Annotated in this window: 47 protein-coding genes and 3 tRNA genes; 29 read left to right on the top strand and 21 right to left on the bottom strand. The window is 72.3% G+C overall.

Going from position 1 to position 48,529, the window contains the following annotated elements; translation table 11 throughout:
* The 7 genes from IPZ69_RS30840 to IPZ69_RS30810 all read left to right on the top strand — a co-directional run.
* Positions 1–612, top strand: a 612-nt coding sequence (locus IPZ69_RS30840) for a hypothetical protein (RefSeq protein WP_235457934.1), incomplete at its 5' end; no start/stop codon positions are given.
* Between the two features lie 38 nt (positions 613–650).
* Complete coding sequence (locus IPZ69_RS30835; protein WP_235457933.1) at positions 651–1,811, top strand: NAD(P)/FAD-dependent oxidoreductase; 1,161 nt, start codon at positions 651–653, stop codon at positions 1,809–1,811.
* Complete coding sequence (locus IPZ69_RS30830) at positions 1,808–2,107, top strand: (2Fe-2S)-binding protein (protein ID WP_235457932.1); 300 nt, start codon at positions 1,808–1,810, stop codon at positions 2,105–2,107. Before IPZ69_RS30835 ends, IPZ69_RS30830 begins: the two co-directional genes overlap by 4 nt.
* A complete protein-coding gene (locus IPZ69_RS30825) occupies positions 2,100–3,500 on the top strand; it encodes an FAD/NAD(P)-dependent oxidoreductase (RefSeq protein WP_235457931.1) in 1,401 nt (466 codons plus the stop codon). Before IPZ69_RS30830 ends, IPZ69_RS30825 begins: the two co-directional genes overlap by 8 nt.
* A gap of 70 nt (positions 3,501–3,570) precedes the next feature.
* Positions 3,571–4,467, top strand: a complete 897-nt coding sequence (locus IPZ69_RS30820) for a dihydrodipicolinate synthase family protein (protein WP_235457930.1) — start codon at positions 3,571–3,573, stop codon at positions 4,465–4,467.
* A gap of 15 nt (positions 4,468–4,482) precedes the next feature.
* The gene (locus tag IPZ69_RS30815) at positions 4,483–5,484 is read left to right on the top strand and encodes a proline racemase family protein (protein WP_235457929.1); all 1,002 of its coding nucleotides are present in this window, start codon (positions 4,483–4,485) and stop codon (positions 5,482–5,484) included.
* A gap of 46 nt (positions 5,485–5,530) precedes the next feature.
* The gene (locus IPZ69_RS30810; RefSeq protein ID WP_235457928.1) at positions 5,531–6,223 is read left to right on the top strand and encodes a GntR family transcriptional regulator; all 693 of its coding nucleotides are present in this window, start codon (positions 5,531–5,533) and stop codon (positions 6,221–6,223) included.
* A 78-nt stretch (positions 6,224–6,301) separates the two neighbouring features.
* Here IPZ69_RS30810 and IPZ69_RS30805 read toward each other — a convergent pair.
* A tRNA-Pro gene (locus IPZ69_RS30805) sits at positions 6,302–6,375 on the bottom strand.
* A 43-nt stretch (positions 6,376–6,418) separates the two neighbouring features.
* The gene (locus IPZ69_RS30800) at positions 6,419–7,846 is read right to left on the bottom strand and encodes an MFS transporter (protein ID WP_235457927.1); all 1,428 of its coding nucleotides are present in this window, start codon (positions 7,844–7,846) and stop codon (positions 6,419–6,421) included.
* 168 nt (positions 7,847–8,014) lie between these two features.
* Between IPZ69_RS30800 and IPZ69_RS30795 the strand changes: the two genes are divergently transcribed.
* The gene (locus IPZ69_RS30795; protein WP_235457926.1) at positions 8,015–8,593 is read left to right on the top strand and encodes a TetR/AcrR family transcriptional regulator; all 579 of its coding nucleotides are present in this window, start codon (positions 8,015–8,017) and stop codon (positions 8,591–8,593) included.
* A 2-nt stretch (positions 8,594–8,595) separates the two neighbouring features.
* Here IPZ69_RS30795 and IPZ69_RS30790 read toward each other — a convergent pair whose 3' ends face one another.
* Entirely contained in the window at positions 8,596–9,771 is a 1,176-nt protein-coding gene (locus IPZ69_RS30790) for a serine hydrolase domain-containing protein (protein ID WP_235457937.1), read from the bottom strand.
* A 212-nt stretch (positions 9,772–9,983) separates the two neighbouring features.
* Here IPZ69_RS30790 and IPZ69_RS30785 point away from each other — a divergent pair, with 212 nt between their 5' ends.
* On the top strand, positions 9,984–10,328 hold the full coding sequence (locus IPZ69_RS30785) for a cupin domain-containing protein (RefSeq protein ID WP_235457925.1): 345 nt from the start codon (positions 9,984–9,986) through the stop codon (positions 10,326–10,328).
* Here IPZ69_RS30785 and IPZ69_RS30780 read toward each other — a convergent pair.
* On the bottom strand, positions 10,325–11,347 hold the full coding sequence (locus IPZ69_RS30780) for a LacI family DNA-binding transcriptional regulator (RefSeq protein WP_235457924.1): 1,023 nt from the start codon (positions 11,345–11,347) through the stop codon (positions 10,325–10,327). The genes IPZ69_RS30785 and IPZ69_RS30780 overlap by 4 nt on opposite strands.
* Before the next feature lie 128 nt (positions 11,348–11,475).
* On the opposite strand from IPZ69_RS30780, the gene IPZ69_RS30775 reads away from it, so the two are divergent.
* The 3 genes from IPZ69_RS30775 (at position 11,476) to IPZ69_RS30765 (ending at position 14,538) form a co-directional block, all read left to right on the top strand.
* Entirely contained in the window at positions 11,476–12,642 is a 1,167-nt protein-coding gene (locus tag IPZ69_RS30775) for a phytanoyl-CoA dioxygenase family protein (protein WP_235457923.1), read from the top strand.
* A gap of 15 nt (positions 12,643–12,657) precedes the next feature.
* Positions 12,658–13,434 carry an SDR family oxidoreductase gene (locus IPZ69_RS30770; protein ID WP_235457922.1) on the top strand — a complete coding sequence of 259 codons (777 nt, stop codon included), beginning with the start codon at positions 12,658–12,660 and terminating at the stop codon, positions 13,432–13,434.
* 99 nt (positions 13,435–13,533) lie between these two features.
* The gene (locus IPZ69_RS30765) at positions 13,534–14,538 is read left to right on the top strand and encodes a Gfo/Idh/MocA family protein (RefSeq protein WP_235457921.1); all 1,005 of its coding nucleotides are present in this window, start codon (positions 13,534–13,536) and stop codon (positions 14,536–14,538) included.
* A 113-nt stretch (positions 14,539–14,651) separates the two neighbouring features.
* Here the strand turns inward: IPZ69_RS30765 and IPZ69_RS30760 are convergent, their stop codons facing one another.
* The 6 genes from IPZ69_RS30760 to IPZ69_RS30735 form a co-directional block, all read right to left on the bottom strand.
* The gene (locus IPZ69_RS30760) at positions 14,652–14,900 is read right to left on the bottom strand and encodes a hypothetical protein (protein ID WP_235457938.1); all 249 of its coding nucleotides are present in this window, start codon (positions 14,898–14,900) and stop codon (positions 14,652–14,654) included.
* Between the two features lie 50 nt (positions 14,901–14,950).
* The gene (locus IPZ69_RS30755) at positions 14,951–16,267 is read right to left on the bottom strand and encodes a serine hydrolase domain-containing protein (RefSeq protein WP_235457920.1); all 1,317 of its coding nucleotides are present in this window, start codon (positions 16,265–16,267) and stop codon (positions 14,951–14,953) included.
* Positions 16,268–16,566: 299 nt separating this feature from the next.
* Complete coding sequence (locus IPZ69_RS30750) at positions 16,567–17,469, bottom strand: sugar phosphate isomerase/epimerase family protein (RefSeq protein ID WP_235457919.1); 903 nt, start codon at positions 17,467–17,469, stop codon at positions 16,567–16,569.
* 2 nt (positions 17,470–17,471) lie between these two features.
* Positions 17,472–18,380, bottom strand: a complete 909-nt coding sequence (locus IPZ69_RS30745) for an ATP-binding cassette domain-containing protein (protein WP_235457918.1) — start codon at positions 18,378–18,380, stop codon at positions 17,472–17,474.
* Positions 18,381–18,384: 4 nt separating this feature from the next.
* Positions 18,385–19,461: an ABC transporter permease gene (locus tag IPZ69_RS30740; RefSeq protein WP_235457917.1), complete on the bottom strand. Its 1,077-nt coding sequence runs from the start codon at positions 19,459–19,461 to the stop codon at positions 18,385–18,387.
* Positions 19,461–20,480: a sugar ABC transporter substrate-binding protein gene (locus tag IPZ69_RS30735; RefSeq protein WP_235457916.1), complete on the bottom strand. Its 1,020-nt coding sequence runs from the start codon at positions 20,478–20,480 to the stop codon at positions 19,461–19,463. The genes IPZ69_RS30740 and IPZ69_RS30735 overlap by 1 nt, the downstream gene beginning before the upstream one ends.
* Before the next feature lie 381 nt (positions 20,481–20,861).
* On the opposite strand from IPZ69_RS30735, the gene iolD reads away from it, so the two are divergent.
* The 6 genes from iolD (at position 20,862) to IPZ69_RS30705 (ending at position 29,213) form a co-directional block, all read left to right on the top strand.
* Positions 20,862–22,733: a 3D-(3,5/4)-trihydroxycyclohexane-1,2-dione acylhydrolase (decyclizing) gene (iolD, locus tag IPZ69_RS30730; protein WP_235457915.1), complete on the top strand. Its 1,872-nt coding sequence runs from the start codon at positions 20,862–20,864 to the stop codon at positions 22,731–22,733.
* Between the two features lie 91 nt (positions 22,734–22,824).
* The gene (locus tag IPZ69_RS30725) at positions 22,825–23,610 is read left to right on the top strand and encodes a GntR family transcriptional regulator (protein WP_235457914.1); all 786 of its coding nucleotides are present in this window, start codon (positions 22,825–22,827) and stop codon (positions 23,608–23,610) included.
* Between the two features lie 270 nt (positions 23,611–23,880).
* Positions 23,881–25,194: an ABC transporter substrate-binding protein gene (locus tag IPZ69_RS30720; protein WP_235457913.1), complete on the top strand. Its 1,314-nt coding sequence runs from the start codon at positions 23,881–23,883 to the stop codon at positions 25,192–25,194.
* Between the two features lie 8 nt (positions 25,195–25,202).
* Complete coding sequence (locus IPZ69_RS30715; protein WP_235457912.1) at positions 25,203–26,183, top strand: carbohydrate ABC transporter permease; 981 nt, start codon at positions 25,203–25,205, stop codon at positions 26,181–26,183.
* Positions 26,180–27,076 (top strand): carbohydrate ABC transporter permease, encoded by an 897-nt coding sequence (locus IPZ69_RS30710; RefSeq protein ID WP_235457911.1) that lies wholly within the window; start codon positions 26,180–26,182, stop codon positions 27,074–27,076. The genes IPZ69_RS30715 and IPZ69_RS30710 overlap by 4 nt, the downstream gene beginning before the upstream one ends.
* 118 nt (positions 27,077–27,194) lie before the next feature.
* Complete coding sequence (locus IPZ69_RS30705; RefSeq protein ID WP_235457910.1) at positions 27,195–29,213, top strand: beta-galactosidase; 2,019 nt, start codon at positions 27,195–27,197, stop codon at positions 29,211–29,213.
* A gap of 33 nt (positions 29,214–29,246) precedes the next feature.
* Here IPZ69_RS30705 and IPZ69_RS30700 read toward each other — a convergent pair whose 3' ends face one another.
* Both IPZ69_RS30700 and IPZ69_RS30695 read right to left on the bottom strand, forming a co-directional pair.
* The gene (locus IPZ69_RS30700; RefSeq protein WP_235457909.1) at positions 29,247–29,912 is read right to left on the bottom strand and encodes an NUDIX domain-containing protein; all 666 of its coding nucleotides are present in this window, start codon (positions 29,910–29,912) and stop codon (positions 29,247–29,249) included.
* Positions 29,913–30,067: 155 nt separating this feature from the next.
* Positions 30,068–30,141, bottom strand: a tRNA-Pro gene (locus tag IPZ69_RS30695).
* 105 nt (positions 30,142–30,246) lie between these two features.
* Between IPZ69_RS30695 and IPZ69_RS30690 the strand changes: the two genes are divergently transcribed.
* Positions 30,247–30,780 carry a DUF309 domain-containing protein gene (locus IPZ69_RS30690; RefSeq protein WP_235457908.1) on the top strand — a complete coding sequence of 178 codons (534 nt, stop codon included), beginning with the start codon at positions 30,247–30,249 and terminating at the stop codon, positions 30,778–30,780.
* Between the two features lie 90 nt (positions 30,781–30,870).
* Positions 30,871–31,644, top strand: coding sequence for a precorrin-6A synthase (deacetylating) (gene cobF / locus IPZ69_RS30685; RefSeq protein WP_235457907.1), 774 nt, complete (start codon positions 30,871–30,873; stop codon positions 31,642–31,644).
* Between the two features lie 10 nt (positions 31,645–31,654).
* On the opposite strand, the gene IPZ69_RS30680 is transcribed toward cobF, so the two are convergent.
* Positions 31,655–32,413, bottom strand: a complete 759-nt coding sequence (locus tag IPZ69_RS30680; RefSeq protein ID WP_235457906.1) for a cobalt-precorrin-6A reductase — start codon at positions 32,411–32,413, stop codon at positions 31,655–31,657.
* 98 nt (positions 32,414–32,511) lie between these two features.
* Between IPZ69_RS30680 and IPZ69_RS30675 the strand changes: the two genes are divergently transcribed.
* Positions 32,512–33,303 (top strand): TIGR01458 family HAD-type hydrolase, encoded by a 792-nt coding sequence (locus tag IPZ69_RS30675; RefSeq protein ID WP_235457905.1) that lies wholly within the window; start codon positions 32,512–32,514, stop codon positions 33,301–33,303.
* Here IPZ69_RS30675 and IPZ69_RS30670 read toward each other — a convergent pair.
* Both IPZ69_RS30670 and IPZ69_RS30665 read right to left on the bottom strand, forming a co-directional pair.
* The gene (locus IPZ69_RS30670; RefSeq protein WP_235457904.1) at positions 33,300–34,073 is read right to left on the bottom strand and encodes a sulfite exporter TauE/SafE family protein; all 774 of its coding nucleotides are present in this window, start codon (positions 34,071–34,073) and stop codon (positions 33,300–33,302) included. The genes IPZ69_RS30675 and IPZ69_RS30670 overlap by 4 nt on opposite strands.
* Before the next feature lie 75 nt (positions 34,074–34,148).
* On the bottom strand, positions 34,149–35,333 hold the full coding sequence (locus IPZ69_RS30665) for a thiolase family protein (RefSeq protein ID WP_235457903.1): 1,185 nt from the start codon (positions 35,331–35,333) through the stop codon (positions 34,149–34,151).
* 134 nt (positions 35,334–35,467) lie between these two features.
* Here IPZ69_RS30665 and IPZ69_RS30660 point away from each other — a divergent pair, with 134 nt between their 5' ends.
* The 3 genes from IPZ69_RS30660 to IPZ69_RS30650 all read left to right on the top strand — a co-directional run bounded on the left by IPZ69_RS30660 (position 35,468) and on the right by IPZ69_RS30650 (position 37,653).
* Positions 35,468–36,280 (top strand): alpha/beta hydrolase, encoded by an 813-nt coding sequence (locus IPZ69_RS30660; RefSeq protein WP_235457902.1) that lies wholly within the window; start codon positions 35,468–35,470, stop codon positions 36,278–36,280.
* Between the two features lie 40 nt (positions 36,281–36,320).
* Positions 36,321–36,548 carry a hypothetical protein gene (locus IPZ69_RS30655; RefSeq protein WP_235457901.1) on the top strand — a complete coding sequence of 76 codons (228 nt, stop codon included), beginning with the start codon at positions 36,321–36,323 and terminating at the stop codon, positions 36,546–36,548.
* Positions 36,549–36,846: 298 nt separating this feature from the next.
* Positions 36,847–37,653, top strand: a complete 807-nt coding sequence (locus IPZ69_RS30650; RefSeq protein WP_235457900.1) for an SAM-dependent methyltransferase — start codon at positions 36,847–36,849, stop codon at positions 37,651–37,653.
* Positions 37,654–37,669: 16 nt separating this feature from the next.
* Here the strand turns inward: IPZ69_RS30650 and IPZ69_RS30645 are convergent, their stop codons facing one another.
* Positions 37,670–38,533, bottom strand: coding sequence for a Cof-type HAD-IIB family hydrolase (locus IPZ69_RS30645; protein WP_235457899.1), 864 nt, complete (start codon positions 38,531–38,533; stop codon positions 37,670–37,672).
* A gap of 154 nt (positions 38,534–38,687) precedes the next feature.
* On the opposite strand from IPZ69_RS30645, the gene IPZ69_RS30640 reads away from it, so the two are divergent.
* Genes IPZ69_RS30640 through IPZ69_RS30625 form a run of 4 tightly spaced genes read left to right on the top strand, consistent with a single transcriptional unit; the run spans position 38,688 to position 42,638 of the window.
* Positions 38,688–39,485 carry an SAM-dependent methyltransferase gene (locus IPZ69_RS30640; RefSeq protein WP_235457898.1) on the top strand — a complete coding sequence of 266 codons (798 nt, stop codon included), beginning with the start codon at positions 38,688–38,690 and terminating at the stop codon, positions 39,483–39,485.
* Positions 39,486–39,522: 37 nt separating this feature from the next.
* Positions 39,523–40,926 (top strand): glutamine synthetase family protein, encoded by a 1,404-nt coding sequence (locus IPZ69_RS30635; RefSeq protein WP_235457897.1) that lies wholly within the window; start codon positions 39,523–39,525, stop codon positions 40,924–40,926.
* 2 nt (positions 40,927–40,928) lie between these two features.
* The gene (locus IPZ69_RS30630; RefSeq protein WP_235457896.1) at positions 40,929–42,068 is read left to right on the top strand and encodes an amidohydrolase family protein; all 1,140 of its coding nucleotides are present in this window, start codon (positions 40,929–40,931) and stop codon (positions 42,066–42,068) included.
* Between the two features lie 42 nt (positions 42,069–42,110).
* Positions 42,111–42,638: an NUDIX hydrolase family protein gene (locus IPZ69_RS30625; protein ID WP_235457936.1), complete on the top strand. Its 528-nt coding sequence runs from the start codon at positions 42,111–42,113 to the stop codon at positions 42,636–42,638.
* A 10-nt stretch (positions 42,639–42,648) separates the two neighbouring features.
* On the opposite strand, the gene IPZ69_RS30620 is transcribed toward IPZ69_RS30625, so the two are convergent.
* Entirely contained in the window at positions 42,649–43,578 is a 930-nt protein-coding gene (locus IPZ69_RS30620) for a carbohydrate kinase family protein (RefSeq protein WP_235457895.1), read from the bottom strand.
* Complete coding sequence (locus IPZ69_RS30615; RefSeq protein ID WP_235457894.1) at positions 43,575–44,261, bottom strand: class II aldolase/adducin family protein; 687 nt, start codon at positions 44,259–44,261, stop codon at positions 43,575–43,577. The genes IPZ69_RS30620 and IPZ69_RS30615 overlap by 4 nt, the downstream gene beginning before the upstream one ends.
* Before the next feature lie 57 nt (positions 44,262–44,318).
* On the opposite strand from IPZ69_RS30615, the gene IPZ69_RS30610 reads away from it, so the two are divergent.
* Positions 44,319–44,975: a TetR/AcrR family transcriptional regulator gene (locus IPZ69_RS30610; protein WP_235457893.1), complete on the top strand. Its 657-nt coding sequence runs from the start codon at positions 44,319–44,321 to the stop codon at positions 44,973–44,975.
* Positions 44,976–44,999: 24 nt separating this feature from the next.
* Here IPZ69_RS30610 and IPZ69_RS30605 read toward each other — a convergent pair whose 3' ends face one another.
* From IPZ69_RS30605 to IPZ69_RS30595, 3 genes are all read right to left on the bottom strand, one after another.
* Positions 45,000–46,736: an ABC transporter ATP-binding protein gene (locus tag IPZ69_RS30605; protein ID WP_235457892.1), complete on the bottom strand. Its 1,737-nt coding sequence runs from the start codon at positions 46,734–46,736 to the stop codon at positions 45,000–45,002.
* A gap of 304 nt (positions 46,737–47,040) precedes the next feature.
* Positions 47,041–47,114 (bottom strand) — tRNA-Pro (locus tag IPZ69_RS30600).
* Positions 47,115–47,213: 99 nt separating this feature from the next.
* The gene (locus tag IPZ69_RS30595; protein WP_235457935.1) at positions 47,214–48,506 is read right to left on the bottom strand and encodes an MFS transporter; all 1,293 of its coding nucleotides are present in this window, start codon (positions 48,504–48,506) and stop codon (positions 47,214–47,216) included.
* Positions 48,507–48,529 lie beyond the last annotated feature (23 nt).

Here is a 48,529-nt window from a genome sequence, read left to right as displayed (position 1 = left end):
GCGGCCGACATCGAGGACGACTGGACCCAGGTCGACAACGCGGCGACCTGGCGCAACGAGCTACTGGTCGGCAAGGTCGACGCCGCCCAGTTCCTCAGCGGCAAGACCCGCGCGGCCGAGTGCCAGAAGCTGCTCGACAGCCTGTACTCCGACACGCTGCTCGGCCGTCCGAAGGGCGCCTCGGCGCTCACCGGCTTCACCGCGCAGGACTACCGGCTGCTCTACCAGGTCGGCGACTACGAGCAGGCCCCCCTGCGGCAGGCCATGGACTGGGTCAAGACGCTGCCGCAGGACTGCGCCCAGTTCACCGCGACCGCCGCCGACGGCAGCGAGCGGACGGTGCAGGTCATCGAGGCCGCGCTGCCCGAGGGGGGCGACGAGCAGCACGGCCTGACGGTGCGGGTGCAGGGCACCGCGGACGGCCAGCCGACCACGCTCGTCCTGGACGTCGCGGCGTTCCGGATCGGGTCGGCCGCGGCCACCGTGACCAACGGCGGCCCGTCGGGCGCCGATCACGCCAGCACCGAGCGGGCGGTGGAGCAGGGCGCCGAGCGGCTCGCGGGCGTGCTGTCCGGGAAGACCCCGACCGCGAATCCGAGCCTGTTCGACTGACCCTCCCCAAGGCCGGCGTCATGTGACATAGTACTGACGTGGCGAAGCGACTGACCTGCGATGTCGTGGTCGTCGGGGCCGGAATGGTGGGTGCGGCCTGCGCGCTGTACGCGGCGCGGGCGGGTCTCGACGTGATGGTGGTGGACCGTGGCCCGGTCGCCGGCGGCACCACCGGCGCGGGCGAGGGCAACCTGCTGGTCTCCGACAAGGAGCCGGGACCGGAACTCGAACTCGCCCTGCTGTCCGGCCGGTTGTGGACCGAGCTGGCCCAGGAGGTCGGGGACGCGATCGAGTACGAGCCGAAGGGCGGCGTGGTCGTCGCCGCCACCCCCGAAGGGCTCGCCGCCCTGGAGGACTTCACGGCCGGACAGCGGACCGCCGGGGTCGTCGCGGAGCCGGTCGCCGCGGACCGCCTGCGCGACCTGGAACCGCACCTGGCGCCCGGCCTCGCCGGCGGTGTGCGCTATCCGCAGGACGCCCAGGTCATGCCCACGCTGGCCGCCGCGCACCTGGTGCGCGCCTCGGGCGCCCGCCTGCGCACCAGCTGGACCGTGACCGGCGTGCTGCGCACGGCGCACGGCACCGTCCGCGGCGTCCGCACCGACCACGGGGAGATCCACGCGCCCGCCGTGGTGAACGCCGCCGGGACCTGGGGCGGCGAGCTGGCCGCCCTGGCGGGCGTCCGCCTGCCGGTGCTCCCCCGGCGCGGCTTCGTCCTGGTCACCGAGCCGCTGCCCCGGCTGGTCCGGCACAAGGTGTACGCGGCGGACTACGTGGCCGACGTGGCCAGCGACTCGGCCGCGCTGAAGACCTCACCGGTCGTCGAGGGCACCGCCGCCGGGCCGGTCCTGATCGGCGCCAGCCGTGAACGGGTGGGCTTCGACCGGTCGTTCTCGCTGCCCGTCGTGCGGGCGCTGGCGGCCGGGGCGACGCGGCTGTTCCCGTTCCTGGAGCGGGTGAGCGCGCTGCGCACGTACGTGGGCTTCCGGCCCTATCTGCCGGACCATCTGCCCGCGATCGGCCCCGACCCCCGCGCCCCGGGCCTCTTCCACGCCTGCGGGCACGAGGGCGCGGGCATCGGACTGGCCACCGGCACCGGACACCTGATCGCGCGGGCACTGACCGGGAAGGCGGCGGAGCGGGAGCTCGCGCCCTTCCGGCCCGAACGCTTCACCGCGGACGAGGGGAACACGGCGTGAATCCACTGGAGTTGGCCGACGCCCGACCGGGTCCGGGTTTTCCGGTCACGTTCGACGGCCGCACGATCGAGGCGCTGCCCGGGCAGACGGTCGCCGCCGCGCTGTGGACGGCCGGGATCACCGCCTGGCGCACCACACGCGGTACGGGCCGCCCGCGCGGTGTCTTCTGCGGGATCGGGGTGTGCTTCGACTGCCTGGTGACCGTCAACGGCCGCCCGAACCAACGGGCTTGCCTGGTTCCCGTACGGCCGGGCGACACGATCCGCACCCAGGAGGGGACGGGCCACGATGACTGAGCGACCGCGCCTCGCCGTGATCGGGGCGGGCCCGGCGGGGCTCGCAGCGTCGCTGGCGGCGGCCGAGCACGGTGTCGCGGTCACCCTCGTCGACGCCGCCGAGGAGGCGGGCGGGCAGTTCTACCGGCAGCCCGCCGCCGCCCTCGGCGCGCGCCGCCCGCAGGCCCTGCATCACCAGTGGCGCACCTGGCGGCGGCTGCGCTCGGGACTGGACCGGCAACTGGCGGCGGGCCGCGTCACACACCTGACCGGTCATCATGTGTGGTGCGTGGAACGGGAGTCGGACTCCGGGCGCTTCGCGGTGCACGCGCTGCGGGGCCCCGCCCAGGAGGAGGGCGTCGTGGTGCGCGCCGACGCCGTCCTGCTGGCGACCGGCGGCTACGAGAAGGTGCTGCCCTTCCCGGGCTGGACCCTGCCCGGGGTGGTCACGGCGGGCGGGGCGCAGGCCATGCTCAAGGGCGGGCTGGTGCTGCCGGGGCGTACGGCCGTGGTCGCCGGGACCGGTCCGCTGCTGCTGCCCGTGGCGACGGGACTCGCGGCGGCGGGAGCGCGGGTGGCCGCGCTCGTCGAGTCCGCCGACCCCCGCGATGTCCTGCGGCGGCCGTCGGCCCTGGCCGCGCAGCCCGGCAAGCTCGCCGAGGGCGCGCGGTACGCGGCCCTGCTGCTGCGCCACCGGGTGCGCACCCTCGTCCGGCACACCGTGGTCGAGGCGCACGGCACGGACCGTCTGGAGGCGGTGACCGTCGCGGCGCTCGACGCACAGGGCCGGGTCGGGCCGGGCAGCGAGCGCCGCGTCCCCTGCGACACCCTCGCCGTCGGGCACGGCATGCTGCCGCACACCGACCTCGCCGAGACGCTCGGCTGCCGGCTGTCCGGCACGGACGTGTACGTCGACGACGAGCAGCGCACCGACGTCCCGGGCGTGTGGGCGGCCGGGGAGACCACAGGGATCGGCGGCGCGGCGCTCGCGCTCGTCGAGGGTCACATCGCCGGCCGGTCGATCGCCGCCCGCCTGCGCGGCACCGCGCCCGACCCGCGGGCCTGGGCCGCCGCCGGCCGGGCCCGTGCGCGGCTGCGCGGCTTCTTCGCGGCGGTCGACGCGGTGTACGCGCCGCCGCCCGGGTGGGCCGACCGGGTCACGCACGACACGGTTCTCTGCCGCTGCGAGGAGGTCACCGCCGGCGAGGTACGGACGGCGGTGGACGAGCTCGGAGCCGGTGACCTGCGTACCGTGAAGCTGCTCACCCGGGCCGGGATGGGCTGGTGCCAGGGCCGGATGTGCGGCCCCGCGGTCGCCGGAGTCGCCGGTTGCCCGCTCACCGCGGCGCGCCGGCCGCTGGCCCGGCCGGTGCCACTGGGCGTGCTCGCCGGGTCGGAGGAGGACCTGGAATGACACCGCGGTGACGAGTCCTTCGAGTCCTTCGAGAATCAGTACTATGTCACACCCCATTGGAGGGGAATTCATGAGTGATCTGCCCAACCGTCCCTGGCGTGGCGTCCTCGTCGCCACCGCCCTGCCGCTGCGCGACGACCTCTCCGTCGACTACGACGCGTACGCCGAGCACTGCGCCTGGCTCGTCGCGAACGGCTGCGACGGGGTCGTGCCGAACGGCTCGCTCGGCGAGTACCAGGTGCTCACCCCCGAGGAGCGGGCCCGCGTCGTCGAGACGGCGGTGGCCGCGGTCGGCGGCTCGCGGGTGATGCCGGGCGTCGCCGCGTACGGCGCCGCCGAGGCCCGGCGCTGGGCCGAGCAGGCCCGCGAGGCCGGCTGCGCGTCGGTGATGCTGCTGCCGCCCAACGCCTACCGCGCCGACGAGCGGTCCGTGCTCGCCCACTACGCCGAGGTGGCCCGGGCGGGCCTGCCGGTCGTGGCGTACAACAATCCGATCGACACCAAGGTCGACCTTCTCCCGGAACTGCTCGCCAGGCTGCACGCCGAAGGGCTCGTGCACGCGGTGAAGGAGTTCTCGGGAGACGTCCGCCGTGCCTACCGGCTCGCCGAACTCGCCCCGGAACTGGACCTGTTGGTCGGCGCCGACGACGTCCTGCTGGAACTGGCCGCGGCGGGCGCCCGGGGCTGGGTGGCCGGCTACCCGAACGCGCTGCCCGCCGCCTGCACCGAGCTGTACCGGGCCGCCGTGGCCGGGGACCTCGCCGCCGCACTCCCCCTGTACCGCCGGCTGCACCCGCTGCTGCGCTGGGACTCACGGGTGGAATTCGTGCAGGCCATCAAGTTGTCCATGGACCTCGCCGGCCGGCCCGGCGGCCCGGTGCGCCCGCCGCGCGTACCGTTGCTGCCGGAGCAGGAGGCCGCCGTCCGCACCGCCACCGAGAAGGCCCTCGCGTCGGGCCTCGCCTGAGAAGGAGACCGGACCGTGCGCAGCAGACTCGTCCTGCACGCCGTCGACTCGCACACCGAGGGCATGCCCACCCGCGTGATCACCGGCGGGATCGGCACCATCCCCGGCGCGACCATGAACGAGCGGCGGCTGTACTTCCGTGAACACCGCGACGACATCAAGCAGTTGCTGATGAACGAGCCGCGCGGGCACTCCGCGATGAGCGGCGCGATCCTGCAGCCGCCGACCCGCCCCGACTGCGACTGGGGCGTCGTCTACATCGAGGTCTCGGGCTATCTGCCGATGTGCGGGCACGGCACCATCGGGGTGGCCACCGTGCTCGTCGAGACCGGCATGGTGGAGGTCGTCGAACCGGTCACCACCATCCGCCTGGACACCCCGGCCGGGCCGGTCGTGGCCGAGGTCGCCGTGGAGAACGGCGCCGCGCGGCACGTCACGCTGCGCAACGTGCCGTCCTTCTCGGTGGGCCTGGACCGCAAGGCCACGCTGGCCGACGGGCGGAGGGTGACGTACGACCTCGCCTACGGCGGCAACTTCTACGCCATCCTGCCGCTGGAGGAGTTCGGCCTGCCCTTCGACCGGGCCCGCAAGGACGACATCCTGGCCGCCGGGCTGTCGCTGATGGCGGCGATCAACGCCGAGGAGGAGCCGGTCCACCCCGAGGACCCGTCCATCCGCGGCTGCCACCACGTCCATCTGTACGCGCCCGGCGCCACCGCCCGGCACTCGCGGCACGCGATGGCCATCCACCCGGGATGGTTCGACCGCTCGCCCTGCGGTACGGGTACGAGCGCGCGCATGGCGCAACTGCATGAGCGCGGCGAACTGCCCTTGCACACCGAGTTCGTGAACGAGTCCTTCATCGGGACACGGTTCACCGGCCGGCTGCTCGGCACGACCGAGGTCGCCGGAATCCCGGCCGTGCTGCCGAGCTTCACCGGCCGCGCCTGGATCACGGGCACGGCCCAGTACCTGCTCGACCCGACCGACCCCTTCCCGGCGGGGTTCGTCCTCTAGATTGATGGCACGTGACATGGCACCCGCCCGCCCGAGGAGACACCCGATGACCGCCCAGCGCAGCAGCCCGCCGTCTGCCGCCCCCGCGCTGCCCCGGCTGGGCGGCCGGCGGAGCAGCTACCGCGAGCGGGTCGCCGAGGCCCTGCGGGCCGCGCTGATCGCGGGCGAGCTGCGCCCGGGCGAGGTCTACTCGGCCCCCTCGCTCGCCGCCCGCTTCGGCGTCTCGGCGACGCCGGTGCGCGAGGCGATGCTGGACCTGGCCAAGGAGGGCCTGGTCGACACCGTGCCCAACAAGGGCTTCCGGGTCACCGCCGTCTCCGACGAGCAGCTGGACGAGTACACGCACATCCGCGCGCTGATCGAGATCCCCACGGTGGTAGACCTCGCCCGCACGGCCGACCGGGTCTCCCTGGAGGCGCTGCGGCCGGCCGCCCGGGAGATCGTCACCGCCGCGGTCGCCGGCGACCTGATCGCGTACGTCGAGGCGGACACCCGCTTCCACCTCGGCCTGCTGGCCCTCGCCGGCAACGCCCACCTCGTCGAGGTGGTCGCCGACCTGCGGGGCCGCTCCCGGCTCTACGGGCTCACCGCGCTGGTGGAGGCGGGCCGGCTGCTGGCCTCCGCCGAGGAGCACCTGGAGCTCCTCGACGCCCTGCTGGAGCGCGACGAGCGGGCCGTGCGCGAGGTCATGACCCGCCACCTGGAGCATGTCCGCGGCCTGTGGGCCGCCCAGGACTGACCACCGGGCACGGCCCCGCAACGACCGAGAGGCTGCTTCGGATGTCTCCGAAGCAGCCTCTCGCCGCGTTCTCACACGTCGGGACGACAGGATTTGAACCTGCGACCCCTTGACCCCCAGTCAAGTGCGCTACCAAGCTGCGCCACGTCCCGTTGCGTTCTCACCCGGCATTCCGTGTGATCGCGCAGGTCAACACTACCGCACGCGCACGGGTGCCGGTGCCGGGAGCGGCTCGGCCGGCTCGCTCGGGCGGGCGGCGCGGCGGACCGGGACGAGGAGCGCGGCGCCCGCGGCGGCCAGCAGGAGCAGGGCGAGCAGCGTGAAGCCGTGGGTGTAGCCGGAGACGTACGGCAGACCGGAGGGCTGGAGCCGGCTGGTGACCAGGACGCTGGTCAGCGCGGCGCCGATGGAGCCGCCGATGGTGCGGATGTTGGCGTTCATCCCGGTCGCGGCGCCGGTCTGCTCGGGCGGGACGCTGCCCACGACGAGGTTGGCCATGGAGGCGAAGGCCAGTCCGATGCCCAGGCCGAACACGCCCGCGACGACGGCGATCTGCCACCGCTCGTCGTGCCACAGGGCGAGGAAGCCACAGGCGAACGCGCCGAGCGCGGCCCCCGCGGTGAGCTGCGCCTTGGCGCCCATGACGGGTGCCAGCCGGCCGCCGAGCACACCGGAGAGGAACATCGCGACGAGCATGGGCAGCATGAGCAGTCCGGACTCGGTGACGCTCGCGCCGAAGCCGTACCCGGCCGAGCCGGGCGTCTGCAGGAAGCCGGGGAGGAACGACCAGATCGCGTACATGCCCGCGCCGAACAGCAGGGCGGCGAGGTTGGTGGTCCACACCGCGGGCAGCCGCATCACGCGCAGGTCGATCAGCGGGGTGCGGGAGCGGGACTCGGCGGTCAGCCACACGGCGAACAGCAGCACGGCGGTGGCGAACAGCCCGATCACCTTCGGCGAGCCCCAGCCCCACTGTCCGGCCTGGCTGAGCGGGAGCAGCAGGGCCACGAGCCAGGCCGACAGCAGTACGGCACCCAGCCAACCGACCCTGCCCTGGGCCCGCTTGGGCGACTCGGGTACATAGCGCGCGGCGATCGCCACGGTCGCGGCGACGACGGCGACGGGGATCCAGAACAGCCAGCGGTAGTCGAGCGCGGACACGATGGGTCCGGCGGCCACGATGCCGACGCCGCCGCCGGCCGCGATCACGGCGGAGAGGTTGCTGATGCTGCGGCTCACCGCGCCCGGGGCGAACTCGTCCCGGATGATGCCGAAGGACAGCGGGAACAGGGCGCCGCCGACGCCCTGGACGACCCGGGCGACGATCAGGACGCCGATGTCGGGCGCCAGTGCGGCTATCAGGCAGCCGGCCAGCACGGTCAGCAGGACGGCGACGAGTGTGCGCTTCTTGCCGACGAGGTCGCCGACCCGGCCGAGGATCGGCGTGAAGACCGAGGCGGACAGCAGATACGCCGTCATCACCCAGGTCGCGGTGGACTGCGAGGTGTGCAGCGCGTGCTGGACGGTCGGCAGGGCCGGCGCGATCAGCGACTGCAGCATGGAGAACACGCCCGCACCGGTCGCGAGGACCGCGAAGGTGAGGCGGGTGGACTTTCGGGGCATGACAGAGCCTCTCCGGATCGGAGCGGGAAGCATGAGGGGCGTCCGGGGTCGCCGCGGGTACACGTCTGCCCACGGCCGAAGTCCCCCGGACTGATAAAGTGGAGGTACCCCTCCACCATAGCGGAGGCATACCTCCGGTTCAACCATTCCTCTCCCCGGGAGGCAGCAGTGACGGCCCAGCCGTTCCCCGTCAGCGAGATCGTCGCGTCCCAGCGGCCGCACCGTAAGGACGCCGCCCGCAACTACGACGCCCTGCTCGCGGCAGCCCGCGAGGCGTTCGCGGAGCACGGCGCGGAGGCCTCCCTGGAGGACGTCGCCCGCCGCGCGGGCGTCGGCATCGGCACGCTGTACCGGAACTTCCCCACCCGCCGCGACCTCTTCGAGAGCGTCTACGCGGACGATGTGAACGCCCTGTGCCGGGCCGCCGTGGAGGCGGCCGAGCTGCCGCCGTGGCAGGCGCTGACCACCTGGCTGGACCGGTTCTCGGGCTACATGGTCACCAAGCGGGCCGTGCGGGAGGCACTCAACGACGAGTCGGAGATCTTCCAGGCCTGCCGCGTCTCGATGTACGCCGCCGGCGGACCGCTGCTGGAGCGGGCGCAGCGGGCGGGCGAGGCGCGCGCCGACATGGACTTCGGCGACCTGCTGCGGATGGTCGCCGGGATCACGGCGACGTCCTTCGAGAACGACGAGCAGCGCGACCGCGTGCTGGCCATCGCGCTGGACGGCGTGCGCGTGACCCGCTGACGTCAGCCGGTACCGAGCGGGTGGTCCGGTGCCAGGGCGGCCGCGATGCGCTCGGTGATCGTCTGGGCCGTGTTGCCGCCGGGCGCCTTGGGTCCCACGGTCGTGGACACGGCGATGGCGAGACGCCCGTCGGGCTGGTAGGCCTGCACCGCCGCGAAGCCCGCGAAGGACGGGTTCTGCACGACCCAGCCGTTCTTGACGATGACACCCACCCCGAAGTGGAAGGCATCGGTCTGCTTCAGGCACACGGTGGCGGGACAGGTGGCGGTCCGGGTGCCGAGCCCGGGCGTGCCCGGGTCGAGCTGGACCCGGAAGGACTGCCGGGACAGCAACTGCCCCGATCCGATGGCCCGGGCCGAGCCCGCCAGATCGCAGATGTCGGTGGTGAGGACGGCGCCGGGCGCGGTGGTCCAGGACGGGTTCCAGAACGTCGACTCCTCGTAGGTGCCGCGCTCGGCGTCGTAGGAGTGCAGCACGGGCCCCGGGATCTGAGGGGTGAAGCCGTTGGCGGTCTGCCCCAACCCGAGGGGATCGAGGACGCGTTCGCGCAGCAGCCGGTCCAGCGGGGTGCCGGTGATCTTCTCCAGGGCCTGGCCGAGGAGGACGAAGTTGGCGTGCGAGTAGCTCCAGTTGGAGCCCGGCGCGTACCACAGGGGGTGGGCGAGTGAGAAGGCGAGCACCTCGCGCGGGGTCCAGTGCCGGAAGGGGTCGGCGTAGTACTTCTTCACGAACGCCGGGTCGGTGACGTAGTCGTGCAGGCCCGAGGTGGAGTCGCCGAGCATCCGCAGCGTGATCCGGTCACCGTGCGGCAGGTCGGGCAGCCAGCGGGAGACGGGGTCGTCGAGACTCACCCGGTGCTCGTCGACGAGCTGGAGGAGCATGGTCCCGAGGTACGCGATGGCGACGGAACCGGCCCGGAAGTGCAGGGCGGGGGTGGCCGGGACACCGCTCATCGACTCACCCGCCGCGTCGGTCACCAGCTCGCGGCCGTCCACCGTGACGCGTACCAGTACGGCCTTGAGGTCGAGTTCGCGCTGGGCCTCCCGCACGAGGTCGCGCACCTCCCGTACCCGCCCGTCCGTGCTCCGTCCGCCGACGACGCAGCCCTGCTGGTGCTGCTCGGCGGCCGACACCGCCGTGGTCCGGAGCGTCGCCGCGAACAGGACGGCGGCACACACCAAGACTTGACGAGCTCCCGGCATTCGGGACATGGCACCCATGGTGGCACCGGGTCCGACGACCCGCCTTCCAGGTGGACTCCGGCGGGTGGTGACCAGGCTCGGCGTGCCCGTGTTCCTCGGCCCGGCACGACGAAGTGTCCTTTCACCAGGCCCGATGACCCACACTCTGTCGACGGCCGGATGCCGGACGATCTCGCTAGGGTCGTCCCATGACGCACAGTTTCGCTCTCCACATCCCGGACGCCGATCTCGAACCCGAGCCGATCGCCGTGGACCAGATCGTCTCCGGGAGGCCGGAGGTGTCCGGCAAGGTGGTCTGGGAGTCGCCGGACGGCCGGCAGATCCGCGGGATCTGGCAGATCACCCCGGGGGTCGTCACCGACACCGAGGCGGACGAACTGTTCGTCGTGATCAGCGGCTCGGCGACCATCGAGGTCGAGGACGGGCCGACGCTGGAGGTCGGCCCCGGCGACATGGCCGTCCTGCGCGAGGGCGACCGCACGACGTGGACGGTGCACGAGACCCTGCGCAAGGCGTACGCGATCAATCTCTAGGCCGTCGGCATGTTGTAGGGCGTGACCACCTGGATCGCCGAGGGCAGGGTCGGTCCGGCGGGCGGCAGGGCGCCGTGGGCGCGCATCACCAGGTGGCAGGCCTCCCGCAGATCGTGCCGCAGGTCGTGGTGGAGCACGGCCGACAGCCTGAGCTCGCGCAGCAACCGGGTGTTGTCGTGGTCGAGGTCGTGGGCGACGAACACGGCGCACTCGCGGCCCAGGTCCTCGAAGGCCCGCAGCGTGGCGATGTTGCCGCCGCCGATCGAGTAGACCGCCCGTATCTCCGGGTCGCGCTCCAGCGCGGCCCGGACCAGGTCGTACTGCGTGGCGTCCAGGCCCTGGCCCTCGGCGATCTCGACCAGCGCGCGCTCCGGGCACCGGGCCCGCATGGCGCCGCGGAAGCCCATCTCGCGCTCCTCCTCGTTGCGGAAGAACCCGCTGCTCAGGCTGGTGAGGACGTTGCCGGGGCGGTCGCCCAGCCACTGCCCCATGAGGTACGCGGCGGTCGCCCCGGCCGCCCGGTTGTCGATGCCCACGTACCCCAGCCGGGCGCTGGCCGGCAGGTCCGTCACCAGCGTGACGACCGGTATGCCGGCGGCGGCGAGGCGGCCGACGGCGGCGGTCACCTCGGGGACGTCCGGTGCCTTGAGGATCACCCCTTGCGAACCCCGCCGCGCGATCAGGTCCAGCGTCCTGACCTGCTCCTGAACCAGCACGGTCTCGCGGAAGTGGAAGCGGGAGCGCAGCACCGCCGGGTGCAGCCCCGGCAGCTCGGCCTCCAGGGCGAGGCGGACGGCCGTGGTGAACCGTTCGGGTGCCTGCATCACGATGTCGACCATGAAGGTGCGGCCCACCAGCCGGACCTGGGTGCGCTGCCGGTCCAGGTCGGCGATGGCCCGCTGGACCTCCTGGGCGGTGCTCTCGCGCACTCCTCCCCGGCCGTTGAGCACACGGTCCACGGTGGCCTCGCTCAGACCTGCCTGACGTGCGATCTCGCGAATCGGGAAGGGATGACCCACGACGGTGCTCCTTGAGGGGTTTTTGATGGCTTCCTGCTGGTTGTTGGAGGGGTTTGTACTGACAAGAATGACAGGGCCGCGTCGCTCCCGTGAACGAGGCCGCGACCGTGACCGAAAGAAGGACGACGATGTCCCTCACCGCCGCCCAGGGCCGTGCCTGGCTGTCCGAGCAGGACTGCGACCTCGACACCTTCCGCGCGCTGGTCGAGCGGACCACCGACCCCGCCGACTACCCGTACGCCACGGGCGTTCAGCGGGGCGTCCTCGTCTACGACAGCGAGCGGCTGCGCGCGGCCGGCCTCGGCCGTGCGCTGCGCGCCGAACTGGTCCGCGCGCTGACCGACGGCCCCGGCGTAGTGGTCTTCAAGCATGCGTTCACGGACCCGGCGGTCGTCGACCGGGCCACGGCGATGTTCGAGGCACTGATCTCCGAGCAGCATGCTGCGGGCGCGGCGGCCGGCGACCATTTCGCGCGGCCGGGCGCGAACGACCGGGTGTGGAACGCGCTGGAGAAGGCGGCGCTGTACGACCCCGGGGCGTTCGCCGACTACTACGCCAACGACATCCTGGCCCTGGTCGCGCGGGCCTGGCTGGGACCGGCGTACCAGATGACCTCCCAGATCAACGTGGTCAACCCGGGCGGCGCCGCGCAGACCGCGCACCGCGACTACCACCTCGGTTTCCTCTCGAACGAGGCCGCCGCGGCCTATCCCGCCCATGTGCACCGCCTCTCCCCCGTGCTCACGCTCCAGGGCGCGGTCGCCCACTGCGACATGCCCGTGGAGTCGGGGCCGACGCTGTATCTGCCGTACTCGCAGCGGTACGAGCCCGGCTACCTGGCCTGGCGGCTGCCCGCGTTCCAGGCCTACTTCGACGCGCACCACGTCCAGCTCCCCCTGGCCAAGGGCGACGCGGCCTTCTTCAACCCGGCGCTCTTCCACGCGGCCGGGGCGAACCGCTCGGCGGGCATCCGGCGCATGGCCAACCTTTTGCAGGTCTCCTCCGCGTTCGGGCGGGCGATGGAGACGGTGGACCGGGAGGCGGTGGCGAACGCGGTCTACCCCGTGCTGCTGAGGCGACGGGTCGCGGGCGTGGGCGAGGAGTGGCTGGAGAACGTCATCGCGGCGAGCGCGGAGGGCTACCCCTTCCCCACCAACCTCGACAGCGACCCGCCGGTCGACGGCCTGGCCCCGCCCTCCCAGGCGGACCTCGTACGGCGGGCGCTGCGCGAGGAGTGGACCGCGCGGGCGCTGCGCGACGCGCTGCGAGCCGGCGCCGAACGGCGCGAGAGCTGAAAGGGCAAGGAACTCATGGGACTTCTCGACGACAAGGTCGTCCTGGTCAACGGGGGCAGCCAGGGCGTGGGCGCCGCCATCGCACGGGCCGCGGTCCGCGAGGGCGCCACGGTGGCCGTCACCGGCCGCCGCCCCGAGCCGGGCGAGGCCCTGGTGGCGGAGCTGTCGGCGGCCGGGGGCACGGCGATGTACGTGCAGACCGACCTGTCGGACGCCGACCGGGCCAAGGCCGCCGTGGCCGAGGTGGTCGACGCGTACGGCCGTGTCGACAGCCTCGTCAACTCCGCGGGGCTGACCTCCCGGGGCACGCTGCTGGACACCACGCCCGAGCTGTTCGACGCGCACATCGCGATCAACCTCAGGGGCCCGTTCTTCGCCATGCAGGCGGCGGTCACCGACATGGTCGCGCGCAAGGCGTCCGGCACGATCGTCAACATCATCACGTCCTCGGCGCACGGCGGGCAGCCGTTCCTCGCCCCGTACGTCGCCGCGAAGGCCGGACTGATCGGCCTGACCCGCAACGCGGCGCACGCCCACCGCTGGGACCGGATCCGGATCAACGGCCTGAACATCGGCTGGACGGCGACGGAGGGCGAGGACGCGACGCAGCGGACCTTCCACGACGCCGGGGACGACTGGCAGGACCGGGCCGCGGCCCACCTCCCGATGGGCAGGCTCGGACAGCCGGACGAGATCGCCGACTTCGTGGTCTTCCTCCTGTCGGACCGCTCCGGCGTGGTCACGGGCTCGGTCATCGACTGGGACCAGAACGTACTGGGCGGGCTGGACTGAGGACATCGGGTCCGTCCGGCCACTCGAACCCGGAGTGCAAAGCCCGTCCGGCGGCTCAGGTCCGGACAGTCATCACACGCACAAGGAGCAGCGGAGCACATGCGCATCGGAATCCTCGGCCTCGGCCGCATCGGCGCCTTTCACGCCGAGACCCTGTCCGCTCTCGACGCCGTCGAGTCCCTCGTCGTCGCCGACCCGTTCATGGACGCCGCGAAGACCGCCGCCGAGCGGTTCGGGGCCGAGGTCGCGGACTCGCCCGAGGCGGTCCTGGCCGCCGGCGTGGACGGCCTCGTGGTGGCCGCCGCCACCGACGCCCATCCGGCCCTGGTCCTGGCCGGTGTGGAGGCCGGCGTCCCGGTCTTCTGCGAGAAGCCCGTCGCCCGCACCATGGCGGAGGGCGTCGAGGTGCTCAGGGCCGTCGAGGGCAGCGGCGTACCCATCCAGATCGGCTACAACCGTCGCTTCGACGCGGGCTTCGTGGCCGCGCGGGCGGCCGTGCACGCCGGTGAGCTGGGCAAGCTGCACACGGTCCGCTCGACGACGCTGGACCCGGCCCCGCCGCCGGCCGCGTACATCGCCGCGTCGGGCGGCATCTTCCGCGACTGCTCGGTGCACGACTTCGACATCATCCGCTGGGTGACCGGCCGTGAGGTGACCGAGGTGTACGCCGTCGGCGGCAACCGGGGTGCCGACTTCATCAAGGCGGCGGGGGACGCCGACACCACGGGCGCGATCCTGACCCTGGACGACGGCACGATCGCGGTGGTCTCCAACAGCCGCCACAACGCCCGGGGCTACGACGTCCGCATGGAGCTGCACGGCTTCCAGGACTCCATCGCCGTGGGCCTCGAGGACAAGCTCCCGCTGCGCTCCGTGGAGCCCTCGGTCACCTTCCCCGCCGGCACCCCGCACGACTTCTTCATGGACCGGTTCACGGCCGCCTACCGCGCCGAACTCACCGCGTTCACCGAGGTCGTCGCCGGCACCCGCCCCTCCCCCTGCACGGTCGCGGACGCCCTGGAGGCGGGCTGGATCGCGGAGGCCTGCACGCTGTCCCTGCACGAGCACCGCCCGGTGACGATCGCGGAGGTACGCGGCGCCTGAGCCGCCCGCGCCCGCGGACCGGCGACGACGAGGCGAGGGGACCTGACGGCCCTCGCCTCGTCGTCGTCCCGCGCCGGATCGAACCGGCACAGGGCGTCGGCCCGCGCCTCGGATCACAGACAGTAGCGGACCATCCACTCGTCGGGGTCGTAGGCGTCCCGTGCCGGGTCCCGCGGCGCGGCGGGGCGCTCCTCCACCGTGTCCTGCGGGCGGATCCGCTCCGGCAGCGCCCCGAACCGGGCCCGCCGCAGCTCCGCGGCCTCGGTGGCGTCCGGGGTCCGCCGCCCCGGCCCGTGTCCCTGTTCCCGTCCCTGCCCTTGCCCCTGCTCGGTCCGCGACGTCGTGTCCGTCGACTCGGTCATCTCGTCCTCCCCGCTCCGGCACTCGCGCCCCGTCACCCGTGAGAACGCGCTCACCTCGCCGCCGGTTCCGCGGGCAGGTCGAAGACGTGGTCCGGGGAGACGATCGACGTGATCGCGTCGCCCAGCAGGGTGCTGGGCTCCTGGCCCTCGTGGCTGATGTCCGTGTTCAGCAGGACCACGAGCGTCGCCCTGGCCGACGGGAGGTAGATGGTCAGGGACTCGTAACCGGGCAGCGAGCCGTTGTGCCCGATCCAGCCCTGGACGTTGAAGATGCCCAGTCCGTATCCGGCGCCCGGGATGGAGGTCGGCGGCGTGGTGAGGCGCTGTTTCTGGGTGGCGGGGCTGATCAGGAAGTTGCCGTCCGGGAGCCGGCCGGTGGCCACGGTGGGTGCCCAGACCCGCAGGTCGTCCAGGGTGGAGATCATCGCGCCGGCCGCCCAGCCCCAGGACGGGTTCCAGTTCGCCGAGTCCTCCACCCGGCCGGTCGCCGTCTGGTCGGTGTAGCCCTGCGCGTGCGGGGTCGGGAACTCGTTGCCGGTCGGGAACAGGGTCTCGGCGAGTCCGGCCGGGGCGAGGACGTGGTCGTGGATGTAGTCCCCGAGCGGCCGGCCGCCGGCCTTCTCGACGACCAGACCGAGCAGGATGAGGTTGGTGTTGGAGTAGTCGAACTTCTCGCCCGGCGGGAACAGCACGGGGTGCTTGAAGGAGTAGGCGAGCAGTTCCCGCGGGGTGAACGGGCGTTGCGGATCGGAGGTCAGGGCCTTGAAGAAGCCGTCGTCCTCCGAGTAGTTGAACAGCCCGCTGCGCATGCCGGCCAGCTGGCGCAGCGTGATCCGGTCGCCGTTCGGCACCCCGCTGACGTACCGGTCGATCGTGTCGTCCAGGTTCACCTTGCCCCGGTCCACGAGCTCCAGCAGCGCCGTCACCGTGAACGTCTTGGTCTCGCTGCCGATCCGCATGTACAGGTCGGGGCGCATCGCCGCGCCGGTGCTCTTGTCGGCGACGCCGAAGGACTTCACGTACTCCCCCTTGTCGGGGGTCCACAGACCGACGGTCACGCCCGGGATGTTCGCCTCCCGCATGACCCGCCGCACGGCCGCGTCCACCTGCTGCCGCACCGCGGGTGTGAGCTCACGGACCTCGTTCCCGGAGGGCGACGGCGGGGCGGGTTCGGCGGCCGAGGCCACCGAGGCCACCGAGGCGGCCATGCCGGTCGTGGCGGACGGGGCCGACGTGGCGGCCGTCGCGGTCGTCGCGGACGACAGCGGCCGGGCCGCGGCTGAGGTGCCCGCGGCGGGCACCACCAGCATCCCCACCGCGGTGACCAGGACGGCCCCGCTGCGACAGCGTGCGGACGAGTGCGACATGGCCCCAACTCCCCAATGCGGACACCGGAGGACCGACCCGCCGATGCCGTGCAAGGCGGCGGGACGCGGCCGGTCGGCACGTCCAGGCGCAACTCGCGTCCTGGGCGAAACCTCGGGGCGGATTCCCGCGCCGCATGCCGCGCCGCGGTCACCGCCGTGCCGGGAGTCGAGGCCGGACGGCCTTGTGGAGCACAAGCATAGGAGCGCCCGCGTGCCGCCGCCTGTCGGCGGGCGACGGTGCCGCGGGCGCTCCTGGCGCACGGTGACCGCAGGTCAACGCTTGGTGAGCAGTGCCCCGTTCACGCCCCGCACGACCGCAGGAACCGGCGCGTGCGCACCGCGATCGGCAGCGGCTTGTCCGGCTCGCAGGGGTACATGTCCTGCTCGACGATCGCGAACAGATCGACGCCGAGCCGCTGTGCCGCCGCCAATACCGGCTCCAACTCCGGCACCCCGGACGGTGGTTCGCACATCACACCGCGCGCGACCGCCGGGCCGAACGGGATCTCGTCGGCCACGACGTCGGCGAGGACCGCCGGGTCGACCTGCTTGAGGTGCAGATAGCCAATGCGCTCGCCGTACGTCTCGATGAGCTTGACGCTGTCCCCGCCGCAGTACGCGTAGTGGCCGGTGTCCAGGCAGAGGTTGACCAGACCGGAGTCGGTCGAGTCGAGGAACCGCTCGACGTGCTCCTCGGTGTCGATGTGCGTGTCGGCGTGCGGGTGGACGACGATGTCCAGCCCGTACGTCTCCTTCACCTCGTGGCCGAGCCGTTCCATGCCCTTGGTGAGGTGGGCCCACTGCTCGCCGGTCAGCTCCGGGGGTTCCAGGATCTCGGCGGTCTTGTCGTCGCGCCAGAAGGAGGGGATCACCACCAGGTGCCCGGCACCCATGGCCCGGGTGAGCGTGGCGACCTGGGCGACGTGCTGCCAGGTGGACTCCCAGACGGCGGGGCCGCGGTGCAGGCCGGTGAAGACCGTACCCGCGGACACCTTCAGGTTCCGCCTGTTCACCTCGTCGGTGAGGCGGGCCGGGTCCGTGGGCAGGTAGCCGTAGGGACCCAGTTCGATCCAGGAGTAACCGGCCTCGGCCACCTCGTCCAGGAAGCGTTCCCAGGGCACCTGCTGGGGGTCCTCGGGGAACCAGACGCCCCAGGAGTCGGGCGCCGAGCCCACCCGGATGCGGTCGAGGGCGTTCGCCATGGTCAGGAGGTCCCTTCGGGGTGGGCCGCCACGGGTGCGGTGAGGTCCTTCTCCTCGGGGAGCTCGTCCACGTCCACGCCGCGGACCTGCGACAGTTCGTGCTTGAGCGCGGTGAGTTCGGCGCCGCCGGCCATGTGGTTGGTCAGCTCCTCAAGGCCGACCTCGCTGCGGTCGGCGCTGAGTTCGAGGGTGCCGAGGCGCAGCACGCTGAAGTGGTCGCCGACCATGTAGGCGTGGTGCGGGTTGTGGGTGATGAAGATGACGCCGAGGCCGCGGTCGCGGGCGGCGGCGATGTACTTCAGCACGACACCGGACTGCTTGACGCCGAGGGCGGCGGTCGGCTCGTCCAGGATGAGCACGCGGGCGCCGAAGTAGACGGCGCGGGCGATGGCCACGCACTGGCGCTGGCCGCCGGAGAGCGTGCCGATGGGCTGCTCCAGGTCGTCGAGCACGATGCCCATGTTGCGCAGTTCCTGGTCCGCGGTCTTCTTCATCCGGTCGATGTCGAGACGGCGGACGGGCCAGGGGCCCTTGGTCATCTCGGAGCCGAGGAAGAAGTTCCGCCACACCGGCATCAGGGGCACCGTGGCCAGGTCCTGGTAGACGGTGGCGATGCCCTTGTCGAGCGCCTCGCGGGGGCTGCCGAAGCGCACCGGCTCGCCGTCCACGAGGAAGTCGCCCTCGGTGTGCTGGTGCAGACCGGAGATGATCTTGATCAGGGTGGACTTGCCGGCGCCGTTGTCACCGAGGACGCAGGTCACCTTGTTCGGGTGGACCGTCAGGTCGACGCCGTGCAGGGCGCGGATGTTGCCGTACGACTTGCCCGCGTTGCGCAGTTCGACGATGGGCCGATCACCGCTGCCGGGCGTGGCGTCCTTGAGGACGGCTCCGTGGGTTCCGTTGGTCGTCATGAAGTCACCTCCGGGTCGCCGTGCGACTGACCCACAGATTGATGAGGACGGCGCCGAGCAGCATCACGCCCAGGAAGGCCTTGAACCAGTCGGGGTTCCAGCCCGCGTAGACGATGCCCTGGTTCACCATGCCGAACATGAAGGCACCGAAGACCGGGCCGATGGCGGAGCCGTAGCCGCCGGTGAGCAGACAGCCGCCGATGACCGCCGCCGCGATGTAGATCAGCTCCTGGCCGACCCCCTCGCCGGACTGGACGGTGTTGAACGAGAACAGCTGGTGCATGCCGAGGAACCAGGCGCCGAAGCCGACGGTCATGAAGAGCGTGATCTTGGTGAAGCTCACCGGGACGCCGACCGCGCGAGCGCTGTCCTTGTTGCCGCCGACGGCGAAGATCCAGTTGCCGTACTTGGTGCGCAGCAGGACCCAGGTGGCGAGCGCGGCGAAGACCAGCCACCACACGACGGTGATCTTCACCTCGACGCCGCCGACGTCGAACGAGGAGGCGAACAGCTTCTTCGCCTGGTCGAAGCCTTCCATGTTACTGATGTCGTCGGTGGCGACGTTGCCGGTGATCGACTTGGTGACCGCGAGGTTCACGCCTTGCAGGATCAGGAAGGTGCCCAGGGTGACCAGGAAGCTGGGCAGGCCCGTACGGACCACCATCCAGCCGTTGAACGCGCCGACCCCGAGGGAGGCGAAGAGGGCGACGATTACGCCCACCCACACGTTCATGGTCAGCTGGTAGCTGATCATGCTCGCGGTGAGCGCCGAGGTGATCACGGCGACACCGGACGAGAGGTCGAACTCGCCGCCGATCATCAGCAGGGCCACCGGGAGGGCCATGATGCCGATGGTCGACGACTGGTAGAGCACGGTGGCCATCGAGCTGCCCTGGCGGACCGCCGGCGCCGCGATCAGGAAGAAGACGAAGACGGCCACGGCGCCGAGGAAGACGCCGACTTCGGGCCGGGCCAGCAGGCGCAGCGCCAGCGGGCGCCGCGCCGTGCGGCCGTCGGTCTCCTTGGGGCCGGGGGCCGGCGGTGTGGTCACCGCCGGCCCACCCTGCTGGGTCATGCTCATCACCGAGTGCCCTTCGCGGCGAACGCGGCGACCTTGTCGACGTTGGTCTTGTCGACGAAGGCCGGACCGGTCAGCACCGGCTGCTCTCCGCCGCCCATGTAGTTGCCGTTGTTCTTGTACAGCCACAGGGAGTCGATCGCCAGGTAGCCCTGCAGGTACGGCTGCTGGTCCACCGCGAACTGGATCGACCCCTTGGAGATCGCGCCGGTCAGTTCCTTGTTGAGGTCGAAGGTGGCGACCTTCGCCTTGCTGCCCGCGTCGTCCACCGACTGGACCGCGGTCAGGGCGTACGGGGCGCCGAGCGCGACCACGTAGTCGGTGTCGCTGTCCTTCTTGAGCTTGGCGGTGATCGTGGACTTCACCGACGGCATGTCGGTGCCGTTCACGTACAGCGTCTCAGTCGTGCCGGAGAACGTCTTCTTCACGCCGTCGCAGCGCTGGGTGAGGCCGATGTTGCCCTGCTCCTGGATCACGCAGACGGCCTTCTTGGCCCCCTCCTCGTTGAGCCGCTTGCCGAGCGCCTCACCGGCCACGCTCTCGTCCTGGCCGAAGAACTCCATCAGGCCGAGCTTCTGCCAGTCGCTCACCCCGGAGTTGAGGCCGACGACGGGGATGTTCCCCGTCTTCGCCTTGCTCACGACCTCCTTCATGGCGTCGGGCTTGGCGAGGGTGATGGCGATGCCGTCGACCTTCTGGTCGATCGCGTTCTGGACCAGGTTGGCCTGGGTGCCCGCGTTCGGGTCGGCGGAGTAGACGAGCTTGATGTTGTCCTTGGCGGCGGCGGCCTCGGCGCCCTTGCGGACGATGTCCCAGAAGGTGTCGCCGGGCGCCTGGTGGGTCACCAGCGCCACCGTCATCCGGGGGGTGCTGGCCTTGCCCGCGGAGGCGTTCGCCCCACCCTCTTCCGACTTCTTGCCGCCGGAACTGCTGGAGCAGCCGGCGAGGGTGAGCGCTGCCGCTGCGGCAACGGCCACGACGGGGGCCAGTCTGCGGGAGCGGGAGTACGAAGAGCGGTCCATCTTTCCGGCACCTCACTGTGCGAGCAGGAGAAAGGGGGATCTACGAAGACGAAGATCCATGGGCCCGGGGCCGGGAGGCGATCCGGGTTGTTTGCTGTGCGTTGGGACGGGATCCAAGTCCCTGCCGCGCCCGCTGTCAATACTTTGTTAAGACATCATTTCACACGCAGGTCCGAATGTAAGTACAAACCATTGACAGCAGGGGCCCCGGGGACCTACACCTGAGCGCATGGCCACGTCAGCAGCCCGGTCCTGTGCCCCCGTCACGAGGGGCCATGTCGGAGTTGATCTCTACCCGCTCCGCACAGGCGTACCCCTGAGCCCGGCGCGGACGTCCGGGAAGTACACCGCCCCGTCCGAGGAAACCCAGTGAGGTCCCCGATGAGCCCCAGCACGACCCGCCTGACCGTCGCCCAGGCCCTGGTGCGGTTCCTGTCCGCCCAGTACACCGAGCGCGACGGCGTACGGCACCGGCTGATCGCCGGCACCTGGGGCATCTTCGGCCACGGCAACGTCGCCGGGATCGGCCAGGCCCTGCTGGAGTACGGCGGCGTGATGCCGTACCACCAGGGTCGCAACGAGCAGTCCATGGTGCACGCGGCCGTCGGCTACGCCCGCCAGCTCAACCGCCTCTCCGCGCAGGCCGTCACCACCTCCATCGGCCCCGGAGCGACCAATCTGGTCACCGGCGCCGCGCTGGCGACCATCAACCGCCTGCCGGTCCTGCTGCTGCCCGGCGACTACTTCGCCACCCGCCCCGCCGACCCGCTGCTGCAGCAGCTGGAGCACCCGGTCGAGGCCGACCTCTCCGTGAACGACACCCTGCGTCCGGTGTCCCGGTACTTCGACCGTGTCACCCGGCCCGAGGCGCTGATCCCGTCCGCGCTGAACGCCGTGCGGGTGCTCGCCGACCCGGCGGAGACCGGCGCCGTCACCCTCGCGCTGCCGCAGGACGTGCAGGCGGAGGCGTACGACTGGCCCGAGGAGTTCTTCGCCGACCGCGTCTGGCGCGTACGGCGTCCCGCCCCCGACCCGGTCGAGCTGGCCGAGGCGCTGCGCGCCGTCCGGGCCGCCGAGCGGCCGCTGATCGTGGCGGGCGGCGGCGTGCACCACAGCGAGGCCGAGGACGCGCTGCGGACCCTGGTGGACGCCACCGGCATCCCGGTCGCCTCCACCCAGGCGGGCAAGGGCTCCCTGCGCCACGACCACCCGGCCGACCTCGGCGGCATCGGGCACACCGGCACGGCGGTCGCCGACGACCTGGCCCGCACCGCCGATCTCGTCATCGGGGTCGGCACCCGGTACACGGACTTCACCACCGCCTCCGGAACGCTCTTCCGGCATCCCGGCGTCCGCTTCCTGAACCTCAACATCGCCGCCTTCGACGCCCACAAACTGGCCGCCCGCACCGTGGTGGCCGACGCGCGCACGGCCCTGGAGGCACTCACCGAGGGGCTGGCCGGGCACCGCGTGGACGCGGCGTACGAGGCGGAGTACCGCGGCGGCAAGGAACGCTGGGACCGGGTCGTGGACGCCGCCTACCGCGCCGACGACGAGGACGCCGTACCGACCCAGACGCAGGTGCTCGGCGCCCTCGACGCGGTGGTCGGCGACGCGGACGTGGTGATCAACGCGGCAGGCTCGCTCCCCGGCGACCTGCACAAGCTGTGGCGGGCCCGCTCGCCGCGCCAGTACCACCTGGAGTACGGCTACTCCTGCATGGGCTACGAGATCCCGGCCGGCATCGGCGTCCAGCAGGCCGCCCCGGACACCGTGGTCTGGTCGCTGCTTGGCGACGGCACCTATCTGATGATGCCCACCGAGATCGTCACCGCCGTCCAGGAGGGACTGCCCGTCAAGCTGGTCCTGATCCAGAACCACGGGTACGCCTCGATCGGCGGCCTGTCCGAGGCGGTGGGCGGCGAGCGCTTCGGCACCGACTATCGCCATCGCGCGGCCGACGGCACCTTCTCCGGCGCCCCGCTGCCCGTGGACCTCGCCGCCAACGCGGCCAGCCTGGGCATGCACGTGCTGCGCGCCAAGACGGTGCGCGAGCTGCGCGAGGCGCTCGCCACCGCCCGCGCGTCGGACCGGCCCACCTGCGTGTACGTCGAGACCGACACCACCCCGAGCGCTCCCGGGGCCGAGGCGTGGTGGGACGTACCCGTGGCCGAGACCGCCACCCGAGAGGCCGCCGTACGGGCCCGCGAGACCTACGACCGCGAGGTCGCCGACCGCCGTCGGCACCTGTGAACTTCCCCGGACGAAAGGCCCGCACGACGATGAACCCCGGCTTCCCCCGCCGCCCCTGACCCCGCACCGAGCCCTGGAAGGAGGTGTCCCGGTGACCAGAACCGGTGACCACTCTCGTCCCGTGACCGGCCCCGCACTCGACTCCGTCGACTTCGACCTGGACCGCAGCAGTCCGGTGCCGCTGTACTACCAGCTCGCCCGGCAACTGGAGGCGGCCATCGACCACGGGGTCCTCGCCCCGGGCAACCTCCTGGGCAACGAGGTCGACCTGTCCGTGCGCCTGGGCCTGTCCCGGCCCACGGTCCGCCAGGCCATCCAGTCCCTGGTGGACAAGGGCCTGTTGGTGCGCCGGCGCGGCGTCGGCACCCAGGTGGTGCACAGTCAGGTCAAGCGGCCGCTGGAGCTCAGCAGCCTCTACGACGACCTGGAGTCGGCCGGACAGGGCCCGACCACCCAGGTGCTGCGCAACGAGCGCGTGCCCGCGACCGCGGACGTCGCGGCCGCCCTCGGTATCGCGGAGGGCGGCGAGGTCACGCTCCTGGAGCGGCTGCGCTTCACCCACGGCCAGCCCGTGGCCTTCCTGTGCAACTACCTGCCCACCGCGCTGCTCGAACTCGACACGGCCCGGCTGGAGTCGACGGGCCTGTACCGGATGATGCGCTCGGCGGGCATCACGCTGCACAGCGCCCGCCAGACCATCGGTGCCCGCAGCGCCACCGCCGAGGAAGCCGTGTGCCTCGACGAGAAGGAGGGCGCGGCCCTGCTCACCATGCAGCGCACGGCGTACGACGACACGGGCCGTCCCGTCGAGTACGGATCGCACATCTATCGGGCGTCCAGGTACGCCTTCGACTTCCAGTTGCTGGTCAGACCGTAACCGGACTCACCCGCTCCGCCCAGCCCGCACGGCACCCCTGCCGTGCGGGCTCCGCGCGCTGTTGGTTTCTGAACGAACCTGCTGGTGATCGTGTCGATTACGTTTCGGGCAAGAGACGATGTTCTGGGGACGTGGGCTATTGACGCATGGTGGGACATGCGGCTGTTATTACGCCCACGATGTTCGGTCGAGTTGGTTTCTGATCGGTTTCGAGGACCTTTCGGGAGTCGGCTCGCTCCCTTGACCGAACCCCTGCCTTCAGGAGCCGCCATGCGCCTCACCCCCTCCGGCCTCGCCGTCCCGGGTCCCAGCCGTCGTTCCCTGCTGCGCGGGGTCGGTGGAGCGGCCCTCCTCGCGGGCGCCGGCATACCCCTGCTGTCCGCCTGTGGCGGCAGCGGCACCTCGTCCGACCCGAAGACCGTCTCCCTCGGCTCCAACGCGTCCGACGCCGTGCCGAAGAAGGCCTTCGAGTCCGTCTACGCGACCTTCAAGAAGCAGTCCGGCATCACGGTCGATGTCAACACGAAGGACCACAACACCTTCCAGGAGCAGATCAACTCCTACCTCCAGGGCACGCCGGACGACGTGTTCAACTGGTTCGCGGGCTACCGGATGCAGTTCTTCGCGGCCAAGAAGCTCGCCACGCCGATCGACGACGTGTGGGCGAAGATCGGGGACAACTTCCCCGAGGCGATGAAGAAGCTCAGCAAGGGCGAGGACGGCAAGTACTACTTCGTGCCGCTGACCACGTACCCGTGGGCGATCTTCTACCGCAAGAGCGTCTTCCAGCAGCACGGCTACAAGGTCCCGGCCACCTGGGACGAACTGGTCGCCCTGTGCAAGCAGATGAAGAAGGACGGCCTGGTGCCGATCGCCTTCGGCGACAAGGACGCCTGGCCGGCGATGGGCACCTTCGACCAGATCAACTTCCGCCTCAACGGCTACGACTTCCACGTCGAGCTGATGGGCGGCAAGGCCGCCTGGACCGACGCCAAGGTGAAGGCCGTCTTCGACCACTGGGCCGAGCTCCTCCCCTACCACCAGGACGGCTTCATGGGCCGCACCTGGCAGGACGCCGCCCAGGGCCTGGTGTCCAAGAAGGCCGGCATGTACCTCCTCGGCTCCTTCGTGGCCCAGCAGTTCACCAACAAGGCCGACCTGGACGACCTCGACTTCTTCCCGTTCCCGGAGATCAACTCCGCGTACGGCCAGGACACCGTGGAGGCGCCCACCGACGGCTTCATGGTCAGCAAGGCCCCCAAGAACCACGACGGCGTCGTCAAGCTGCTGGAGTACCTGGGCTCCCCCGAGGCCGAGCAGAGCTACCTCAAGGTCGACCCGAGCGTGGTGGCCGCCTCCAGCAAGGCCGACACCTCCTCCTACTCGCCGCTGCAGAAGAAGGCGTTCGACATGATCAGTGGCGCCAAGACCCTCACCCAGTTCATGGACCGCGACTCGCGGCCGGACTTCACCTCGACGGTGATGCAGCCCGGCCTGCAGAAGTTCCTCCAGAACCCCAAGGGCGTGGACGGCTTGCTGTCGTCGATCGAGCGCCAGAAGAAGCAGATCTTCGCGTCCTCGTGAGCAGCGGCATGACGACCGACATGACGACGAAGACCCCGGAGGCGGCCGCCGTGCCGCCTCCGGGCGCTGACTCCGCATCCAAGCGGGCCCAGCAGGGCCACCGACGCCTGCTGACCCGCCGTGACCGGATCACGCTCGCCCTGATGGCGGGCGTGCCCACGGTCCTGCACGTGGCCCTGGTCTGGGTCACCGCCCTCGCCTCCATCTTGCTCGCCTTCACCACCTGGGACGGCATCGGGTTCGACTCGATCAAGTGGGTGGGCCTCGACAACTTCCAACAACTCTTCAACGACAACCCGCAGTTCTGGCCGGCCGTCCAGCACAACGTCATCTGGTTCGTGGCGCTCATCCTCGTCCCGACGCCGCTCGGCCTCTTCCTCGCCATCCAGCTGGACAAGAAGATCCGCTTCAGCCGGGTCTACCAGACGGCGTTCTTCCTGCCGGTCGTCATCTCGATGGCGTGCATCGGCTTTGTCTGGCAGCTGGTCTACAACCCGGACACGGGCCTGATCAACAGCCTGATCGGGGCCAACAAGCCCGGCCACTACATCGACTGGATCGGCGACCCGGACCTCAACCTCTGGGCCGTCCTCGTCGCCGCGTCCTGGCGGCACACCGGCTACATGATGATCCTCTACCTGGCCGGCCTGAAGAGCGTGGACCCGTCCCTGCGCGAGGCCTCGGCCCTGGACGGCGCCAACGAGTGGCAGACGTTCAAGAACGTCATCTTCCCGACGCTGCGGCCCACCAACACCGTGGTCCTGGTCGTCACCATCATCGAGGCCCTGCGCGCCTTCGACCTGGTCTTCGTCTTCAACAAGGGCGCCCAGGGCACGGAGTTGCTGTCGATCCTGGTGACCAACAACATCATCGGCGAGTCCAGCCGGATCGGTTACGGATCGGCGATCGCGGTGGTCCTGCTGGTCATCTCCCTCGCGGTGATCATCCCGTACCTGGTGGCCACCTTCCGGAAGGAGCGGCGATCGTGAGCGCCCCCACCCTCGCGGCCGGCGCGCTCAAGAAGCGCGCGCCCGTCCGCCCCGCCCGCATCCTGCTGCACGTCTTCCTGGCGGGCACGGCGCTGGCCTGGCTCGCCCCGCTGCTGTGGGCGATCTTCTCGGCCCTGCGGCCGTACAGCGAGACCAGCGAGAAGGGATACGTGTCCTGGCCGGACACGCTGAACTTCGACAACTTCACCAACGCGTTCAAGCAGTCGGACATGATGCACTACTTCGGCAACACGTTGCTGATCGCGGTGCCGGCCGTACTGCTCACCCTGTTCCTGTCGTCGATGGTGGCCTTCTACGTCAGCCGCTTCGACTTCCGGCTCAACCTCGCGCTGTTGCTGGTCTTCACGGCCGGCAACCTGCTCCCGCAGCAGGTCATCATCACCCCGCTGTACCGGATGTACCTGCTGACCGACCTGCCGGGCATCACCGCGAGCGGCAAGCTGTACGACTCCGCGCTCGGGCTCGTGCTGATCCACGTGGCGTTCCAGTCCGGCTTCTGCGCCTTCGTGCTGAGCAACTACATGCGCTCGCTGCCGCACGAGCTGACCGAGGCCGCGCTCGTCGACGGCGCCTCGGCGTGGCGGCTGTACTGGCAGATCACGCTGCCGCTGTGCAAGCCGGCGATGGCGGCCCTGGCCACCCTGTTGTCGATCTGGATCTACAACGACTTCTTCTGGGCCCTGGTGCTGATCTCGACCGGCGAGAACATGCCGATCACCTCGGCCCTGAACAACCTCTCCGGCCAGTACTTCACGGACCCGAACCTGGTCGCCGCCGGTGCCCTGCTCACCGCGATCCCCACGCTGGTCGTGTACTTCGTGCTCCAGCGGCAGTTCGTCAGCGGTCTGACCCTGGGCTCCAACAAGGGCTGACCCGGCTCCACCCGAAAGAGAAACCCGTGCACAACCCGTTCACCCCCGTCGCCTCGATCCTCGTGGACCCGCGCTCCGCCCGGGCCCACGAGGAGGTCCGGCAGTCCGGAGCCACCCGATGAAGCGCACCCTGTCCGTCCCCGGCATCGCCTACGGCGGCGACTACAACCCCGAGCAGTGGCCCGAGGAGGTGTGGGCCGAGGACGTACGCCTCATGCGCGAGGCGGGCGTGAACATGGTGAGCGTCGGCATCTTCTCCTGGGCGCTGCTGGAACCCTCCGAGGGCGCCTTCGACTTCTCGCGCACGGACCGGATCCTGGACCTGCTGCACGAGAACGGCATCGCCGCCGACCTCGCCACGCCCACCGCGGCGCCGCCCGCCTGGTTCTTCCGGGCCCACCCCGGGTCCCTGCCGGTCGACCGGGACGGCCGGACCCTCTCCTACGGCAGCCGCCAGACGTTCTGCCCCAGCAGCCCCGCCTACCGCGAGGCCGCCCTGCGCATCACGGGCACGCTCGCCGAGCGGTACGCGGACCACCCGGCCGTCGTGATGTGGCACGTGCACAACGAGTACGGCTGTCACAACGCGGCCTGCTACTGCGACACCAGCGCGGAGTCCTTCCGCCGCTGGCTGCGGGCCCGGTACGGCGACGACCTGGCGGCCCTCAACCACGCCTGGGGCACCACGTTCTGGAGCCAGTGGTACTACGACTGGGACGAGATCCGCCCGCCCCGTGCCACCGGCGCCGTGCCCAACCCCACGCACCAGCTGGACTGGCGGCGCTTCTGCTCCGACGAGTTGCTGTCGCTGTGCACGACGGAGCGGGACGTGCTGCGCGCGGCGGCCCCGGCGATCCCGGCCACCACCAACTTCATGGTGATGCACGACTTCGACGCGCTGGACTACTGGCGCTGGGCCCCCGAGCTGGACGTGGTCTCCAACGACCACTACCTCATGTCCGCCGACCCCGAGTCGGAGATCGACGTGGCGCTCAGCGGCGACCTGATGCGCTCCCTGGCCGGCGGCCCCTGGCTGCTGATGGAGCACTCCACCGGCGCCGTCAACTGGCAGCCGGTCAACCGCGCCAAGCGCCCCGGTGAGCTGCGTCGCAACGCCCTCGCCCATGTGGCGCACGGCGCGGACGGCATCGCCTACTTCCAGTGGCGGGCGGCGAAGGCGGGCGCCGAGCAGTGGCACTCGGCGATGCTGCCGCACACGGGCACGGACAGTCGGATCTGGCGGGACGTGGTCCGGCTCGGCGCGGACCTGAAGGCCCTGGCCGAGGTGCGCGGCAGCACCGGAACCGCCGAGGTCGCCATCGTCTGGGACTGGGACGCCCGCTGGGCCGTGGAGCTGCCCTCGCAGCCGAGCGGCGAGCTGCGCTACCAGGACCTGGTGCGGGCCTGGTACGAGCCGCTGTGGCGGTCGGGCGTGGCCGTGGACTTCGTCCGCCCCGACGCCGACCTGTCCGCCTACCGGCTGGTCCTCGCCCCCACCCTGTACCTGGTCGACGACGCGGGCGCGGCGAACCTCACCGCGTACGCCGAGCGCGGCGGCACGCTGGCCGTCGGCTTCCACAGCGGAGCGGTCGACGAGAACTGTCATGTGCGGCTGGGGGGTTACCCGGGCGCGTTCCGGGAGGCCCTCGGGGTGCGCACCGACGAGTTGTTCCCGCTGCTGCCCGGCGAGCCGGTCGGGCTGGGCGGCGAGGTCCCTCGGGGCGCCTCGGGCACGCTCTGGTCGGAGCGCGTGCGCCTCGACGGCGCCGAGGCGGTCGCGTCGTACACGGACGGCCCGCTGACCGGTGTCCCGGCCGTGACCCGGCACGCACACGGCACGGGCTCCGCCTGGTACGTCGCCACGCTCCCGGACCCGGACACCCTCGCCGACCTCCTCGCCCGTATCCGCGGCGAGGCGGGCGTGGAGCCGGTCCGCACCGCCCCGCCCGGGGTCGAGGTGGTCCGGCGGCGCGGTCCGGACGCGGACTACGTGTTCGTGATCGACCACTCCGGCAAGGGTGCGGAGGTTTCGGTGGCGGAGGGCGCCACGGAACTCCTCTCCGGCAAGGAGCTCCTCGGCACGGTCGGCGTCGCACCCGGCGACATCGCCGTCGTACGGGAGCCTCGGGGTCGGTGAGCCCCGTCCGGGAGGGCCGGCCGGCACCCGCGGTCAGGTCTTCGCGAACGGCCCTTCCAGCGCGGCCCACTGGAGCAGCATGATGGTCTTGGCGTCGGCGATCTCGCCGGTGCGGATCATCTCCAGGGCCCGCCGGAAGGGCAGTTCGAGGATCTCGATGTCCTCGCCCTCCTCGTCCAGGCCGCCGCCCTCGTGGGTACGGGTGGCGGGACCGTAGGCGGCCGCGTAGAAGCCGACACGCTCGGTCACCGAGCCCGGGCTCATGTAGACGTCGAAGACGTGCCGGACGTCGCCGACGGTGTGCCCGGTCTCCTCCACCGCCTCGCGCCGGACGGCGATCTCGGGGCGCTCGTCCTCGTCGTCGAGCACCCCGCCCGGCGTCTCGACCAGCATCCCGTCGGGGTGCCCGTTGACGTACACGGGGAAGCGGAACTGCCGGGTGAGCAGCACGGTTTCGCGTTCGGCGTCGTACAGCAGCAGGGTGGCCCCGTTGCCCCGGTCGTGCGTCTCGCGCTGCTGGGTGTGCCAGGTGCCGTCGGAGTGCCGGTAGTCGAAGGTGGTCGCGCGTTCGACGTACCAGTGGCTGGACAGCAGCTTGACGTCGCGCACCTTGACCCGGGGATTGCCGGTGAGGTCCAGGCCGGTCCGGTCGAGTCCGGTGCGGCCGCGCCGGTCCGGGGTGTCGATGCCGGCGGTCATCGGGCGCCCGCCGCGCGGCGGTTGGCGTACGAGGTGGTCATGGAACCTCTCTACCACCCGCGGCCGCGCCCCGGTGGCCGCGTGCGGGACGCCGACAAAGGCGAAAGCCCGTGCCGGATTGCTCCCGCACGGGCTGCGACCTGCGTATGCGCAAGTCGGGACGACAGGATTTGAACCTGCGACCCCTTGACCCCCAGTCAAGTGCGCTACCAAGCTGCGCCACGTCCCGGTGCGCTCACTCGCGGTGACCCGCTTGATCGCGCGAACAGAACTTTACCCCACGTACCGGGGTGCGCCGAAGGGGGCACCCCGGGGGCGGTGGAGAATCGGTCGTATGGGGAGCACAGACGCATCGCCGGGGCGGCCGGTGGAGAACCGGGACCGGGACAGCGAGGGACGGGCGCGCAACGCGCGGCCGCGGGACGGGCTGGGGCGGCCGCTGCCGTACGGCGCGGACGGGGTGGCGCGGCAGCCCGAGGGGGTCGTCCGCGCCCCGGAGCGGACCGTCACCGAGGCGCAGGCGCTGCTGGACGCGGGGAAGCCGTTCCACGCGCACGAGGTCTTCGAGGACGCCTGGAAGTCGGGGCCCGAGGACGAGCGCACGCTGTGGCGGGGGCTGGCCCAGCTGGCGGTGGGACTCACGCACGCGGCCCGCGGGAACGTCACCGGCGGCGCACGGCTGCTGCGGCGCGGCGCGGGGGCCGTGGAGGACTGGGCGGCGCGGAGCGGCGAGCCGCGTCCGTACGGGATGGATCTCGCCGGGCTGGCGGCCTGGGCGCGGGAGCTGGCACAGGCCGTGGAGCGGGGCGGCGAGCCGGTCGACGCCGGCGCGCGGGCGCCACGGCTGCGGGGGCCCGCGGCGTCGTAGACCCCGTTGCGGCGGGTGTCGTGGCCTCCCGTCGCGGTGGGTGTGGAGGCGGTGCACGGACTGTCAGTGGGATGGGGCAGACTCGGTGACGTGCGAAAGATTCATGTCATCGGTATCGGCGCGGGCGACCCCGAGCAGCTGACGCTGCAGGCGGTCAGGGCGCTGCGGAGCACGGACGTGTTCTTCATCCTCGACAAGGGCGAGGTGAAGAGCGACCTGACGCGGCTGCGCCGGGACATGCTGGACGCGCACCTGCCGCAGGGGGCGTACCGGGTGGTGGAGGCGCGCGACCCGGAGCGGGACCGCCGCGCCGGCGGCGCGGACTACTCCCCCGCCGTCGGGGACTGGCGCAGCGCCCGCGCCGGGATCTACGAGCGGCTGATCGCCGAGGAGCTCGGCGAGGACGAGACCGGGGCCTTCCTGGTGTGGGGCGACCCCGCGCTGTACGACAGCACGCTCGGGATCCTCGAAGAGGTGCTGGCCGGGGACACGGTGTCGTTCGAGTACGACGTCGTGCCCGGCATCAGCAGCGTCTCGGCGCTGGTGGCCCGGCACCGCACGGGCCTGAACCGGGTGGCGCGTCCGGTGCAGATCACGACCGGCCGGCGCCTGGCCGAGGGTTTCCCTCAAGGGGTGGACGACGTGGTGGTGATGCTCGACGCCCACCAGACCTTCCGGCAGTACGCGCAGGAGGACATCGACATCTACTGGGGCGCCTACATAGGCACCCCGGACGAGATCCTCGTCTCCGGCCCGATCGCCGAGGCCGCGCCCCGCATCGAACGCGTCCGCGCCGAGGCCCGCGACCGCAAGGGCTGGATCATGGACACGTATCTGCTCCGCCGGAACCCCGGTCAGGAGTAGCGCCCGGGGGTCAGGAGCTCGGTGGCGGCGGGGTGAGGCCCAGCCGTTCCGGTACGTCCGCCACGTCGGTCACCGCCGTCACGCCGGGCGGCAGCGGAGGGCGCCGGACGACGACCACGGGCAGGCCGAGTTCACGCGCGGCCGTCAGTTTGGCCGACGTCGCCTCTGAGCCGCTGTCCTTCGTCACCAGCACGTCGACGCGGTGTTCGCGCAGCAGGGCCCGCTCGTCGGCGAGGGTGAAGGGGCCACGGGCCAGGACGACGTCGAGGTCCGGCGGCATCGGCGGCTCGGGGGGTTCCACGGACCGTACGACGAAGTGCAGGTCCGTCAGGTGGGCGAAGGCGGCGAGGCCGAGGCGGCCGGTGGTGAGGAGGACGCGGCGGCCGAGGCCCGGCAGCGCGGCCGCCGCCGCGCTCAGGGACGCCACGGTGTGCCAGCGGTCGCCCGGGACGGGCTGCCAGCCAGGGCGGCGCAGCACCACCAGCGGCAGCCCGGTCGCCGTCGCGGCGAGCGCCGCGTTGGCGGTGATCCGGTCGGCGAAGGGGTGCGTGGCGTCGACGACGGCGTCCACCCGCTGCTCGCGCAGCCACCCCGCCAACCCCTCCGCCCCGCCGAACCCGCCGATGCGTACGTCCCCGGCCTGCGCCCCGGGCCGGGCCACCCGCCCCGCCAGCGAGGTGGTGACCCGGACACCGGGGCGGGCCGACAGCTCTGCGGCCAGCAGACGGGCCTCGGTGGTGCCGCCGAGGATCAGGACGTGCGGGGACATGGGGTGAGCGTAGGAGACCGTCCGGGGATCACCCAATCCGGTCAGGCACCGGCGCAGTTCACCGACCGTTCCGCGGCCCGGATCGCTATCGTCCAGGCATGGAATCCGTGCGTGCCGTGCTGATCGACATCGACGGGGTGCTCACGGTGTCGTGGGAGGCGCTGCCGGGTGCGGTGGAGGCGCTGCGGGAGATCCGTGCGGCCGGGCTGGGCGTCGTCCTGGTGACCAACACGACATCCCGTACGCGGGCGTCGATCGCCGAGACCCTGTCGGGCGCCGGTTTCGAGGTGACCGCCGAGGACGTCCTCACCGCGCCGGCCGCCACCGCCGCCCATCTCGCCGAGCACTTCCCGGGCGCCCGCTGCACGCTGCTGAACAGCGGGGACATCGCGGACGACCTCGGCGGGATCACGCTCGTGGACGACGACACGGTCCCCGATGTGGTGATCGTGGGCGGCGCGGGTCCCGAGTTCGACTACGCGGCGCTGAACCGGGCCTTCGGGCACCTCCAGCGGGGGGCGCGGCTGGTAGCCGTGCACCGCGGCCTGTACTGGCGCACGGAGGCCGGGCTGCAACTGGACACGGGGGCCTTCCTGCTCGGGCTGGAGAAGGCGGCGCGCGTCGAGGCGGAGGTCACGGGCAAGCCGTCACCGGCGTTCTTCGGGGCGGCGCTGTCCCGGCTGGGTGTGGCGGCGGACCGGGCCCTGATGGTCGGCGACGACATCGAGTCCGACGTGCTGGCGGCACAGCGCGCCGGGATCACCGGTGTCCTGGTGAAGACGGGCAAGTACCTGCCGGAGACGCACGAGAAGGCGAGCGGCACCCCGGACCACGTCGTGGACTCGTTCGCGGACCTGCCCAACCTGCTCGGCCTCGGGCGAGCGGGCTAGCGCAGGAGCAGCTGTACGCCGCCCACGACCGTCGCCGCGATGACCAGTTGCTCGAACAAGCGCTGGTTGATCCTGCTCACAGCCCATTTGCCGAACAACGCCCCGGGCACGACGAACACCACGAGCGCGGCGTCGAGGAGCAGCGAGCGGCCGTCGATCAGGCCGAGGCCCACGCTGAAGGGCACCTTGGCCACGTTCACGATCAGGAAGAAGAAGGCCGACGTGCCCAGGAAGCCCAGCTTCCTGAAGCCCGCGGACAGCAGGTACATCGACATCACCGGGCCGCCGGCGTTGGCGACCATGGTGGTGAAGCCGCCGAGGACGCCGTAGGAGCGGGCCTTGACCCGGCCCGCCCGGGTGGTGACCGCGTCCGGCTCCGGGGCCGTGTCCTCGGTGCGCCGCCGCCACACCGTGATGGCGGCCATCAGCAGCAGGATCGCGCCGATCGAGGTGCGGACGACCCCGTCGTCGGCCCACATCAGGAACAGCGTGCCGACCACCACGCCGGCCGCGACCGCCGGGAACAGCCGCCCCAGCGTGGGCCAGTGGGCGTACCGGCGGTAGGTGGCGACGGCGAGCAGGTCGCCGGCGATCAACACGGGGAGCAGGACCCCCGTCGAGGCGCGGGCGGGCAGGACGGCCGCGAAGACGGCGAGGCTGACCGTGTTGGCCCCGCTGACCGCCGTCTTGGAGAAGCCGACGAGCAGCGCCGCACAGGCGAGCGCGGCGAACTCCGCGTGGGTTATGTGCCAGAGCGTCATCGTGTTCATGCGGGAACCGATGCTATGTGCAGCCAACCGACGCCGGTAAGGAGTGTCTCGCCAGTTGACCCCCGGCGCCGACAGCTACCGCTCGACCAGCACCGCGGACCCCTGGCCGACGCCCACGCACATCGTCGCCAGCCCCCGCTCCGCGCCCGTGCGCCGCATGCGGTGCAGCAGGGTCGTCAGGATGCGGGCGCCCGAGCAGCCGAGGGGGTGGCCGAGGGCGATCGCGCCGCCGCTCGGGTTCACCAGCTCCGGGTCGATGCCGAGCTGGTCGACGCAGGCGAGGGCCTGGGCGGCGAACGCCTCGTTGAACTCGGCCTCCTGGACGTCCCCGATCTCCCAGCCGACGCGGGCCAGGGCCTTGCGCGTGGCGGGGACCGGCCCGATGCCCATCACGTCCGGGTGGACGCCCGCCGACGCGCCGGCGACGTACCGGCCCAGCGACTCCAGCCCGAGCTCGGTCAGGGCCTCCTCGCTGACCAGCAGGAGCCCGGCCGCGCCGTCGTTCATGGGCGAGGCGTTGCCCGCGGTGACCGTGCCACCCTGCCGGAAGACCGGCTTGAGCCGGGACAGCTTCTCGTACGAGGTGTCCTCGCGGACGCACTCGTCGCTGTCGACGACGATGCCGTCCGGGCGCTCCACGGGCAGGAGTTCGTCGTCGAAGTGGCCGTTCTTGCGGGCGGCGGCGGCCAGTTGGTGGCTGCGCAGGGCGAACTCGTCCTGGCGCTCGCGCGTGATGCCGTACCGCCCGGCGACCTCCTCGGCGGTCTCGCCCATGGACAGCAGGCCGTGCAGCTCCTTCATCGCGGGGTTGACCAGCCGCCAGCCGAGGCGGGTGTCGACGGTCTCCACGCGGTGCGGCAGGGCCTCGTCGGGGCGGGCCAGCACGAAGGGGGCGCGGCTCATCGACTCGGAGCCGCCGGCGATCACGATGTCGGCCTCACCGGCGGCGACGGTGCGGGCGGCCGTGGTGACCGCCTCCAGGCCTGAGGCGCACAGGCGGTTGACGGTGGCGCCGGGCACGGAGTCGGGCAGTCCGGCGAGCAGCGCGGCCATCCGGGCGACGTTGCGGTTGTCCTCGCCCGCCTGGTTGGCGGCGCCCCAGTAGATGTCGTCGATCCGGGCCGGGTCGAGTGCGGGCACGTCGGCGACGAGCCGGCGGACGACGCTTGCCGCCAGGTCGTCGGGCCGCATCGAGGACAGGGCCCCGCGCAGCTTGCCGATGGGGGTGCGGCGGGCGGCCGCGAAGTGGACGGGACGCACGACAGGACTCCTGACCGACGACGCTGAGGATCAGCGCGACACTCTTAATTAGCACCGCTAGTTTTGGACTATAGACCGCGGAACGGCGCCCTGGGAAGATCCCCGGGACCTTCCCCGACGCAACCGGAGGCGACATGGCCGAGGCCCGCGAGCACGTCCTGACCGGGACCCGGGGCATGATCACCGCGCGCGAGTGGCCGCATCCGGGCCCACGGTACGTGGCCCTCGTGGTGCACGGGTACGGCGAGCACGCCGGCCGGTACGAGGAACTGGCCCAGGTCCTGTCCGGGCACGGCGCGGCGGTGTACGGGCCGGATCACGTCGGCCACGGGGCGTCGGCCGGTGAGCGGGTGGTGATCGAGGACTTCGAGGACGTGGTCACCGACGTGCACGCCGTGGACGGTGCGGCCCGCGCCGCGCACCCCGGTCTGCCGGTCGTCATGATCGGCCACTCCATGGGCGGCCTGATCGCGGCCCGGTACGCCCAGCGGTACGGCGATCGGCTCGCCGCCCTCGTCCTGTCCGGGCCGGTGATCGGCGCGTGGGAGCTGCCGGGGCGGCTGCTCGCCCTCGACGAGATCCCGGACACCCCCCTCAGTCCCGCCGCGCTCTCCCGGGATCCCGCGGTGGGCGCCGCGTACGCCGCCGACCCATTGGTCTGGCACGGCCCGATGAAGCGGCCGACGCTGGAGGCGTTCGTACGGACCCTGGACACCGTCGCGCGGGGCGGCGACGTCGGACCGCTGCCGCTGCTGTGGCTGCACGGCGCCGACGACCGGGTGGTACCGCTGCCCGGCAGCCGTGTCGGCGTGGAACGGCTGAGCGGCGGCCGACTGACCGAACACGTCTACGCGGGGGCCCGACACGAGGTGTTCAACGAGACGAACAAGACCGAGGTCTTCGCGGACCTGACCCGCTTCCTGGACGACGTGCTGCCGCCCCACTGAACGGGTCCCTGTGCGGACATGAGCGAGCACCCTCACGGACATGAGCGCCGACCGACGCGGCACGGCTGACCGGAAGTGCCGCCACGGCCGGGCCGAGGACGCCCGATCCAGCGCCGGAGCGCGGCGGCCCGCCGGAGCGCGGCGACCTGCCGCTCCACCGCGCCGGCGGGCCGAACCCGCACCGCCCACAGCCGAGGTCTTCGCGGACCTGACCCGCTTCCTGGACGACGTGCTGCCGCCCGGTGGGCCGGTGTCTTTGCGGACATGAGCGGGCGCCCTCGCCGACATGAGCGACGGCCGACGCGGCGCAGTTGGCCGGAAGAGGCACCACGGCCGGACCGGGACGCCCGGTCCAGCGCCGGAGCGCGGCGGCCCACCGGAGCGCGGCGACCTGCCGCTCCACCGCGTCGGCGGGGCCGAACCCGCACCGCCCGCAGCCGAGTTGAACCGTGCGCGGTCGGCCACGGAGGTGGCCGAAGACCGTCTGCGCCGTGCCGCGTGGGCGTGCCAGACTGCTCGCACGTCCCGCAGTGACCACCGGGGCGCGTCGAGCAGAGGAGCACCGCGTGACCGGGAGCGATCCGGCCGTCCACGAGATCGACACGACCCGGCCGCATCCGGCCCGGGTGTACGACTGGTTCCTGGGCGGCAAGGACAACTACCCGGTCGACGAGGGGCTCGGCCGGCAGATCATGTCGATCGACGCGGGCGCCCCGCGCGCCGCCCGCGCCAACCGCGCCTTCATGCGGCGGGCGACGCGTCTGCTGGCCCGCGAGCAGGGCATCCGCCAGTTCCTGGACGTCGGCACCGGCATACCCACCGAGCCCAACCTCCACCAGATCGCCCAGTCGGTCGCCCCGGACGCCCGCGTCGTCTACGTCGACAACGACCCGATCGTCCTGGCCCACGCGGGCGCCCTGCTGCGGGGCACCCCCGAGGGTGTGACGGAGTACGTCCAGGCGGACGCCCGCGACCCCCGCACGATCCTCGAACAGGCGGCCCGCGTCCTCGACTTCGACCGGCCGGTCGCCCTCTCCCTGATCGCCCTGCTGCACTTCGTCGCGGACGACGACGGCGCCTTCGACCTGGTGGACACCCTCGTCGGCGCCCTCGCCCCGGGCAGCTGTCTCGTCCTGTCCGCGATGACCGCCGACTTCGAGCCCGAGAACGTCCGGCGCGGCATCGCCGCGTACGGCGCCGGCGGGGTGACCCTGGTGGCCCGCTCCGAGACCGAGGTGTCCGGTTTCTTCAAGGGCCTCGACCTGCTGGAGCCGGGCGTCGTCTCGGTGACGGACTGGCGTCCCGAGGGCGCCGGGGACCCGGAGGGGCCGGTCTCGCTGTACGGCGCGGTGGGGCGCAAGGCCGCGGGCTGAGACCGGCCGAAGCCGCTCAGAGCTGCGGTATCCCCAGGACCCGGGTGATGGTGCTCAGTACCCCGTTGTCGTTGTTGGACGGGGCGAGGTGCCGGGCCCGGGCGATGACCTCCGGGTGGGCGTTGGCCATGGCGAAGGACCACTCGGCGGCGTCGAGCATCTCCAGGTCGTTGAGGTAGTCGCCGAACACCATGGTCTGGGCTGGCGTGATGCCGAGCTCGCGCTGCAGGCCGCGCAGGGCGGCGCCCTTGTCGGCGGTGCGGTTCATCACGTCGACCCAGTGCTCGCCGGAGACGACGACCCGGTGGGTGGCGGAGAAGGCCGCCAGGGCGGGCGCGGTGGTCCGCTCGGCCGGGCCGAAGTCGAACACGGCCACCTTGATGACCTCGTCGTCCAGGGCGGTGACGTCCTCGACGATCCGGTGCTCGACGTAGTACTTGCGGACCTCCGCCAGGAACGCCTCGTCGCTCCGCTCCACATAGGCGGACCGCTTCCCGCAGACGACGGCGCCCGCGTCCACCCCGTCCGCCGCCAGCCGCCGTACGGCCAGCGCGACCCCGGCGGCGACCTCCGCGTCCAGCGGGTCGGAGCTCAGCTCGACCCCGTCGCGCACCACGTACGTGCCGTTCTCCGCGATGAACACCATGCCCTCGGCCACCTCGGCGAACTCCCGGGCCAGCGTCGCGTACTGGCGGCCGCTCGCCGGGCTGAACAGCACTCCGCGCCGCCGCAGTTCGGCGAGCACGGGCCACAGCCCGGCCGGGAGCCGCTTCGCGTCGTCCAGGAGCGTGCCGTCCATGTCGGTGACGACGAGCCGGATGTCGGCGGGGCCGGCCGACGGGTCGACGCCGGTACGGAGGGGAGCTGGGGAGACGGACATGTGCTGCTTCCGGTCGGGGCGGGCGTACTCGAACCAGTGTTCCTCATGGAGCGCCCGGCTCCGGAACCGACCGCTGTGCCGATTCCCGGGACACGCCGATCACCGGAGGGCACAATGTCGGCCAACAGCCGCACCAGGGGGGAAGGGCAGCGACGTGAGCAAGGGCGGACCGGCGGGGCCGACCACGTCCGTGGCGCACAACGCGCGGGTCTGGAACTACTGGATCGGCGGCCGGGACAACTACGTCGCCGACCAGCAGGTCGGCGAGGAGGTCGCCGCCATGTTCCCGGTGATACGGGACGTGGCCCGCACGGACCGGGACTTCCTGGGCCGGGTGGTGCGGTACCTGGCGGCCGAGCGCGGCGTGCGGCAGTTTCTGGACATCGGCACCGGCCTGCCGACCGTGGACAACACGCACGAGATCGCCCAGCGGATCGCGCCCGACGCACGGATCGTGTACGTCGACAACGACCCCGTCGTCCTGATGTACGCCCGTACGCTGCTGACCAGCTCCCCCGAGGGCGCCACCGCCTACGTGGACGCGGACGCGCACGACCCGGACACCGTCGTCCGGCGCGCCGCCGAGACCCTCGACCTCGACCGGCCCGTCGGGGTCATGATGCTGGGCATCCTCAACTTCGTGCTGGACACCGACCACGCGCGCGAGGTGGTGCGCCGGATCATGGCGGCGGTCCCGTCGGGCAGCTTCCTCGCCGTCACGCACCCCACCTTCGACGCGGACCTGGGCGGCGAGGGCAACGTCGAGGCGATGCGCTACTGGAACGAGCACGCCACCCCGCCCATCACCGCCCGCGGCCGCGCCGAGATCGCCGCCTTCTTCGAGGGGCTCGACCTGCTGGAACCCGGCCTGGTGCCGTGCTCGCACTGGCGCGCAGGGGCCGACAGCCCCGCCGTGGTACCGCAGTTCGGCGCGGTGGCCGTGAAACCCTGACCCCGAGCACGTACGGCGAGCCCGTCGAGGAGGACGCATGACCACCCTTGCCGACCCCGTGCCCGGTGGGCGACCCGGCGACGTTCCGCGGGCCACCGCCCTCGCCGCGGAGCTGGCCGGACGGGGGGTGCGCGGGATCGTGCTGGCCTACGTCGACACCGCGGGCATCGGCCGGGTGAAGGCGATCCCGACGGCACGGCTGCCCACGGCGGCGGCCTGGGGCGTGGGGATGTCGCCCGTCTTCGACACGTTCCTGGCCGACGACTCGATCGTCGCGACCGACGTCCTCGGCTCGCCGGACGGCGACCTGCGCCTGTACCCGGCGCTGGACCGGCTGGTGGAGCTGGCCGGGCAGCCCGGCTGGGCCTGGGCCCCCGTCGACCGGATCACCCAGGAAGGCGAGCGGCACCCCGGGTGCGGCCGCACCTTCCTGCGCCGGACCGTCGCCGACGCCGAGGAACGGCACGGTCTGACCTTTCTCGCGGCCGTCGAGATCGAGTGGGCCGTCGGGCTCGCCTCGGCGCCCGAGGGGGAGTTCGTCCCCGCGGTGTCCGGCCCGGCCTACGGCGCCACCCGGCAGATCGAGCTGAGCGACTACACCGCCGACCTCCTCGCGGCCTGCGCGGCCCAGGGCGTGGACGTCGACCAGATCCACCCCGAGTACGCGCCGGGGCAGTTCGAGCTCTCGGTGGGCGCGCTGGACCCGGTGGCGGCGGCCGACCGGAGCGTGCTGGTGCGGCAGACCGTCCGCGCGGTGTCCCAGCGGCACGGCCTGCGGGCCTCCTTCGCCCCGGCGGTGCTCCCCGAGGGGGTCGGCAACGGCGGCCACCTCCACCTCTCCTGCCGGCGCGACGGGGCGAACCTGCACACCGGTGGGACGCGCCGGTACGGCATGACGGCCGAGGCCGAGTCGTTCGCGGCCGGGGTGCTCGCGCACCTGCCCGCGCTGACGGCCCTGACCGCGCCGAGCCCGGCCAGCTATCTGCGGCTCAAACCGTCGCAGTGGGCGGGGGTGTTCACCGCGTGGGGCCGGGAGACGCGCGAGGCCGCCCTGCGGGTGGTCACCGGCACGGCGGGCCGCCAGGAGCGGTACGCGAACCTGGAGGTCAAGCCGGTCGACCTGGCCGCCAACCCGTACCTCGCCCTCGGCTGCGTGATCGCCGCCGGGCTCGACGGGGTGACGTCCGCCGCGGCGCTGCCGGAGGAGATCACCGGGGACCCGGCCCGGCTCGGTGAGGAGGAGGCGGCCGCGCGGGGCGTGCGGCGGCTGCCGGCCTCGCTGCCGGAGGCGGTCGAGGCGTTCCGCCGGGACGAGGTCCTGCGGGCCGCGCTGGGCCCGGTCCTCGCCGACGCGGTGACCGCCGTACGCCTCGGGGAGGCCGCGGCCGTGGACGGTCTGGACGACGCGCGGGTGGCGGCGGCCTACCGCTGGAAGTACTGACGATGGGGCCGGTCCAGGAGGCCCTCGCCGGGCTGCCGCTCGTCGACCACCACTGCCACGGCGCGGTCACGGCCGACCTCGGTCCTTCCGCGTTCGAGTCGCTGCTCACCGAGGGCGCGGCGTGGCCCGGGATCTCCCCCTTCGACAGTCCCGTCGGAGTGGCCGTACGCCGGCACTGCGCTCCCCTGCTGGACCTGCCCCGGCACGCCCCCGCCGCCGACTACACGGCCCGGCGCGCCGAGCTGGGCTGGCGGGAGGTCAACCGGCGGTTCCTGGAGGCCGCGGGGACCGAGGTGTACTGCGTGGACACCGGGTACGCCCCGCACCCCGTCACCACCGCGGCCCAGCTGGCCGAGGCGGCGGGCGCCACGGCGTACGAGGTCGTACGGCTGGAGTGCGTGGCCGAGGCGGTGGCGGCGCGGGGCGTCGAGGCGGGCGAGTACGCGCGCGTGTTCCGTGCGGCCGCCGAGGAGGCCGTACGGCGGCCGGGCGTGGTCGCGGTCAAGTCGGTGGCGGCCTACCGCACCGGCTTCGCCCTGGACCCGGCGCGGCCCCCGGACGCCGAGGTGAGCGAGGCCGCCGGGCGCTGGTCGGCGGCGGGCGGCCGGCTGGCCGACCCGGTGCTGGTACGGCACCTGCTGTGGACCGCCGTCGATCTCGGGCTCCCGCTCCAGTTGCACACGGGATTCGGCGACGACGACATCCGGCTGCACCGGGCCGACCCCGCCCTCCTGACGGACTGGCTGCACCTGACGCGCGGCACCGTCCCCGTCCTCCTGCTGCACTGCTGGCCCTTCCAGCGCCAGGCCTCCTACCTGGCGGCCGTGTTCGAGCAGGTGTACCTGGACGTGGGCCTGACCCTGCACTTCACCGGCCCGGCCCGGTCCCGGGCGATCCTGGAGGAGGCGCTGGAGATCACCCCGTTCCGCAAACTCCTGTACAGCTCGGACGCCTACGGTGTGGCCGAGTTCCACCACCTCGGCGCGCTGTCCTTCCGGCAGGGGCTGGCCGCACTGCTCCAGGACCGGGTGGACGCCGACGAACTGAGCCTGCCCGACGCCCTGCGGATCGCCGCCTGGACGGGGCGTGACAACGCACGCCGCCTCTACGGACTTCCCTCATCCGACCCCGCCCGCGACTGAGCGCGCACCCCACCCGGAAAGTATGATCAAGCAATGTCTGACATGACCGAAACCACGCCCGGCTGGCTGTCCCCGGACGAGCTGGAGATGGCCCGTGCCCGCATGCCGATCCTCTACGTCGAAGCCGTGCCCGTGCGCGTCGACGACAGCGGCGAAGTCACCAGCATCGGCCTGCTGCTGCGCATCGGACCGGACGGTACGGTCAACCGGACCCTGGTCTCGGGCCGTGTCCTGCACCACGAGCGGATCCGCGACGCCCTGATGCGTCACCTGGAGAAGGACCTCGGCACGGTGGCCCTGCCCCGGATCCCGACCTCGCTGCAGCCCTTCACGGTCGCCGAGTACTTCCCGACCGCGGGCATCACCCCGTACCACGACCCGCGCCAGCACGCGGTATCCCTCGCCTACATCGTCCCGGTGACCGGCGACTGCCGGCCCCGGCAGGACGCGCTGGACCTCGTGTGGTTCACCCCGCAAGAGGCCGTGTCCGCCGCGGTGCAGAGCGAGATGCCGGGCGGGCACGGGGTGCTGCTGAAGCAGGCGCTCGCGCACATGGGCCACGTGGCCTGAACCGGAGGGCTCAGTCGCGGGTCGCGTGCGTGGCCGCGAAGGCGTCGGCGGCGGCGAGGTCGAAGTCCCCGTGGTCGCTGCCCAGCCCCCGCGCGACGAGCGCGGCCGCGGCACAGCCGAGGACCGCGGACTCGCGCGGGGTGCGGCCGAGCGCGACGCCGCGCAGGAAGCCGGCCGAGAAGGCGTCGCCACAGCCGGTGGTGTCGACGACGTCGACGGCGAAGGCGGGCACTGTCTCGGTGCCCGCCTCGGTGACCAGGAGCGCGCCGTCGCCGCCGCGGGTGACCGCGACGAGTCCGGCGCCGGCGCCGAGGAACTTCTTCGCGCCGGCCACCAGGTCGTCCTCGCCGCTGAAGCCCAGCACCTGGTCGTCGTTGGGCAGGAAGTGATCGACGTACGGCAGGGCCGCCGCGATCTGCTCGAAGCCGCCGAGCACGCCGGGCGCGAGGAGGTCCACCGAGGTGACCACGCCGTGCTCCTTGGCGTGCGCCAGGATGCGCGCGGCGACGTCGACGCCGATCAGCTCGGGGCCGCCCAGGTGCAGATGCGTGGCCTCGGCGATGGCGTCCCAGGGCACGTCGTCGGGGCCGTAGGTGATGTTGGCGCCGAGCAGGTGCAGCGAGGGCCGCTCGCCGCTCGGCCGGATGGGCAGGACGCTGGCGGACGTGGGGGTGTCCGCACGGCGGACGAGCAACGCGGTGTCGATTCCCGCCCGGTCGAGCAGCGCGACCAGCATGTCACCGGTGGGGTCGGTGCCGATCGCCCCGGCGCTGCGCACGGCGGCGCCCAGTTTGGCGAGGGTGAGCGCGGTGCCGCCGGCCGTCCCGGCGGCGGTCATCCGGATGTCCTCGACCAAGGTCGCTCCCTGGCCCTCGGGTATGGCCTCCACCGGCCGCACCAGCACGTCCAGTACGTGCACGCCCAATGTGACGGCCTTCATCGGCTCTCCTCCTGAGCTGGTGGTACGGGGTGGGTGGTGCCGTAGTCACGGGCGAGCGCGGCCTCGATCACGGCGCGTTGGCGCTGTTCGTCGAGGACGCGGGGCCGGCCGAGCGCGGCCGCGTGCTGGTAGACGCCGCAGGCCCATTCGAGCAGCAGGGCGTGCTCGACCGCCGCTTCGAGCGTCGTCGCGTGGGTGACCGCTCCGTGGTTGGCCATCAGGGCGGCGCCGCGGCCGTCGAGGGCGGCGAGCACGGACTCGGCGAGCTCCGGGGTGCCGAAGGTGGCGTACGGGGCCACCCGCACGGTGCCGCCGAGGGCGAGCAACTGGTAGTGGATGCAGGGCAGTTCGTCGAGGACACAGGACAGGGCGGTGGCCATGGGGGCGTGGGTGTGGACGACCGCGCCGGTGCCGTAGCGGCGGTAGACGCCGAGGTGCAGGTCCAGTTCGGAGGTCGGCCGCAGCCTCCCGCCGACGACCTTTCCGTCGAGGTCGACCACGGTCACCTGACCCGCGGTCAGCTGGGCGAGCACCGCTCCGGTCGCCGTGACGGCGACCCGGTCCCCCACGCGCACGCTGACGTTGCCGGCCGTGCCGATGAGCAGGCCCGCCGCCCCCAGACGGCGGCAGGCGTCCGCGACGGCGGCCCTCTCCCGGCCCAGCGCGGAGCTTGAGTCCGTCATGTACGCGACGCTAACGTAAACCTGAAACAATGTCACGTTCAGTTTCGGAGGCCACACGTGGGCGAGCCGATCGCGGATCCGGACCGGCCCGGAGCCGTCCCGCTGCGCCGCACACCCCGGCAGGCGCGCAGCAGGGCCCGGCTCGCCCGGGTCCTGGAGGCGGCGGAGCGCGTCCTGGTCGACGAGGGCGTCGAGGCACTCACCACCACGCGCGTCGCGGCGGCGGCGAAGGTGTCGGTGGGCTCGCTGTACCAGTACCTGCCGGACCGGGACGCGATCATCGACGCCCTGGCGGCGGGCTACTTCGCCCGGCTCGAAGCGGTCATGGACGACTTCGTACGGACCGCCGCGGCCCGGGACCGGGACGATCCGGTGGGGATGCTGATCGACGCCTTCGCCGCGCTGTACCGCACCGAACACGGCTTCCGCGCACTGTGGTTCGGCAGCGGTCTGACCGAGCGGGCCCGGTCCGCGGACCGCGAGCACAAGCGCCGGATGGCCGACGGGGTGCGCCGCCTGCTGCTCGCCCTGGACCTGGCCGAGGACGACGAGGCGCTCGGCCGGGCCTGCCACGCCGCGTTCCTCGCCGCCGACGCCCTCGCCCAGGAGGCGTTCCGCCGCGACGCCGAGGGCGACGCGGCGCTCCTCGACGAGGCCAAGGTGATGCTCCGCGCCTATCTCACGCAGGTCACCGCACGCTATCGGCGGGCCTAGGGCCTGTCGCGAGGGCCCGTGCGTTCAGTGCAGGTCGGCCGGGGCCGGGCTGTCGCCGAGGAAGCCGCCCGACTGGTGCTGCCACAGCTTCGCGTAGGTGCCGTCCGAGGAGAGCAGTTCCTGGTGCGTGCCCTGCTCGACGATGTGGCCGCGGTCCAGGACGACGAGCCGGTCCATGCCGGCGACCGTGCTCAGCCGGTGCGCCACCACGAGCGCTGTCCGCCCGTCCATGAGCCGCCACAGCGCCTGCTGGACGAGGACCTCGCTCTCCGAGTCCAGGGCACTGGTCGCCTCGTCGAGCAGCAGGATCGGCGCGTCGCGCAGGATCGCCCGGGCCAGGGCGACCCGCTGCCGCTGTCCGCCGGACAGCTTGACGCCCCGCTCCCCCACCAGCGTGTCGAAGCCCTCCGGCAGCGCGTCGGCGAACTCCGAGACGTGCGCCGCCTCGGCCGCGCGGCGGATCTCCGCCTCGGTGGCGTCCGGGCGGGCGAACGCGATGTTGTCCCGCAGCGAGCGGTGGAACATCGCCGGGTCCTGCGGCACATAGGCGATCAGGCTGCGCAGGTCGGCCTGGCGCAGTCGGCTGATGTCCTGACCCCCGATCAGGATCCGGCCGCCGTCGATGTCGGTCATCCGCAGCACCAGCCGGGTGAGCGTGGTCTTGCCGCCGCCCGACCGGCCGACGAGACCGATCCTGGCCCCGCTGGGGACGGCCAGGTCCAGGCCCTCGAAGAGCGGTTCGGCGCCCGCGTGGGCGAAGGTCACCCGCTCGAAGCGGACGTCGGCGGCCCCGGGGAGCAGCGGCTCCGGTGACGGCACGTCGAGCACGGTCGGCGGCGTCAGCAGCAGTTCGGTGAACTGCGCGGCCTCCGTCATCGAGCTCTCCAGACGGCGGTAGATCTGATTGAACTCGAACATGATGCGGGGCGCGTTGGTGTAGTACGTGAAGGCGACCACGAGCGCCTCCACGCTGTTCCCGCCGCCGACCAGCGCGACCGCGAGCAGCAGGCCCATCGCGCCGGTCAGCACGGACATCGGCGCGACCAGCGTGTCGATGCGCAGGTTGCCGTAGTCCCAGGAACGCAGCGTCAGGCGCCGCGACTCCGCGACGCGCGAGCGGTGTTCGGCGGCCTCGCGGTGTTCGGCGGCGAACGCCCGGACCGTGTCCATGTTCATCAGGGCGTCGGCGACATGGCCGGACACCCGGGCGATCGCCTCCTCGCGCTGGTTGACCAGTTGCTGGCGGCGCCGGATCAGCGGCGCCGCGCACACCGCCGTCAGCGCGATCATCGTCAGGAGCCCGACGACGAGCAGCGGTTCGTAGCCCCACAGCACCACCGATCCGAACACCAGCGGCGCCAGGCTGCCCACGACCTGGAACGTCAGTGTGTCGACGAACTCCTCGAAGCGGGAGGCGAAGCTGAGTACCCGTTTGGTCAGCGACCCGGCGAAGTTGTCGTGGAAGAACGCGGCGTCCTTGGCGAACAGCTCGTCCATGCCGACGATGTACAGGTTCTCTATGCCCAGCGCGTCGAGCCGGTTCATGCAGTGCAGACCGACGCGCCACAGCGCCTCGGAGAACAGCAGCACCCCGGCGAAGGCGAGGACGTACGGCAGCGTCGCGCCGAGCCCGAGGCCGTGGTCGTCGGCGATGCGGCCGACGAGCTTGGCGACGACGAGCGGCGCCAGATAGTTGAGGCCGATGTTGCCCAGCGCGGGCAGCAGCATGGCGGGCACCGCCATGCGCCGCTGCCGGGCCATCTCCCGTCCGTAATGACGCAGTGCGAGGAGCACCGCACCCCTGCGCGGCGTGGTCCCGCGCGGTTCAGGCGATCCCATTCCCACCCCGTGTCCCTGGAGCGTCGGTTCGCACCGACGTACGCGTACAGGCAGGTCAGGCCTTGCAGTGTCGCGTGCCGGCGAGCGCTCGGTCCACGCGTTTTTCTCGGCCAGTGGCCGGTCCCGCACGGGTGCGCCGCGACCGGGGATCGTCCCGAGGTCACCGACCACGAGGAACGCGAAAAAGGGCCCCGCGGGCAATTGCCCGCGAAGACCCTTCGCACCGTCGGGACGACAGGATTTGAACCTGCGACCCCTTGACCCCCAGTCAAGTGCGCTACCAAGCTGCGCCACGTCCCGATGCCGTTTGACCTGGGGTTTCCCTGGTCGAAACGCGCAGGGAAACCATACCGCACTCGGGTCGGTGGTCGCGCACCCCTTTTCCGGGCGTGGGGACGTTCAGTGGCCCCGCGCGGGCGCGTCGACCCTGGCCAGGTCGCGGATCGCGGGGACGGCGAGCAGCGCGGCGGCGACGACGAGGCTCACCACGCCGGCGGCCAGCAGCACGTGGTCCGCGCCCAGCGCGCCGGCCGCCGGGCCGGCGAGGGCCTGGCCGACGGGCATCATCGCCAGGGAGCCGGCGACGTCGTAGGCGTGGATGCGGTTGAGGACGTCGGCCGGGACCTGGGTCTGCACGCTGGTCGACCACATCACGCCCCAGAACGACATCCCGGCTCCGGCGACCGCGGCCCCGGCCGCCATGGCCGGTACGCCGAGACCGGCGCCGACGGTCGCCGGGAAGCCGACGAAGGCGAACAGGGCGGTCGCGCCCGCCCGCAGCATGCGGCGGGGCCGCAGCCGCACGGCCAGCAGGCCGCCCACCACGGTGCCCGCGCCGAGGGCGGAGTTGATCAGGCCGTACGCGCGGGGGCCGTGCTGGTGCACCACCTGCGTGGCCACCAGCGGGACGGTCGGCCCCCATACGGCGATCATGTAGACGCACCAGACGGCGATGACACCCCAGAGCCAGGTCCGCGCCCTGAACTCCCGCCAGCCCTCGACGAGATCGGCCTTGAACGCCTTGGCACCCGGCCCGGACGCGCGGCCGCTCCCGGACGCCGGGGGCAGGCGGAGCAGCAGCAGGCACAGGGCGCTCACCACGTACGTGGCGGCGTCGGCCGCGAACACGCCGCCGGGTGAGGTGAAGGCGACCAGCACGCCCGCGACGGCGGGGCCCGCCAGCTGGGCGGCGGACTCGGCGATGCGGATCGCGCCGTTCGCGCCCTGGATGTCGGTGGCGACGCGGGGCACCGTGCTCGCCACGCCGGGCTGGAAGAGGGCGCCCGCCGCGCCGTTGACCACGCCGATCACACAGATCTCCCACAGGACCACGTGCCCGGCGAGGAAGAGCGCGGCCATGAGGGACTGGACGACGAGCCGGACCAGATCGGCGCCGAGCATCAGCCTGCGGGTGTCGAACCGGTCGGCGAACACCCCGCCGAGGACGACCAGCCCGGCGAAGGCGGCGGCCTTCGCGGCCATGGCGAGGCCGACCGCGCCCGCGCCGTACCCGTGCTGCACCAGGCCGGCGGCGAGCGCCACGGTGAGCATGCTGTCCCCGAGCCGGGCGACGGCCCGCGCCACGAAGAACAGCGCGAAGTTCCGCGACCACACGGGGCGGGCCCGGCCACCGCCGCGCCTGCCGGTCCGGGTTCCGGCAACGGCGTCGCCCCGTGCTGACGTCCCGGTCATCCCCGCCCGCTCCTCCCGCCCGC

Origin of the sequence: Streptomyces olivochromogenes (assembly GCF_021538895.1) — a bacterium.
GTDB classification, from domain to species: Bacteria; Actinomycetota; Actinomycetes; order Streptomycetales; family Streptomycetaceae; genus Streptomyces; species Streptomyces olivochromogenes_A.
Note: the sequence above shows the minus strand (reverse complement) of the source record. Positions and strands in the feature narration are given on the sequence as shown.

Coding starts and splice junctions, on each gene's coding strand:
- IPZ69_RS30775 (WP_235457923.1), top strand. CDS start 11,476: ATGTCCCTCACCGCCGCCCAGGGCCGTGCCTGGCTGTCCGAGCAGGAC.
- IPZ69_RS30625 (WP_235457936.1), top strand. CDS start 42,111: ATGACCGAAACCACGCCCGGCTGGCTGTCCCCGGACGAGCTGGAGATG.
- IPZ69_RS30810 (WP_235457928.1), top strand. CDS start 5,531: ATGACCGCCCAGCGCAGCAGCCCGCCGTCTGCCGCCCCCGCGCTGCCC.
- IPZ69_RS30735 (WP_235457916.1), bottom strand. CDS start 20,480: ATGGACCGCTCTTCGTACTCCCGCTCCCGCAGACTGGCCCCCGTCGTG.
- IPZ69_RS30760 (WP_235457938.1), bottom strand. CDS start 14,900: ATGACCGAGTCGACGGACACGACGTCGCGGACCGAGCAGGGGCAAGGG.
- IPZ69_RS30770 (WP_235457922.1), top strand. CDS start 12,658: ATGGGACTTCTCGACGACAAGGTCGTCCTGGTCAACGGGGGCAGCCAG.
- IPZ69_RS30660 (WP_235457902.1), top strand. CDS start 35,468: ATGGCCGAGGCCCGCGAGCACGTCCTGACCGGGACCCGGGGCATGATC.
- IPZ69_RS30630 (WP_235457896.1), top strand. CDS start 40,929: ATGGGGCCGGTCCAGGAGGCCCTCGCCGGGCTGCCGCTCGTCGACCAC.
- IPZ69_RS30765 (WP_235457921.1), top strand. CDS start 13,534: ATGCGCATCGGAATCCTCGGCCTCGGCCGCATCGGCGCCTTTCACGCC.
- IPZ69_RS30635 (WP_235457897.1), top strand. CDS start 39,523: ATGACCACCCTTGCCGACCCCGTGCCCGGTGGGCGACCCGGCGACGTT.
- IPZ69_RS30705 (WP_235457910.1), top strand. CDS start 27,195: ATGAAGCGCACCCTGTCCGTCCCCGGCATCGCCTACGGCGGCGACTAC.
- IPZ69_RS30605 (WP_235457892.1), bottom strand. CDS start 46,736: ATGGCCCGGCAGCGGCGCATGGCGGTGCCCGCCATGCTGCTGCCCGCG.
- IPZ69_RS30745 (WP_235457918.1), bottom strand. CDS start 18,380: ATGACGACCAACGGAACCCACGGAGCCGTCCTCAAGGACGCCACGCCC.
- IPZ69_RS30655 (WP_235457901.1), top strand. CDS start 36,321: ATGAGCGCCGACCGACGCGGCACGGCTGACCGGAAGTGCCGCCACGGC.
- iolD (WP_235457915.1), top strand. CDS start 20,862: ATGAGCCCCAGCACGACCCGCCTGACCGTCGCCCAGGCCCTGGTGCGG.
- IPZ69_RS30670 (WP_235457904.1), bottom strand. CDS start 34,073: ATGAACACGATGACGCTCTGGCACATAACCCACGCGGAGTTCGCCGCG.
- IPZ69_RS30825 (WP_235457931.1), top strand. CDS start 2,100: ATGACTGAGCGACCGCGCCTCGCCGTGATCGGGGCGGGCCCGGCGGGG.
- IPZ69_RS30595 (WP_235457935.1), bottom strand. CDS start 48,506: ATGACCGGGACGTCAGCACGGGGCGACGCCGTTGCCGGAACCCGGACC.
- IPZ69_RS30755 (WP_235457920.1), bottom strand. CDS start 16,267: ATGTCGCACTCGTCCGCACGCTGTCGCAGCGGGGCCGTCCTGGTCACC.
- IPZ69_RS30620 (WP_235457895.1), bottom strand. CDS start 43,578: ATGAAGGCCGTCACATTGGGCGTGCACGTACTGGACGTGCTGGTGCGG.
- IPZ69_RS30645 (WP_235457899.1), bottom strand. CDS start 38,533: ATGTCCGTCTCCCCAGCTCCCCTCCGTACCGGCGTCGACCCGTCGGCC.
- IPZ69_RS30750 (WP_235457919.1), bottom strand. CDS start 17,469: ATGGCGAACGCCCTCGACCGCATCCGGGTGGGCTCGGCGCCCGACTCC.
- IPZ69_RS30690 (WP_235457908.1), top strand. CDS start 30,247: ATGGGGAGCACAGACGCATCGCCGGGGCGGCCGGTGGAGAACCGGGAC.
- IPZ69_RS30700 (WP_235457909.1), bottom strand. CDS start 29,912: ATGACCGCCGGCATCGACACCCCGGACCGGCGCGGCCGCACCGGACTC.
- IPZ69_RS30675 (WP_235457905.1), top strand. CDS start 32,512: ATGGAATCCGTGCGTGCCGTGCTGATCGACATCGACGGGGTGCTCACG.
- IPZ69_RS30715 (WP_235457912.1), top strand. CDS start 25,203: ATGACGACCGACATGACGACGAAGACCCCGGAGGCGGCCGCCGTGCCG.
- IPZ69_RS30720 (WP_235457913.1), top strand. CDS start 23,881: ATGCGCCTCACCCCCTCCGGCCTCGCCGTCCCGGGTCCCAGCCGTCGT.
- IPZ69_RS30740 (WP_235457917.1), bottom strand. CDS start 19,461: ATGAGCATGACCCAGCAGGGTGGGCCGGCGGTGACCACACCGCCGGCC.
- IPZ69_RS30820 (WP_235457930.1), top strand. CDS start 3,571: ATGAGTGATCTGCCCAACCGTCCCTGGCGTGGCGTCCTCGTCGCCACC.
- IPZ69_RS30680 (WP_235457906.1), bottom strand. CDS start 32,413: ATGTCCCCGCACGTCCTGATCCTCGGCGGCACCACCGAGGCCCGTCTG.
- IPZ69_RS30615 (WP_235457894.1), bottom strand. CDS start 44,261: ATGACGGACTCAAGCTCCGCGCTGGGCCGGGAGAGGGCCGCCGTCGCG.
- IPZ69_RS30800 (WP_235457927.1), bottom strand. CDS start 7,846: ATGCCCCGAAAGTCCACCCGCCTCACCTTCGCGGTCCTCGCGACCGGT.
- IPZ69_RS30785 (WP_235457925.1), top strand. CDS start 9,984: ATGACGCACAGTTTCGCTCTCCACATCCCGGACGCCGATCTCGAACCC.